The following is a 55,831-nucleotide window of genomic DNA, read 5'->3' as shown; positions in this document are numbered from 1 at the left end:
CCGCTCGGCCGGGTCGCCGTACCGGCGCTGCCGAGCGACCAGCTACGCAAGGCACGCAGGGTGCAGGATCGCTATGCCGATCTGCAACTCGATCTCACCGACGCGGTCAATGTCGTCCTGGCAGCCGAATACGAGACCGACGTGATCCTGACCCTCGACCGCAAGGACTTTCGCGCGATCCGGCCACTTACCGGCGCCGAGGCCTTCCGGGTGCTGCCCGACGACCTATGACCGGCGCGGTGGCTTGCCAACGGAGACGACTGTCGGGACGGTGGTGAAATGGAAGAACTACCCGAGGACTTGGCGGCACTGCTGACCGAGTACAGCAGACACCTGCGGCTGGGCCGGAACCGGTCGGCGCACACGGTGCGCGCCTACCTCGGTGACGCGCGCTCGCTGCTCGCGCACCTGTACGCCAGGTCGGCGGATTCCGCGGTGCGCGAACTGGATCTGCTGCTGCTGCGCTCCTGGCTCGCGCAGCAGGCGCAGGCGGGGGTGGCGCGGACGACGATGGCGCGACGGGCCTCCTCGGCCCGGACCTTCACCGCGTGGCTCACCCAGACCGGACGGTTGACCGTCGATCCGGGACTGCGACTCGGTTCCCCCAAAGCGCACCGGGTGCTGCCCGCCGTGCTCGGCCGCCAGCAGGCCCTCGGGGCCATGGATGCCGCGGAATCGGGTGCCGCACAGCATGATCCGATGGCATTGCGGGACCGGTTGATCGTGGAGCTGTTGTACTCCACCGGAATTCGAGTCAGCGAGCTGTGCGGCCTCGACATCGACGACGTCGACCGCGAACGCCGGGTGGTCCGCGTCCTCGGCAAGGGCAACAAGGAACGCTCCGCGCCCTTCGGCATCCCCGCCGACGACGCGATCGGCAACTGGCTACAGCATGGCCGAGCCGCCTTCGCCACACCCGATTCCGGCCGTGCCCTCCTGCTCGGCCGCCGCGGCAAACGCCTCGACCAGCGCCAAGCCAGAACCGTTGTGCACGAAGTAGTCTCATCCATTCCCGGCGCCCCCGACATGGGCCCGCACGGCCTACGCCACACCGCCGCCACCCACCTCCTCGAGGGCGGCGCCGACCTTCGCGTCGTCCAGGAACTCCTGGGCCACGCCAGTATGGCCACCACCCAGCTCTACACCCACGTTTCCATCGAACGCCTCAAGAAGGTCCACGACCAAGCCCACCCCCGCGCCTGACGCGCGATCGCAGTCAGCGGTCACCGCGATAGAACAATGCCACTGCCGCGGCCTGGACTCAGCCAGATCGCGCGGCAATCAGGCTGCGGTGCAGCGGTTTACGAGCGTCACCGCCGCCCCGTACCAGCCGGTGGGGCGGCGGCGACATTACCTAGCTGACCTCGACCGCGGACTCCTGCGGCTGATCGGCGGGCGTGCGCCGGGCGCGGAGCAGGGTCACGCCGAGCAGTGCGGCGGCGACGCAGAAGCCGGCACTGATCCACGAGCCGGTGGACATGGCGGTGGTGAAGGCCGCCTTGGCGGGCTCGGCGAACCCGAGTTGGAATGCGGCGCCGATGGATTCGCGCGCCGCATCGGGGACGTCCGCAGGCATGTTCTCGGTGAACACGCCGGCCAGCACGCTGCCGAGGATGGCGATGCTGATCGCCATGCCGACCTGCTGCAACGTGTCGTTCATGGCCGAGCCGACGCCCGCGTGTTCGAGCGGAATGGCGCTCATGATCGCGGCATAGGCGGCCGGACCGGCCAAACCGCCACCGATTCCCATCACCAGCATGCTGACCAGGATCATCAGGTATCCCTCGCTGACGGCGAGGATCGCGAACGCCCCGCCCATCACCAGCAGTCCGGACACGATGAGCGTCTTGTTGCTGAGTGTCTTGCCCAACGTCGCGCCCAAACCATTGAATACGGCGGCGGCCACCGCATAGGGCAGCAGCGCGAGTCCGGCCTTCATCGGCCCGTAGCCGAGCACGAACTGCAGATACTGGGTGAGCATCAGCATGACCGCACCCATACCGAACACCATCAGCAGCAGCGTGAGCGCGGTGCCGGTGAAGTCCCGATTGCGGAACACCGCCAGCGGCAGCATCGGATGCTCGGACCGGCTCTCCCACACCACGAACCCGATCGCGGACAGCACCGCCAGCGCGATCATGCCGATATTCCACTCGCGTTCGATGATCACGTAGACCGTCGAGACGAGCGCGACCACCGACAGCAGCACGCCGATCAGGTCGACCGGTCGCTGCTCGCCCTTGGTCTCGGGCATCAGCACCACCGCCGCGACGATGGCGAGCACCGCGACCGGGATATTGAGCAGGAACACCGAGCCCCACCAATAGTGCTGCAGCAGCACGCCACCCAGCGTCGGCCCAGCGACGATGCCGACCATCGAGACGGTGCTCCACCAGGCCATCGCCTTGCGTCGCTCGTCCTCGGCGAAGGTGGTCATCAGGATGGACAGGGTCGACGGCATCAGCAGCGACCCGCCGACACCCATCGCCACCCGCGCGACGACGACATGCCACGGCTCGGTGGCCAGCACCGCGACCAGCGAGGCCACGCCGAACACGGCCAGACCGCAGATCAGCATTCGCCGCCTGCCGAATCGGTCCGACAGGCTGCCCGCGGTGAGCAGTAGTCCGGCGAAGACCAGCACGTAGGCGTCGAGGATCCACTGCACGTCCGACGGCGTGGCTCCCAGTTCGCGAATCAGCGACGGGATAGCGAGATTGAGCACAGTGCCGTCGAGCATCAGCACCAGCAAGGACAGGCAAAGGACCCCCAGAATCCACCAACGGCGAGGGTCTCGTACATCGTTCGATTCCACTAGAACACCGTACGATGAACTCGAACGATGTGCGACTGAATATAGGATTGGCCGGTGACCAAGCAGTTCACCTCGGTATGGCTTCGCGAACCCCGGCAGCCGAAGGCGTCGGGCTTGCGCCTGGACCACATCATCGGCGCCGCCGTCGAACTCCTCGACGCCGAAGGGCTCGAGTCGTTGAGCATGCGCAAGATCGGCGCGAAACTCGACGCGGGCGCCACCAGCCTCTACTGGTACGTCGCCAACAAGGACGAATTGCTCGAGTGGGTGCTCGACGAGTTCTGGGGCATGGTGGAGGTTCCGGAGCCGGACGAGGCGGCGTGGCGGGAGGTGCTGACGACATTCGCCTACAACTTCCGGGACACACTCCGTGCGCACCGGTGGGGTGCCTCGTTGATCGGTCAGCTGCCCAGCATGGGGCCGAATGCGTTGCGGCTCAACGATCGGCTGCGCCGGGCGTATGTCCGGGCCGGCTTCCATGGCGTCGACATCTATCTCGCCAGCGGCACGGTGATGTCCTATGTGCTCGGGGTGGTGACGCCGGAGCTGGCGTGGGAGAAGACCTACGGCACCGTCGATATCAACCGGGAAGAGATGGTGCAGATGATGGAACAGGTGACCGCCGGAGACTATCCCGAGATGATGGCGGACTATCGGGAGATCTCGCCGACCAGCCCCGATGCCGCGCGGGCGATGGCGTTCGATTTCGGATTGCTGTGCCTGCTGGACGGTCTCGAGCATCGTTTGCCTGGCGGCTCGGGGGAGCGACCCGGGGGATAGAGCATCCAAACGCGTCGTGGTTGGTTCCGGATCGGGCGGTACGCGACTCGACTCGGTTCCGGGCCGAAATCTAGTACGTGTTCGTTTAGCTTCCGTGGGTGTCTAGCGCGACCTATGTTGCTAATCTGAAACAAGTTCTAGTTTTTGGCGGAGCCTGTGAGTTCCGGAAATGCGGTGTACCTCCACGATTCCCGACGTGGGTGCACAGAAAGGCGTTCGCGTGAGCACCCACACCGTCCTCGGTCAAGAAGTGCGGATGCCGGTCCGCATCCGCCTCGCGCGCGCGTTCATGGCGAGCTACCTGGTCCCCGCCGATGCCGCACAGCAGTTGATCGACTATTCCGGACTGCAGGTGCTGCGTCTGCCGGGCGGTCGCGCGATGTGTTCACTCGTTTTCGTCGACTACGTCGACGGTGATCTCGGCCCCTACAACGAGTTCGGCGTCTCGTTCATGGTCCGGCACCACACCGCCGATCCCGCCGTCCGTTTCGGCGACCTGCGCGCCTTGGCGACGAACCAGGCCGGAGTCCTCATCCACCGACTGCCGGTCGACGGCGATTTCACCCTCGCGGCCGGTCGCGGAATCTGGGGATTCCCCAAGGAACTCGCCGATTTCAGCGTGCGCCACGAGGCGGGAGTGCGTCACGGCGAGCTGCGTCAGGACGGCAAGCTCATCGTCGATCTGACGGTCCGCCAGGGCATTCTCACTCCGCAACGCCGAAACACCGCCTCCTCCTTCGATGCTTACTCCCACATCGATGGCGTCACCCGCTGCACACCGTGGCGGATGGAACCGTCCGGCATGCGCGCTCGCCCCGGTGGGGCCACCCTCGCCCTCGGCGACCACCCGATCGCCGACGAACTGAGGTCGCTGCGTCTGCCCCGCCGCGCCGTGATGACCTCGACGATTTCCCACCTGGCGATGACCTTCGAGGACGCCGCCACCGTGTAGTCACCCCCGGTGATGCGGCGACAACCAGCAGGAACGGGCCGAGTAACCGCATGATCACGGCCTAGCGCGGTTCGTGGACGCCCCAAGGATGTCCGGTTAGGGTGACGTAGCGGATTGTTTGCTCGCAGCACGAAGCCGACCTGTGTGGGAGAGGTGCCCGTGGATTCCGACGACCAGCGCCAGGTACTGCATCCTGGCGATAGTCCAGCGGAATCACGGGGCGCGGAGATGTGGGGCAAGTTCCGGGCGATGCACGGCCCGCAGCACCTCCTCGACGGGGCAGCCCCGGCGATCGGATTCCTGATCGGATACTCCGCGGCCGGCGCGGAGGTCGGTGTTTTCGTCGCGATCCTGATCGCCGTCGTGCTGGGCGCGGTGCGGCTGATGCGCGGCGATTCGGTGCGGGTGGTGGCGGCCGCGGTGCTGGTGATTCTGGTGTTCTCGCTGTTCGTCGAGATCACCGGGGAGGGGCGCGGTTTCTATCTGCCCGAAGTAGCGTTGAGTGTCGTGATGACCGTGCTGTTCGGCGCGACGCTGCTCACCGGCAAGCCGCTGAGCTGCACCGTGACCCGAAAGATCCGGCTCGAACCCGCCGAGCCCGCCGACCCCGCGGTCCGGCTGCGGCTGCATCGCCGAATCACCTTCGCCTGGTTCGTGTTCTGGGCGGTGCACGTGGCGGTGATGGTGCCGCTCTACCTGGCCGACAAGGTGGTACTGCTCGGTTCCTTCGCCCTAGTGTTCGGCAAGCCCGCGCTCGTCGTGCTGCTCGCGCTGACCTGGCTGTGGGTGCGCGACAAGTCCACCGTCCGAACCGGGGCCGTATGACGCTGCCGAGCCCCGACGCCGAATCGGCGGACGGGGAGGAAGAGGTCGACTACCGGTTCACCCTCGCCAACGAGCGCACCTTCCTGGCGTGGATGCGCACGTCGCTCGGGCTGCTCGCCGGTGGCGTCGCGGTGCACACCCTGGTGCAGCCGTTCCGGATGGGTGGCCTGCGGCGTGCGCTCGCGCTCAGCTGTCTGGTGCTCGCTGTGGTCATTGCCGTTGGCGCGTATGCGCATTGGCGGCGGGTGGGGGTGGCGATGCGGCAGGGGCGTCCACTGCCCGACACGGTGCTGGTGCCGGTGCTGTCCGCGGGTATCGCCGTCGTTTCGGTGCTCGCGGGTATCGCGGTTTTGCTGCGATGAGCCGCGCCGGACTCGCCGCGGAGCGCACGGCCCTGGCCTGGCGCCGGACGGCGGTGGCCGCCATGATCACCAGTGCGCTGTTCCTGAACCACGCGGTGACCAGCGGATGGCGTCCCGCATTGATCGCCCCGATCGGTGCGGCGATGGTCATGGCCGCACTGGCAGGCCTGAGTTATCTGCGCAATCGCAGCTTGCACGAGGGCCGCTACCGGCACGGCAGCTGGGCCGTCGCCACGGCGACCGCGGTGGTAGCGGCGGTCGCCGTCATCGCGGCAGTCATCGAGTTCACCGATCCATGGCCCTAGATCCCCACCGGCACACCACCTTGCACCGACTCGCAGGAGGATGACATGAGCGAACGAAGTGAGCCAATCATGTACCGGCGCGCGCTGCGCATGCCGGAGTCGAGCCTCGGCGAGGTGCGAGCAATAGTCGCCGTCACGAGTGTGCTTGTGCCGGAGTCGAGCGTTAGCGAGGTGGAGGCGTGAGTGAGCGTAGCGAGCGAGTAATAGATACAGCCACGAGTGTGCTCGTGCCGGAACCGAGCGTTCGCGAGGTGGAGGCATGAGCGCAGCGACTGAGCCGAGCGACTTCATCGTCGCGGAGCAGCAGCGGGTGGCCGCTGGAATGCCGTTCGCCGACAACGCCGATCTCGAGGACGCCGATCGCGGGTTCATCGCCGCGCTGGCGCCCGGCGTGGTGACCGCGGCGGACGGGACCGTGGTGTGGGACAACGACTCCTACGACTTCCTGCACGAATCCTGCCCCGCTTCGGTCAATCCGAGCCTGTGGCGGCAGGCCGGGCTGGTCGTCAAACAGGGGCTGTTCGAGGTCACCGAGGGGATCTATCAGATTCGCGGGCTCGACCTGTCCAACATGACGCTCGTCGAGGGCAAAACCGGTGTGCTGGTGATCGATCCGCTGATTTCCGCGGAGACCGCCGCCGCCGGGCTCGCCCTGTATCGGGCGCATCGCGGCGATCGTCCAGTGACCGGTCTCATCTATACCCATTCGCACGCCGACCATTTCGGCGGCGCGCTGGGCGTGACCACCACCGAAGACGTTGCGGCAGGGCGTTGTCCGGTGCTCGCGCCGGCCGGTTTCCTGGAAGAGGCTGTCGCCGAGAATGTTTACGCGGGTACCGCGATGGCCCGCCGGGCCGGCTACATGTACGGCGCGGTGCTGCCGCGGGGACCGCTCGGCGCGGTGGGCGCCGGTCTCGGGCAGACCACCTCGGTCGGCACGGTGACCCTGATCCCGCCGACGGTCGACATCACCGCGACCGGGCAGGAGGAGACGGTCGACGGGATCCGGATCGTCTTCCAGGTCACCCCGGGCACCGAAGCGCCCGCTGAGATGAACTTCTACTTCCCGGACCACCGAGCCTTGTGCATGGCCGAAAATGCCACGCACACACTGCACAACCTGCTGACCCTGCGCGGGGCACTGGTCCGTGACCCGCACGTCTGGGCGAAGTACCTGACCGAGGCGATCAACCTGTACGCGCGCCGGTCCGATGTGGTGTTCGCCTCGCACCACTGGCCCACCTGGGGTACCGACCGGCTGGTGGAATTCCTTGCGCTGCAACGTGATCTATACGGATACCTGAACGACCAGACCTTGCGGCTGCTGAATCAGGGTTACGTCGGCGCCGAGATCGCCGAGATGCTCACGCTGCCATCGGCGGTCGAGGACAGCTGGCACACGCACGGGTACTACGGGTCGGTCAGCCACAACGTCAAGGCCATCTACCAGCGGTACATGGGCTGGTTCGACGGCAACCCGGCGCACCTGTGGGAGCATCCACCGGTCGAATCCGCCGTCCGGCATGTGGAATTCATGGGCGGTGCCGCGGAGGTGCTGCGCAAGGCGCAGGACTCCTACGACGCGGGCGACTACCGGTGGGTGGCTCAGGTGCTCAACTACGTGATCTACGCCGATCCCGCCAACGACGCCGCGAAAGCGTTGCAGGCCAGCACATTCGAGCAGCTCGGCTACGGCGCGGAGAACGCGACCTGGCGCAACTTCTATCTCAGCGGCGCCTACGAACTGCGCTACGGCTCGTTCGGCACGCCGACCAAGGCCAACGCGCCGACCCTGCTCGCCGCGCTGACCGTTGACCAGATCTTCGACGCCATGGCGTTGCGGGTGGACGGACCGAAGGCGTGGAATCAGCGGGTCGTCGCGGATTGGCAGATCAGTGACGAGAATCGGGTGCATCGTCTCGAACTCCGCAACGGCCGGTTGACCCATTACGACCGGCCCGACGGGGTAACGCTGCCCGAGCCCGACGCGGCGTTCACGCTGAGCAAGGCGACGCTCATCCGGGTGCTGCTGGTGGGTGAGGATTTCGGTGTCGCGGCCGCCGCGGGCGACATCCTCATCGAAGGCGACGTCACCAAGCTGGCTGAGCTCGTCGGCGTATTCGATGCCCCGGACCCGGATTTCACCATCGTCACGCCACGGGGAACGATCGGTTAGCGGCCTCCGGAAATCTGTTCGACTCGGCAAGCGACTCTCCTTACGGTGGTGATCATGTCAACCGAACCGTCGACCGACCGGCCGCCGTTGCGCGAGCGCATGCGGGCCGCGCTGTCCGTTGCGATGAAATCCCGTGACCGTCAGGCAATCACGGCCCTGCGGTCCACCCTGGGCGCCATCGACAACGCAGAGGCAGTCGACGTCGGCGAGCAGCGGGCAGGCGCGGTGGAGAGCAGCGCGGTCGGCCTGGGCGTCGCCGAGGTCGCACGCCGCGAGCTGACCGAGGACGACATCGATCAGATCGTCCGCGCCGAGATCGCTGAACGCCACACCGTCGCCGAGGAGTACGACGGTCTAGGCCGCTCCGACCACGCCGAGGACTTGCGCGCACAGGCCAAGACACTGGCCGATCTGCTGTAGGCCGCCCGACATCGATCAGCCGAAGGTCGAACTCGAGCGTCGTAGTTCCGCAACGAGCCCCGCGAGTTGGGCCGCACGCGCGACTCTTCCCACTCTCCGCTCAATGCAGTCCAAGTCAGGCTGAGGTGGGCAGAGTTTTGATGTATCGCCCTGCGATGAAGCGTTGGATGAGGCGGACTATCGGACCGCCGAGCCGGGTGTACCAGGTCCCGGGGCGCGAGAACGCGGTGACGATGCCGTACACCGACTCGTCGGCCGGGTCGTATTCGACCGCGAACAGTTCCTCACCGATTTCCGGATGCCCGGGCAGCGTGCCGTAGGCGAACCCGCGCTGATTCGGCGCGGCGAGCACGTACACCACCCGGCACGGCGCGATGATCGCCAACGGCCCGAACCCGAGCCGCACCGTCAGCCGGGTACCCGGCTCGGCCCGCACGGTCGACGCATCATGAAAGATGCCCGTGCCCTTCTGCATCCGATAGTCGAGAATCGCCGTCCCCGCGTGCTCGAACAGCGCGCGCCCCTGCCCGATCCGCCGCCGCAGCCGAAATCGGTGATATCCCTCCGGTAGCTCGCTGCTCGTGGCACCAACTTCCGGATAGGTGAACGGCGGATCGCTGGATGCATGCTCCATGCTCTGATCTTCACCCTCCGTCGACACCGTTGGGAAGCGTTCGGCAGCGTCTGTTCGGACACGCCGCGCGCCTCGCACAGGCAGCGAACTCAAGGCGACGCAACCGGCTTCAGGCGTAGGGGAGCGAGGTGCAACAGGCCGAGCGGATCCAGGTATTCACGCCCGCGCCGACCACCACCCTCGCTACGCAGCCCCCAGTGCAGGCAGGTCCCGCAACCTTCGTGCCCGGCTTCCAGGGTGCCGATCCGGGTGCCCCGCGCGATCCGGCGTCCGACCGAAACCTCGGCGCGCACCGGCTCATACGTGGTCCGCAGCCCGCCTGGATGATCGATCGACACCACCGGCTTGTCGGCCACCATCCCGGCGAACACCACGATCCCATCCCCAGCTGCCAGCACCGCCTGCCCTGGCGCACCGGCCAAATCGACCCCGCGATGCCCCGGCAGCCAGTCCTGCGCAGGCTTGTCGAACCGCCGCAACACAGTCGGCCGAGGCTGCAGCGGCCAACTGAACGACCCCGCGGGCGCGGCAGTCGCGACCGGTTCCGCCGAGGTCAGCAGGATCAGTGCCAATGCTGCCGATCCAAGGAGCCGTGCCCGGTTGCTCGACATCATCCGAGATCACGTGGTCGGCAACGCCAACGGAGCAGGCGAGACGAGCCCACAGAACTCGGAATCACTCGGCGACATGAAAAACGGTGCGGGACCGACATATTCGCAGAACTCGGGATCAAGTGGAGATATCGCAAACGGATCGATCCCGCAGTCCGACGCATCCGCCGACGCGAACAAACCAGTCGGACCGAAGGACGCGCACAGTCGCGGAATATCTATCGGCGGCGATATCCGAATTCCGTCGCCCACCCGCAGCGGCGCCGGATGCAACAGCCCGCAGAACGAACCCGTGCACGCCCCGGGCACGGGTTCGTTCCACGGTCGCCCGCCGATCAAGGCCGCCGTGCTCGGCTCGACCACATCGTGCGCGGCAGCGGCACCAGCAGGCGGCGCAGTCAACACGGCGAGCACGAAGAAAAGCGGTATGACCAGCGTCGTCATCGAAGAAATCGGATTCGAAGGCATGCCACAAAGCCTCATCCGGCCATCCCGATCGCGGTACCCCCACCACCCGGATTGTGGACAACTTTCGCAACTGTGGACATCTCCCGTTCCACCTGCCGCGACCGCCACCACGTGCCCCTGACAGGCCGATTTAGTAGCTGGACTCCTAAGACGTAGACTGATCGGGCGGTCTGTGCGTGCATGGACCGACTTCGCGCGCCACCCCGTGCTTGTTCGCAACGGCGCTGTTCGAATCGACTCAGCAAAAATCGGTTCGTAGCGGTGCCTGTGCGGAGCAGGGAGTCGTCGGCTGGTCCCACCCTCGCGGTCGGGTCCGACGGTTCGGAGGCGCCAGGGCAGCGGATCACCGATTCGCTGCGTCAACCGGCAACGAAAGAGAGATACGGGAGCTATGGCTGTCGTAACAATGAAGCAGCTGCTCGACAGCGGCGCGCACTTCGGACACCAGACACGGCGCTGGAACCCGAAGATGAAGCGGTTCATCTTCACCGACCGCAACGGCATCTACATCATCGACCTGCAGCAGACGCTGACCTACATCGACAAGGCCTACGAGTTCGTCAAGGAGACTGTCGCCCACGGTGGCACCGTTCTCTTCGTCGGCACCAAGAAGCAGGCCCAGGAGTCGATCGCGGCCGAGGCGACTCGCGTCGGGATGCCCTACGTCAACCAGCGCTGGCTGGGTGGCATGCTCACCAACTTCTCCACCGTGCACAAGCGCCTGCAGCGCCTCAAGGAGCTCGAGGCCATGGAGCAGACCGGTGGTTTCGAAGGTCGCACCAAGAAGGAAATCCTCATGCTCACGCGTGAGATGAACAAGCTGGAGCGCACCCTCGGTGGTATCCGCGACATGGCCAAGGTGCCCTCGGCCATCTGGGTCGTCGACACCAACAAGGAGCACATCGCCGTCGGCGAGGCGCGCAAGCTGAACATCCCGGTCATCGCGATCCTGGACACCAACTGCGACCCCGACCTGGTCGACTACCCGATCCCGGGTAACGACGACGCGATCCGTTCCGCCGCACTGCTCACCAAGGTCGTCGCCTCCGCGGTGGCCGAGGGCGTGCAGGCGCGGGCCGGGCTGTCCTCCGGTGACGACAAGCCGGAAGCCGGCGCGGGCGAGCCGCTGGCCGAGTGGGAGCAGGAGCTGCTCGCGTCGGCCGCACCGGCCGCCGAGGCCCCTGCCGAAGCCGCCGCTGAGGCCCCGGCCGAAGCACCGGCGGAGGCGCCCGTCGAGGTTGCCGCTGTGGAGACCCCGGCCGAGGCCTGAGTCTCGTAACTCGCTGTTCCAGCGGTGATCACCAACGCGTGCGATGGTGATCACCGCTGCCCAGTACTCAAGCACTTTCTCCGAAGGAGGCTCGCCACCGATGGCGAACTACACCGCTGCCGATGTGAAGCGGCTCCGGGAGCTCACCGGCTCCGGGATGATGGACTGTAAGAACGCGCTGGCCGAGACCGACGGTGACTTCGAAAAGGCCGTCGAGATCCTGCGCATCAAGGGTGCGAAGGACGTCGGCAAGCGTGCCGAGCGCACCACCGCCGAGGGCCTGGTCACCGCCAAGGGCGGCGTCATGGTCGAGATCAACTCCGAGACCGACTTCGTCGCCAAGAACGCGGAGTTCCAGGCGCTGGCCGATCAGATCGTGGCTGCCGCCGCGTCTGCCAAGCCCGCCGACCTGGATGCGCTCAAGGCCGTCGATCTCGGCGGCCAGACCGCCGACGAGGCCGTGCAGGCGCTCGCCGCGAAGATCGGCGAGAAGCTCGAGCTGCGTCGCGTGATCTCGCTCGACGGCCCGGTCGCCACCTACCTGCACAAGCGTGCCTCGGATCTGCCGCCGGCCGTCGGCGTGCTGATCGAGTACCAGGGCGAGGGTGACGCGGCCGCCGAGGCCGCCCGTGCCGCCGCCATGCAGGTTGCCGCGCTCAAGGCGAAGTACGTTACCCGCGACGAGGTTCCGGCCGACATCGTGGAGAACGAGCGTCGCATCGCCGAGCAGACCGCTCGCGAAGAGGGCAAGCCCGAAGCCGCACTGCCGAAGATCACCGAGGGCCGCGTCAACGGCTTCTTCAAGGACGTCGTGCTGCTCGAGCAGTCGTCGGTCACCGACTCGAAGAAGACCGTCAAGGCCCTGCTGGACGAGGCCGGGGTCACCGTGACCCGCTTCGCCCGGTTCGAGGTCGGCGCCAACTGATCGCGCCCCGCGACCGTCCCGGTGCATACCGGGATGGACCCGCGGGACCGGGTCTAGCCGCACTCACAGCACCATAGCGAGCAGGCCCCCCGTCGACCGATTTGCCGGTTGACGGGGGGTCTTCTTATGCCGCCGAACACACATAAGGCAGGATAGGGGCCGCTCCGTGTTGAGGAGCCTTTCCGAGCTGCCGAATTCTATGACGCACTTGCCTGCCGAGAACAACGTTGACCGCCGAAGGAGAAGAACACCCATGACGGACCCGGGGATCGATCGCCCAGGATATCGCCGGGTGCTTCTCAAGCTAGGTGGGGAGATGTTCGGCGGCGGCCGGGTCGGCCTCGACCCGGACGTGGTGCAGACGGTCGCCGAGCAGATCGCCGAGGTGGTCGCCACCGGCGTGCAGGTGGCCGTGGTGATCGGCGGCGGCAACTTCTTCCGCGGCGCCGAGCTCGAGGAGCGCGGCATGGAACGCGCCCGCTCGGACTACATGGGCATGCTCGGCACCGTGATGAACAGCCTTGCGCTGCAAGACTTTCTGCAGAAGCAGGGTATCGACACCCGGGTGCAGACCGCGATCACCATGGGCCAGGTCGCCGAGCCCTACCTCCCGCTGCGCGCCAAGCGGCACCTGGAGAAGGGCCGCGTGGTCATCTTCGGCGCGGGCATGGGCATGCCGTACTTCTCCACCGACACCACCGCCGCTCAGCGTGCGCTGGAGATCGGTGCCGAGGTAGTGATGCTGGCCAAGGCCGTCGACGGCGTGTTCACCGCTGATCCCAAGGTCGACGCGGACGCCACCATGTACTCCGAGATCACCCACAAAGAGGTCATCGAGCAAGGGCTCAAGGTCGCCGACGCGACGGCCTTCAGCCTGTGTATGGACAACCAGATGCCGATTCTGGTGTTCAATTTGTTGACCAAGGGCAATATCGCCCGAGCGGTCGCCGGTGAGAAGATCGGCACATTGGTTCGGTCCTGACCCCGCGACCCGCGGATCATGACGATGACGACGCTGTGGAGGAAACGGTCGTGATTGATGAAGCGCTCTTCGACGCCGAGGAGAAGATGGAAAAGGCTGTCACGGTAGCGAAGGACGATCTCGCAGGCATCCGCACCGGACGTGCCAACCCGGGGATGTTCACTCGGATCGTCGTCGACTACTACGGTTCGCTGACTCCCATCACCCAGATGTCCAGCATCACGGTGCCGGAGCCGCGCATGGTCGTGATCAAGCCGTACGAGCAGGCTCAGCTCGGCGCGATCGAAACCGCCATCCGCAACTCCGATCTCGGTGTCAACCCCACCAACAACGGTGACATCATTCGCATTTCGGTGCCGCAGCTGACCGAGGAACGTCGCCGCGAACTGGCCAAGCAGGCCAAGGGCAAGGGGGAGGACGCCAAGGTGTCGATCCGCAATGTCCGCCGCAAAGCCATGGACGAACTGTCGCGCATCCAGAAGGATGGCGAGGCGGGTGAGGACGAGGTCGGGCGCGCCGAGAAGGACCTCGACAAGACCACCGCCAAGTATGTCGGCCAGATCGACGAACTGGTCAAACACAAAGAAGCTGAACTGCTCGAGGTCTGACGCTGACGTCGGCGCGCCGCCGATCGAACGCAGCAGGCCCGCCGGGCGGGGGACGAACGGAACGACGAGTTGAGCGACGGGACAATCGTGGCCGAGAACGCCGCCGCGACCGGTGCGGCTGAGGAGCCGAGGCCGGTGAACGGCACAGCTGAGACGAGGCAAGAGCGCGTGCGCGATGCGGAAGCGTCGAGTTACGAGCCTTTAGCCTCGGTTGCGGCGTCCGATCACGACGCTCCGGCCACCGATGGTGTTTCGTCGCCGGGCGCGCACGACGGTGCTGCGCCGTCCAGCGTGTCCTCTTGGGGACCGGATGCGGTGATCACCGAGCAGGCTGTGCCGGCTGTCTCCGCCGCCGAGCACGACCCCGAGGCGCACGGTCCCAACGCGGTGCTCGCCGCCGCCCCGGCGTCCGGTTCCCGCGCGGGCCGGAACCTGCCCGCGGCGCTCGCCGTCGGTTTCGGTCTCGGTCTCTCGCTCATCGCGATCCTGCTGTTCGTGCCGAAGGTGTTCATCGGTGTCGTCGGAGTCGCGGTCGGCGTCGCGACCTGGGAGGTCGCCAAACGGCTGCGCGAAGCCGATGTGCTGGTGCCGCGGATTCCGCTCATCGTCGGCGGCCAGGCCGTGTTCTGGCTCGGTTGGCCGTACGGTGCCAGCGGTGTCGCGGGTGCCTTCGCGGCCACCGCGCTGACCTGCATGGTGTGGCGCCTCTTCGACCACGGACTGCAAACCGCACCGCGAAACTTCCTGCGCGACACCGCCATTGCCATCTTCACGCTGGCCTGGATCCCGCTGCTCGCCTCGTTCGCGACGCTGCTGCTGCTCGAACCGGACGGCAACCTGCGGGTGCTGACCTTCATGATCCTGGTCGTCTGCTCCGACGTCGGCGGTTACGTCGCCGGGGTGCTGTTCGGCAGGCATCCGATGGTGCCGTCGATCAGCCCGAAGAAGTCCTGGGAGGGTTTCGGGGGTTCCCTGGTCTTCAGCGTCATCGGCGGCCTGCTCACCGTCACCCTGCTGCTCGACGCCAACTCGATGATCGGCGTCGTCCTCGGCGTCGGCCTCGTCCTGGTGGCCACCTGCGGCGACCTGATCGAATCCCAGATCAAACGCGAACTCGGCATCAAGGACATGGGCACTCTGCTCCCCGGCCACGGCGGCATCATGGACCGCCTCGACTCCATGCTCCCCTCCGCCTTCGTCTCCTGGCTGGTCCTCAGCACCCTGCTCTGACCAGGAACTATAAATTCTTGCCAGCCTCTCTGTAAAAATTTATACTCGCAAGATGTCCGAGACCAGACTGTCGCGCGCTGAGATCGCTGTGCTGTCGTTCCTCCTCGGCAGCCCGGCTCCCCAACGTCAGGTCGGCATCGCGGAAGCCACCGGCGTGACGCAGGCGCGAGTCTCCCAAATCCTGTCTGCCGCTGATGCGCAGGGCTGGACGGAGCGGGCAACGGACGGCTGGCAGGTTCGGCGTCCACGCGAGCTGTTCGAACGTCTCGTCGCCACTCGCCCACCCAAGGTGGACGCCGTCGAGGCCTGGTACAGCCTCGACACGATGTCACGACAGATCGAACTCGCGTTGGAACACGCATCCGCTCAACGAGTTTCGCTCCAGGTCTGCGGTGACTGGGCGGCTGATCGGGTAGCGCCGTGGCGTATCCCGGACATCGTCTACCTGCATGCCGACGCGCGCGTGGAGCTGGAAACGGCCGGTTTCGTCCCGGTCGAAACGGGCCCCGCCGATGCGACCGTCGTGGTGACCGTCGGCAAGATCGCGCCAGGACTGCACCTCGACCCGGCGATCGCCACGGCGATGGGCGGGCCGCCTGCACAAGCGTGGCCGCTCGCACCCATCACCGAGATAGCCCGGCACGTCCTCGCCGGCGACGGCCCCGACGCTGCCGAGGCCGTGGCCGAGCTCGAACAGCGGTTCCTCACGGCACGCAGCGAGCTCGTCGCATGATCGAACTGGAGATCGAGAGCAGTTCGCGAGCCGAGGACGGTGCCTATCTCGCGCTGGCCGATGCTGCGTCCGCGGCGACCGCACTGGATTCGTGGGCGGTGGTCGGCGGCCATATGGTCAATCTCCATGTGCTGCGCAGCGGCGTCTCGATTCCATTGCGCGCGACCAGAGATGCCGATCTCGCTGTAGAACTGCTCACCATTCGAGACGGTGCCCTGCTGGATCGATTGCGCGGCATGGGCTATGACAATCCACGGGCCGGCAACCGGTTCGAACGTTCGGTCGGTGGCACCGCCGCAACGATCGACCTGCTCGCGCCCTCGTTCACCAACCGGCACGTCCCTGATCTCGACGCGGGACCGATCGCCGTCGACGGCATCCCCGCGCTGCACGTGGCACTGGCGCGCACGCCGATATGGATTGCCCTCAGCGCCAAACTGATCGACCGCACCCGGGTGTCCGCCCGAATCGCGATCCCGGACATCGCGACCGCCCTCTGCCTCAAGGTCTTCGCTTACGCACAGCGCCTCGCGCCGCGTGATGCCGAAGACATCGGGCGGCTGCTGGAGTGTGGATATGCCGACCGGGCGTCCTGGCCCAGCGGAACCACCTTCGCCGATGCACTCGACCTGTTGCGGGAGTACTTCGACAAGCCGGGACACGCGCTGCGGAAGTGGACCGGAAATCCGGCACGCATCCGCGCCCTTGTTCGTGCACTCGCTCTTTGACGGTCCAGCGGTGTCGCCCGTCTGCTCGCGACTATTTCTTCGCGGCGCGTCGCAGTTGGAGGATGCGGACGCCGCCGACCAGTGCCATCACCAGCGCGCCGCCGATTACCGACAGGAGGACGGCGACGCCGAGTGGCAGGGAGAAGTGCCAGAAGAACAGGCCGACGTCGACCTGGTCGAGGTTCTGCAGGATGAAGACCAGCAGCACGATCAGGATCAGTGCGCCTGCGATCAGGGCGATCCAGGTGTTGCCGGTGCGCGAGGACAGCGACTGGCGGTGCTTGGCGGCGGGGACTGCCGGTGGGGTGGTGGTGGCGGGCGGCCCGGCTGCCGGGGGAGCCGAGGTGATCGGCTCGTCCGGGAAGGCCGGTTCGGGATCCGGCAGGTGGTCAGCATTGGTGGACATATTCCGATCATTGCCCACTGCTATGACAGTTACACGTATTTCCCGGCAACGAACTGGTCATGTCGGAGGCGCCAGCGCACGGGCGAGTGTGCGGCCTATTCGCCCAGATGGGAGAATGGAGTAACTATGACCGTCTCCCTGCCCCTCGTTTTCGATGCTCCGCGCCGTGGCATGCCGCCTCGGCACCTCGCCGACCTCGACGCCGAGGGCAGGCGGGCGGCCATCGAGGAGCTCGGATTGCCGAAGTTCCGGGCCGACCAGATCGCCCGCCAGTACTACGGCAGGCTGCAGGCCGACCCGGAACAGATGACCGACCTGCCCGCGCCGGTGCGCGAAAAGATCGGCGAGGCACTGTTCCCGCCGCTGATGTCGGTCGTGAAGCACGTCGCCTGCGATGCGGGCGAGACGCGAAAGACCCTGTGGCGCGCGGGCGACGGCACCCTCCTGGAAAGCGTCCTCATGCGCTACCCGGACCGCGCCACCCTCTGCATCTCCAGCCAAGCAGGCTGCGGCATGGCCTGCCCGTTCTGCGCGACCGGCCAGGGCGGCCTGAACCGCAACCTGTCCACCGCCGAAATCGTCGACCAGGTCCGCGCCGCAGCCGCCGCCATGCGCGACGGCGAGGTCGCCGGCGGCCCCGGCCGCCTATCCAACATCGTCTTCATGGGCATGGGCGAACCCCTGGCCAACTACAAGCGGGTAGTCGCCGCGGTCCGCCGCATCACCTCCCCGTCCCCCGACGGTTTCGGCATCTCCCAACGCAACGTCGTGGTCTCCACCGTCGGCCTGGCCCCAGCCATCCGCAAACTCGCCGACGAAGACCTCTCGGTCACCCTCGCCGTTTCTTTGCACACTCCTGACGATGAACTCCGCGACACCCTCGTCCCGGTCAACAACCGCTGGCCGATCTCCGAGGTCCTCGACGCCGCCCGCTACTACGCCGACAAGAGTGGCCGCCGAGTCTCCATCGAGTACGCACTGATCCGCGACATCAACGACCAGCCATGGCGCGCAGACATGCTCGGCCAGAAGCTGCACAAGGCGTTGGGCTCGCGCGTACACGTCAACGTGATCCCGCTCAACCCGACCCCCGGCAGCAAGTGGGACGCCAGCCCGAAACCCGTTGAGGCCGAGTTCGTTCGCCGCGTCAACGCCCAAGGTGTCCCGTGCACCGTCCGCGACACCCGCGGTCAAGAAATCGCTGCGGCTTGCGGACAACTCGCTGCCGAAGGCTGATTTCGACGCGGCCGATTGGCGGGCCGAAGGCGAACAATCTCAAGCGTTCTCCTCGTCGACAACGCCGATCCAGAGATAGTCGCGAGCGCGTGTCGCGGCAACCGGACTCTGACGGTCCCTGTGACGAGTGGTAGTGGCGTGATTCCATTGAGAACAGGTTCAATCGCCAGTAGACCGGGTGGGTTGGCGCTTAGGGTGACCGGCATGGGGTCGCGAGCAGAGATCGTTGTCATCGACGCGGGGACACAACGGAAGTTCTACACCCACTGGGGTGCTCGATCGCTACACCTGGATCTTTTGCCGGGAGCACAGAGCGCCCTCCGGTTCGTTGCCGCGCAGGAAGAGGTCCAGAATTGGATCTACGACCTCGAAGCGGCGGCGGTGATCGACGTCGACCGGCGAATGCTGTTGTGGTACTCCAGCGTGTGCGAGGAACGCCCGATTCGCTCCGCTGTCTTCGAGACGATGCGGGAAACCTGGCCGGATTGGTGTCTCCATTGGGCGGAATTCCGAGAAGTGGACCTCAGCGACTATTGCGCTGGCCGTTGGCCGCAATGCATCGTCACGGTCGTCGGTGCCGACAAGTCCCGGGTCTACACACCTGCCATCGATTTGACACAGCTGTTGGAGCAGGGACCAGTACTAGTCGACGTCATCACCGGCTGGGAGGAGGCCAATCGCTTGTCCACTATGCCGGCGTACGGTCTCCGTCTCGATCCTGCGCGGAAGTCCGGCGCGTGGTGGTCACTTGGCGACAATTCCGGTGTCCTGGAAGCGATCACCGGACAATGGCGCGGTTGGTCCTGGGAGAACTGGGATGACCGGCTGGCCAAGGCGACAGCTGCGGCCGACCCCGGTCCACACCCAGAGTTGATGAATGCGTTCCGGGCCCTGTCCGAAAGTTTCGAGCGGCATCAACTGATCGACGCGGGCACCGAGGCATCGGCGGCCCTGTTGAACGCGACGAACTGGCTCCACGATCTGGCCCGCACCGCAGGACAGACAGTGACCACGATCGAGGACAACGCGTTCACCCACCGCCCGATCGAGCTCTCCCCAACCGAGTTGAACGACACACGCCAGGCTATCGCCGCAGCGACAATCCGATCGCAGCCCTGAACCGGAATCGCGGATCGACCGAAACTCGTTGAGAGCGAATCCATACCTTGGTCATTTGGTCGACCGGACTGTCGAGTGGGACGACAGTCCGGTGGCGTTTGCGTCGCGATCAGTTCGGACTGCGCAGCTCGGTATCGGTCGTCGTGTCGCTGCAGCCGGATTGATCAGGCGTCGCCTGCGGCTGCGGGGAGGTCGCTGGTATCGAAGAGGGTTGTCCAGAACTCGTGTTGCACGGCATTCCACAAGTCTTGATGCTGCGGTAGCTTCTCGCGCGCGTCGGCGAGGTCCAGTGAGGATGTGTCGAAGACGATCGTTCCTGGCTGCGCTAGCGGTAGCGGTTTGTCCGGCCATTCGACCGCAGGGCAGGGGTCGCTGAAGAGCGTTATTCGCAGGATCCACGGGCGGCGCCGAATCAGTTGCCAGTCGGCGGCTTTCCGGCCGTCAGCCGTTGTGGTTGTGCGTAGTCCTGTGCGTCTCATCGCAATTCCCCCGGTCGGTGATGCTTCCCGATGCCGGGGGAGGCATCACCCCGGCATCGGGAAGATTCGTACGCTGACCTGCGGGCCGTGAGCGCGCGAGTACTCGACAGGTCGGCCGAGGGCCACATGGTTGTCGATGTGGAATCCGAATTCGCTTGTCCGCCAGCACAAGTGGCGCAGCTTTCGCGTCCGGAGTGGCTCGGCCATGTTGGCATTGCGACTCGGAGGTGGCGCACGCGCGGATCGACATCGGTCCTCGGGACAGGAAGCGAGTCGGCTGCCTGTTCGTCGAGACGATCCATGCCGTGTGTCCTTCTGTGGTGCAACAGCGTTCAGCTGCCCACGCTGCACTCCCGTGGAGCGATATGGGCGATCACAGTGTTTCAGACACTGTGCGCAGATGCAACGGCACCTGCTCCTGCACCTGCGAACGCACGTACATCTGCACGTGCGTTGGTGTGTACAGTGTTTGGTGAGTGGCGTTAACCAGAAAGTCGAGAGTGTCATGTCGGAGAAAATTGCGGCGCACGAGCTACCTTCGAGCGAAATCACCTGGCGGAAGAGCTCATACAGTGGTCCACACGGCAATTGTGTTGAGGTGGCACAACTTTCGGCCGATCGGATCGGATTGCGCAATTCGCGGCACCCGCGAGGAACGGTGCTGACGTTCGACCGCACGGAGTTCGATGCGTTCGTCGCGGCGATCAAACACGGCGGCCTCGATAGCCTGATGCTGTAAAGTATTTCGTTGGTGTGGGCTACTGGGACGTGGCTCCCAGGCACATCGGCGGCGATACAACATCGGAGACGACTTGATGGCAATCAGGCCGGAACAAGCAAGTCCTGCGGTACCGGATCTGTCTGCTGCACGAGGGCCGACGGTTTTGCGGATCGCGCTCGGCGGCCAACTGCGCAAGCTTCGTGAAGCGCGCGATATCAGTCGGCGCGTCGCCGGTGAAGCGTTGCGGGCGTCCGAAACCAAGATCACGCGGATGGAGCTGGGACAGACCGGGTTCAAGGAACGTGACATGGGGGACTTGCTCACGTTGTACGGGGTGCTCGACCTCGACGAGCGTGAGCGCTTCCTGGACCTGGCGCAACAGGCCAACCAGCCCGGCTGGTGGCATCGCTACGGTGACCTGCTCCCATCCTGGTTCGAGACGTACGTCGGCCTGGAGCAGGCCGCCCAGCGGATCCGAATCTACGAAACCCATTACATCCCAGGCCTTTTCCAGACCGCCGACTATGCCCGATACGTCTTCGGGCTCGACTCGGCGCAGGAAGCGCAGCGCTTGGTCGATCTGCGGATGCGACGGCAGCGGATCCTGACCCGCGAGCCGGACGCACCGTCGGTGTGGGCGGTCGTCGATGAGCATGTGCTGCGGCGGCTACCGCCGAACCCTCGAATTGCCCGCGATCAGCTGGAGTATCTCCTCGAGCTGATCGAGCGGCCGAACATCACCCTGCAGGTGTTGCCGGAGACGGCTGGTCCCACTCCTGCTGAAGGTGGCTCGTTCAGCATGCTTCGATTCCCCGAATCGGAGCTGCCCGACATTGTCTACCTCGAACAGCTCACGGGCGCACTCTATCTGGACAAGAGATCGGATCTACAGCACTACCGGCAGCTGATGGACGTCCTGAGTGCGGTCTACGCCGCGCCACCGGAGGACACACCCGCCGTGCTGCAGAAGCTCCTTGCGGCCTTGCCGTAGCGCTGGCGTCGCACCGCGCGCTGGAGTTGCGCGCGGGCCGGCCGGAGTCAGGGTTTGCGAGCGATCGCACCGATCATGAGGCGTTCGGCGATGGTCAGGTTGTCGCGGACGATGCGGTCCGGACGCCATTGCGGCAGATAAACCAATCCGGGATCGACCATCTCGAGGCCGTCGAACAAGGCCGCGACTTCGTCGTGCGTGCGGAAGCGGCCGGTGCCGAGGAAGGTGAGGAACGTCTTTTCGAGTTCCCGGGCCTCGGGACCCGAATCGCAGAAGTGGGTCAGGAACAGGTAGCTGCCCGACGGCACCGCACTCATGTAAGCGTCGACGATGCCCTTCGGGTCCTCGTCGTCGTGCAGGTGATGCAGCATGCCCACCAGCATCACCGCCACCGGTTCGGTGAAGTCGATCAGTTTCTGGACGCGAGGTGAAGCCAACACCCCCGCCGAATCGCGCAGGTCAGCCGTTACCACGTTGGTGAGTCCATTGGTAGCCAACAGGGCTCGCCCGTGCGCCAACACGATCGGGTCGATGTCGACGTACACCACCCGCGCGTTCGGGTCGACGCTCTGGGCGACCTGGTGGGTGTTCTCCATTGTCGGCAATCCCGCACCGAGATCCAGGAACTGCCGGATCCCGGCTTCACCGGTCAGGTACCGCACGCCGCGGCCCAGGATCGCCCGGTTGTACCAAGCGAGTTCGCCGATCTGGGGCATGGTCTCCCGAAGCCGATCAGCCACCACTTGATCGACATCGTAATTGTCCTTGCCGCCCAACACCGCGTCATAGGCCCGCGCAATGCTGGGCCTACTCAAGTCGATCCCCTCCGGCACTTCGGGATTGGCCACCGCCCCCACCTCTCTGAATGTGCGCCCCAGCGGGTCGCGATCGGACACCACAGCGGGTAGTCCGTAACCGATCATGCTGCTGCTCAACAACATTAGCACCGTGCTTGCGGATCGGTGGCTTAGCGCACAGGCACGCCAATGTATGGGAAACGCCCGGAATGTGTTGCGGATGCGTCGAAGTCGCAGAAGGCGGCGAGTCTGGATTCGCGAGAAGCCGGAGGAGTTCGGCAAGTAGATCTGCGCGTCACGGCTGGTCGTTGATGTCCCGGATAGGTGGCGTACTCGATCGAGGTCCGTCGGCCGGTGCTACCCGTTAGGAGTGCAGTCCTAAGAACTGAGGAATCAGATGACGACGAAGCCAGAGCACATGCGGTGCCAGCTTCAGCGGTGCGCTTCGTGAGAGCGCTGATCAGGACTCGGACGTGCTGCTCATCGGGCTCGCCCAGCTATATAGCCGAACATGAGTGGTCGCTTGGTAGGTGGACGAGGGTCGGTGTGCGTGGGATGCTTTCGCGATCCGATCGCGGGGGACGCGACGTGGGCGTAGGGGGAGTCGAAGTGGATGGATTTGTCGCGCCGTCACCGGTGCCGAATATCGAGCCGCCAGTGACGGACTATCGGCGATGTACGGGGGTGGCGGGCTTGCGTGCGGGCCCGCCTTGTCACCCTCGACCGACAGCGCACGGCGACCGGTGTCGGCGGGCCGACAGGACTGATCCGTGTCGCCTGCCCCGCCCAAGGCGCGTCGGGGCCCGGCTGATCGATGAATCAGACAGCGATGCAAGACAATTCGCTGGACGTGCGTTGCGACTCGCGCTCGAGGTGCTCGATCGCCGCCGACCGGTCGCCCACCTCGGCACCATGGCCGACGCGTCGGTGGTGTCGGCGGTAGGCACGCTGGTCAGCGGCGGTTTCGTGCCGGGTCACGCAATGGGCGTGGCGATACTGACCCGAGTCGACGTCGTGATGGTCAACGATGTCGCGGCGGAACTGTTCGCCGCGTACGACCGCGGCCACCGCCATTTCGCCCTGGCCGCACGCATAACCCGCACTCGCGGTCGCGGCTGGCGCCTGACTGCCCTCCGAGTACGGTGACTGAGCCCTGCGGCGCGATATTGCCGACTCGCCGGAATGTCCTTCCCGAGCGCCTGAGCCTATGTCCGCTTGTCAGGGGCACCTCCCAGGAATCGCCGAGGGCTAGATTCGGACGCGGGCTTGCTTGCGCCTGGATCCGTTTCGTGTGTTCCGCGATCGAAGGGAAATATCCCGCTGTGAACGAGTTTCCGTACCCGCCCGGCAGACTTCCCGTGCTCGGTGACATGTTGTCGATCAACCCTCGTAAGCCGGTTCAGTCGATGGCCAAGCTTTCGGAGAGGGTCGGCCCGATCTATGAGTTGCGTTTCGGTCCGATGCGAATGGTGATCGTCAACAGCGCGGACCTGGTTGATGTGGTGCAATCGGAATCCCTGTGGGAGAAGGAGTTCGGGCCGCCGATCCGGCGTCTGCGGAATGTGGTACCCACCGGGCTGATTGCCGCGTCCACCGACGATCCGCAGTGGGGGGCCGCGCACCGCGTACTCATGCCTGGGTTCACTCGCGAGGCGATGCGCGGGTACCACGCCGTGATGGTGCAGGTGGTCGGCGAGCTGATACGAAGGTGGGAACGCTCCAGTGATCCCGTCGACGTAGTAGGCGAAATGAATTCCATGGCACTGGAAGTCATCGCCCGCGCGGGATTCGGGCACAGCTTCACGAAGCTTGACCAGCCGTCCGCAGAGCAGCATCTACCGGTCGTGAAACTGATGCTCGACGTGCTCCGGTATGCCAGTCGGCCGGTCTCGATCAATTTCGTGGATGCGACGATCGGTCGATTCGCCCTACGCCGCCACCAGCACGACGTCGCGAAGCTGCGGCGCATCGCAGATGACATGATCGATAATTGCCGGACCGCCGCCGCGGAACCCCCTAATCTTCTACAGCGCATGATGGAAACCTCGGATCCGACCACCGGATACCCGCTGTCGCGAACAGTCGTACGGGACCAGGTACTCACCTTTCTGATCGCTGGCAACGAAACAAGTGCAGGCACATTAACTTTCGCTCTCCACGCGCTGGGGGACCGGCCCGACATCGTCGAACGCGTGCGCCAGGAGGTCGACACCATCGCCGGTGGCGACCCGACGACACTCACTTACGAGCAGGTGCCGAAGCTGCAGTATCTGCGTCGAGTAGTCGACGAGACTCTACGATTGTGGCCGGTTGCGGGCGGATACTTCCGGCGACCCAAACAGGACACGTACCTCGGCGACTACCGCATTGGGCGCGGCGAATGGGTGTATGTGAATCTCCTCGCCGTCCATCGTGACAAACGCGCGTGGGGACCCGACGCCGACCGATTCGATCCGGATCGGTTCGCCCCGGACGCAACCCCACGGCGCATGGCGGCGGCGTACAAGCCGTTCGGTATCGGATTGCGTTCGTGCATAGGGCGCCAGTTCGCTATCCACGAAATCGTCCTGACCCTGGCGCACGTGCTGTGCGCGTTCGACTTGGAGCCGGATCCGAAGTATCACCTCGAGGTCGACGAGCTCGTAACTTTGAAGCCCGCTGGACTCAGGATGCGGTTGCGCTCCCGGGATTAGATCCCGGCCCCGGGACCGGACACCTAGCCGAGGTCAGTCGGCTGAGTTGCGCGAGTTCGGGGGAACCGGTTTGTCGGATCGCGCTGACATGCGGTGATCCGAACCCAATGGGTCTGCGGTTCAGCAGGTTTGACGGGAGAGGCCGGAAAACTGGAACCTGTTGCGGTTTGTGCTGCATGATCGTCTGTGGCGGGGTGACCCCTTGCCGCAGGGGAGGGCACCACAGTGTGCGCCTGTGCCGATCGAGACAAGCAGGGGCTCGCAGATGACCACGTCGCATAATTCGCCGCCGCGCGTGCGGTTGCCCGACGATTTCTTCCGCCGTGCGTACGAGATCTACCCGAGTTTGCGGGAAGCCGGTGGCGTCCATGAGGTGACGTATCCCGGTGGTGGTACCGCGATCCTGGTCACCGACTACAAGCTGGCCCGGCAGGCGCTGGGCGAGCAGAGTCTGCGGAAGAATCCCGCCGCGACCACCAGCTCCGAGGTCAAGGAGTTCGCTGAGCTCACGTTGCCTGCGCTCGCGCTGGGGGAGCGACTGCCGTGGTCGGATCCGCCTGAACACACTCGCCTGCGGGCGCTGGTGGCCGATGCGTTCACGCCCCGGACCGTGGCCGCACTTCAGCCGCGTGTGCGGGAGATCGCCGAGCAACTGCTCACCGACCTCGCCGCGGCCGAGACGCCGGTCGATCTGCTACCCGCGTACGCCACACCGCTACCGGTGCAGGTGATCTGCGAAATCCTCGGAGTTCCGGCCGGCGATCACCAGCAATTCGGCGAATGGGTGCAGACGATGTTGCTGTCCCAGAGCCCAGGTCTGGAACGCGCTCGCGCAAGCAAGAAGTTCGCCCACTACCTCGTGGAGCAGGTGCGTCACCGCCGACAGCGAGCCGACCTGGTGTCCTGGACGCCGGACGATCCGTTGCCGGCAGACCTACTGGGCACGTTGATCATTCGCTGCGATGCCGCAGTCGCAGCGGACCCCGCGACTGCCGGGCTGTCGGCCGCCGACCGGATCATCGCGGCCGATCGCGCAATCGCAACGAACACCACCGTGCTCCTGGCCGCCGGATACGAAACCACCCGCGGGCTGATCGCCAACAGCATCATGCTCCTGACACCCGAGATCCGCGACGAACTCGCCGCCGACCCGGATCGCATCGACACCTATGTCGAGGAGGTGCTGCGCATCCTGAGCCCAGGACCGTTCGCCACCATGCGATACACCACGGCCCCATTGTTGTTGGGGCAGGTGGAGATTCCGCCTGGGCGGGTCGTCATCGTGGGGCTCGGCGCGGCCAACACCGATCCCGCGGTCTTCGACGACCCCCTGCGCGTGCACTTGGCCGACCGCACCGGCCCGATCCATCTCGCGTTCGGCCTCGGCACGCACTACTGCATCGGTGCACGATTGGCCCGGCTCGAAGGACAAGTGGCACTACGGGCCCTGCTCGCGCATTACCCCGATTTCTGTCTCGCCGCCGCCCCCAACACCCTCCCGATGTCCGAGTCGATCCTCACCGCAGCCCCGCAGTACCTACCGGTCCAGCTCACTCCGTCTCGAGTCTGAGGTCCGCGCTATCGTTCGGCGCTGCTGAGCAGATCGCTACGGTGGCTGCAGATGGAACCGAAAACTACAGCAAGCGATCCATAGTTGCGTTTGTGGCCTAAAAAGTACGCTATCGCCAGCCAGCTGCGCACCGGCATGTTCAAGGCGTCGTATGTCGGACCGCGGCCGCCCGATGCTCCAGAATCTGTTACCGCGGCACGCATCTGGACTGGCAGTTGGAGGCTGAGTGTCGTGCCTATCCTGCGTGAACGCACAGGTCGGCTTGTACCACCTTGTTACGATCGGCGCGCTACCGAGGAGGTGGGGTGTCGGACTTCAGGCGGGAGCCGATGGGGGTTGATCCGTATAAGCCGAGTTCGGCGCGGATCTACAACTACATGCTTGGTGGCAAGGACTATTACGCCGCGGATCTGGAGTTTGCCGAGCGGGTGCTGAAGGTGGCGCCGGACTCGAAAGCGTTGGCGCAGATGAGTCGTCGGTTTTTGCTGCGGGGTGTCAAGGTGGCTGCCGACGCCGGCGTCCGTCAGTTCATCGATATCGGTGCGGGGATCCCGGTTTCACCGTCTGTCCACGACGTAGCCTGCAAGATCGATCCGTCGGCGCGGGTGGTCTCGATCGATTTCGACCCTGTTGTTTTCGCGCACGCCACCGTGTCGAGTTCGTCCGGCGATACGCCGATGTTGGCCGACCTCCGGCAGCCCGACACGATCATCGACCGGTTGGCCGCGGAAGGGTTGATCGACTTCGCACAGCCGGTCGCGTTTCTGCTCGTCGGCGTCCTGCATTTCATCATGGACGATGAACATCCTGCCGAGATCATCGCCCGACTGCGTGCCGTCATGGCGCCGGGCAGCTACCTGATCCTCACCCACGTCACGAGTGACTCCGACTCGAACTTCATCAGACAGGCCATGTCGGCCACCAAAGGCAGTTCAGCCGCTCCGGCGCTGCGCTCGCGCGCCGAAATCGCATCCCACGTGGCCGGATTCGACATTCTCGATCCCGGATTGGCCCCCATCCAAGACTGGCTCGACGATGACTCGCCCGCCACGCGCGTAGAGATCCTGGGCTGCATCTGTCTGAAGTCGTAGATTTTCAACCTCGCGGTTCCCATGCCTCAAGCAGGTCAGCAGGTGTGAACACCGCGTCGAGATGTCCGGTTGTCACGCCGGATCGAGTGACAGCGATCAGTGGGATCGGTTCATCGGTGACTCGATAGCGGTGACGCTGGAGTTCGCTCAAGTCGTGATTGTCGAAAGGTGAATTCTCCAGCCACTTGATTGAACCTAAGAAGTAAAGCTCATGTGCGACGGGCTCTCTGTCCGCGCCAACGATGTCGATTTCGACATCGTTGCTTCGCGTCCAGTATCCACCGATGGCAGGCGTTGCCGGGATGCCGTACGCCGGCAACAGGCGCGCCAGTGATTCCCGGACCAGCGGTTCCACGGCGCGGCCGCGCCAGCTCGTCCACCCGCGGTGAATGCGCTCGAGCGTGAGGTCGGGCCGCATGCGGTCCAATTCGGCTAGGTTCGGGCCCAGGAACGTCAACCAAAAGCGCAGGTACGGGTCAGTTATCCGGTACCGGCGTTCCTTAGACGGTGTGAGGCTGATCGGCAGCTCCGCCGCGACGATGCCTTTGTCGGTCAACAGATCCGTAGCACGGGACAGCGTGGAATGTGCGATGCCGCCAGCAGCCCTGGCGACGTTCGTGAATGTGCGCTCGCCGCTGCCGATCGCCGCCAGGACATGTCGGGCTTGGGTTTGATCCGGGAATTCGGCGGCCAGCGACAGTTGCGCGGAAACGACCAATGGGCTCACCGGATCGGCGAGTTCTCGGGAAAGGAACTCCCAAATATCTTCGCCTGAACGCCAGCGCGCGCAGATGACGGGCAGCCCCCCGGTCACCAGGGTGGCGTCGAAGGCGGCCGCCGGTTCCAGGCCGGTCATCGTGGCTACGTCGTTGGGGTTGAGCGGGCCGAGTCGCATCTCGGTGCCGCGCTGGTGGAACGGTCGTCCGTATGAGGTGAGTGCGTGCATCATCGCGAGATCGGAGCCGATGAGGATCAGCAGCACCGGCTTGCGTGACAGTTCACGATCCCAGGTTCGCTGCAGAACGCTCTCGAACGCCCCGGCGGGGTCCATCAAATACGGCAGCTCGTCCATCACGACGACACACGGATGGTCGTCGGGCAGAATGCTCGCGAGTAAACGGAACGCGGCCGTCCAGTTGCCGGGTACAGCCTCGGCGAATACCTCGGCGTCCGGCAAAGAGGAGCTGCGCACGGCGTCGACGAACTCCGTCAATGGGTCGGTGCCGAACCCGATCTCACTGGTATGAAAGACATTTGGTACTCGGCGCCGATGCACGAACTCTTCAACTAACGCAGACTTGCCGATTCTGCGTCGTCCACGCAGAATCAGGCAACGCCCCGGCTTTGCCGTGCCGATTTCTGCCTCTACCCCGGTCAGTGCGGCGTCAAGAGTGTTCAGTTCGCGCTGACGTCCGATGAAGTCGACCAAGCGACACCTCCCCTACACTGACTTCCATTAGAGATACTATCGCGTTCGATAGTATCTCAGACGATACAGTCGTGGCAGGTTGAAGTGACCTGACCTCCTGGCCGGCGACGAGCAGATCGTCGCGTGTTGAGGCTGGTCAGGTGATTGATCGGGTGGCCAGGTCCCCCTATGCGGCCAGCGCGCCGCCGAGCAGGATCCCGCCGAGGATGATTGCGGGCACACCGAAGACGATGGTGCCGACGATGGCGCCGAGGGCGGCGCCGGGGATGGCGGTCACGATGCAGCCGCCGAGGAAGCCTGGGATGGTGAGGACGCCGAAGGTGGGGAGGGTCGCGGCGCCGCCGACCAGCAGGCCGCCGAGCAGGCAGCCGAGGGAGGCGCCGACGAGGGTGCCGATGACCGTGCCCAGTGCGGTGCCGATGCCGATGATGGTGGAGAAGGTCGACAGCGCCGCGCCGAAGGCGGGGGACTGCGGGTCGAGGGCGATGTCGTTCAACTGGTCGGTGGTGCCCGGCGCCGGTGTCGCGCTGGCTGGGTCCACACTCGGTGTCAGGGTCGCGGTGTTGCCGTCGATTCGGGCCGCGATCGGCCACCGCTGATTATCCCGGTAGTAGCCGAGCGGGAACGCGACCATCAGGTTGCCGTTGTCGTCGCGGATCTCCAGCCGGTCGTCGGCGGTATCGAGGGAGCCCGCGTCGGTGGTCAGGGTCATCGAGCCGCCGACTGCCTGTGCTGTGTAGTGCAGGCCGGCCGGCTCGTCGTCGGCCTGTGCCGTGGTCAAGGAACCCGCCACGATGGCGGCCGTAAGCACTGACACGGCAACGAATTTCGTCGATACATTCATGCGCACACCACCTTAGATTCGGCCTGTTGGCACGGTGGTACCGCGCATCAGATCGGGTTTTGGACATGTCACGAGACGTCGTGGATGCCTCGCAGTCCCGCTGACGATAGCTATCCCGAATGACGATATAGGTTAAACCTAAGTCGGCGAGTCGTCACAGACAAGGCTTGCTGATTGTTAACTGTGGCACAGTGTCGATGCTGGTCGGCGAAGACGAAGCAGTCGGCAGCCGCATCAACGAATTACGATCGGCGAATGAACGCCGAGGACCCGGCCGGGCAGGTGGACGGTCGACAGGTGACCGACCGAAGTCGAGTTCGGCAGCTCTCACCCGCATTGAACCCGCTGTGGCGGGCGCTACACGAGCGATTCTCGGCAGGCCGCGTCGTGCAGAGGGTGCGGGTCGGACCGCTCGATGCAGAGCAGCGAGGCGCGATCGCGGATCTCTTCGGACTCTTGCGGCTCCCCGGCGAGTACACCACCGTCACGCTGGCCGACCTCGATGACGTACTCGACGATGTCACTGGTTGCACCGCCTATGAAGTCGTAGCACAGCTGGTGGGACCGATCGGCGACCGTGCCGCCGAACGTCGCAGCGCTGCGACGGCGCGAAATAGCCTGTGGGAGTGGCTGTCCGGGCATGAGGTCGTGCAAGCACAGCCTGCGCTGGCGGCCTGGGTGGTGGCGATGCGGCGGAACGGACTCATCGAAGGATCGGTCGAACGGACACGCGAACTGCTCGGCCACGCCCTTGGCGTGTTGAAGGAACTGCCCGGTGTCGGGATTCCGCTTCCGGTGTTCGCCGACACGGTGCTCGGCGATCCGCACGCCCTCGACGAGGGCACTCGACTGCACACGATGGTGGTCCGCGCATTGGCTGCGCTCTACAGCGTCGATCCACCGTCGGATGCCGGTGGCCTGCGCGCGCTGTGGGACCGGGCCAGTATCGCCGATGACGAGTTGTCCTCGACCGTCCTGACCGCTGGGCTGCGTATCACCACCGAACGCGCGGCAATCGGGCAAATCCTTCACCTTTGTGCGGAGGCAGGGCAGGCCGCCGCGCTGACTTTGCAGCAGCTCCGCGCATCCGCGCCGATTGTCGGCGCACCGACCCGGGTCTGGGTGGTCGAGAATCCGAGCCTGCTTGCGTTGGCACTGGCCAGATTCGGAGTTCGCTGCCCGCCGATGATCTGCACGTCCGGGTGGCCGAGCAGCGCCGGCGTGCGGTTGCTGCAGCAGCTGAGTGCCGGGGGAGCGGAGCTGCACTATCACGGCGATTTCGATGGTGAAGGGTTGCGCATCGCGGCGAACATTGTCGCCAGAGTCGGTGCCATTCCCTGGCGGATGAGCAGCGCCGACTATCTCGCCGCAGTCGGTGGTGCGGGCCCTTCCGTCGGGCGGGTGACCCCGGTGCCCTGGGATCCGGATCTCTCGGCACACATGATTCGAGTGGGCACGGCGGTGCCGGAAGAGCGCGTTGCGAATGTGTTGCTGGACCAGCTCGAACAGCGGCAGGTATCGCGTGCCGGCACCGAGGTCTAGTCTGGACCGCTGTACACCAGCCCAGGGGAGGCGCCGTGGACCCCATTCGTGTTCCGCCGGAGATGTTTCGCTTCACCAGCGGTGATCGTGCCGGCCTGTATGTGTCGGTGCTGCACGCTTTCGGGGAGGCCAACGAGCGACTGATCACGGCGCTCGGCATCGATGACATCAGAGCTCGACTCCGGTCGGTGGGCTGGCTGGCGGCACTCGAGGACGACGACCTCACCACGGCATTGGATCAGCTGCGCGCCTGGAAACTTGTCGATGTCATCCAGAACCACTCCGAGAACTACCGGACCGCCGGCGAATATGAACGCCGCAACCTGCAGTATTCGCTCACCCGGCAGGGAGAGGCCGCGTTCGCCGGAGTGGTGCACGCGATGACCGTGCTCGCGTCTACCGGCGCGCTGCAGACCGCCGTGTTGGACGCGATCGCCGATCGACTCGGTGACCTGATCGAGGAGTTGGCGTCCGGCACCGACCGGCGGGTGTTCAGCACGCTGAGTGAACTCGAGTCGCATCTCGAGGCTTTGCGCGGAAACACCAAGCAGTTCAATGGCGAATTGCAACGCCTGTTGCGTGCGGAGGGCGCGGACTTGGCGGTCTTCCACGAGGTCAAGGCCGCGACGGTGGCCTATCTGCAAGAGTTCCTCACCAACATCGAGCATCGCAGAAATGCGATAACCACCCGTATTCGCACGATCGACGATTATGGCGTCGGACGGATGCATCATCGTGCCCTGCTCGGTGCCGAACTACCCCAATTGACCGGCACCGACCCCGGTTTGGCGTGGCTGGAACACCGCCGGGCGCGCTGGGAGGGGCTGCAGGCCTGGTTCCTGCCCGCCGACGGTTCGGTACCGCGCATCGAACAGCTGCATCTTGTCGGCCGCAAGGCGATCATCACCCTGCTGCAAGTGCTCGATCGGATCACCGAGTCACGTCGGCGCTCCAGTAGCGCCGTGGCCGACTTCCGCGAATTGGCCAGGTGGTTCACCCTGGTACCGGAGCAAGATGATCTGCACCGGCTGTGGTCGACAGCATTCGGGCTCAGTTCGGCGCGGCACGCCCACTTGGCGCACCCGGATCCGGAACTGGTGAGCTCGACCTCCGCATGGCCTGACGCACCGCCCGTCGAGGTATCTCCGTTGCTGCGTACAGCTGGTCGGACGGAACGTTTCAGCCGGACCGGTCGGGTGCGGGACGTGTCCGCGATCAAAGCCGCCCGCGCCGAACAAGCCGCCGCCGAGCGCGTCGAACTGGAAGCGGCCTGGGATCTGCTGAATACCGATGGCGCCGTTCGGCTTTCCGCGTTCGGTCGGCTCGACCACGCGGTCTTCGAGCGACTGCTCGACCTGCTCGGACGAGCGCTCGGCACCGCGCCGGAGCCGGACGGCACCCGGCGCGGCAGCACCACCGACGGACGGATCGAGATCGTGCTGCGACCGCCGCGGGACCGCGCTCGGGCCGAGCTGAAGACGCCGCGCGGCGTCTTCCACGGACCCGACTATCTCCTGGACATTGTGGTGCCGGGGGAGCGAAAAGGGCGGCGTGCGAGCGGAGGACGGGCATGAGCGAGCTCGCGAATCAGCTGGTGATCGCCGAACGTGAGGAGGTGTCGCGCGGTATTCGGCAGCTGCTGGCCAGCCCGCTCATCACCGAGCGCGGTGCGCCGGAACCGTTCGACCTGGTCCGGCGTCGGCGCGAACCGATCGCGAAATGGTTCGACTACTACTGTGGTTGGACGCTCACGGTCGAGCCCCGTCTCGGCTACGCGCGCCTGGTCAAGGTGCGTCCCGTCACGGATCCCACCCGCCCGGCGCGCCGATTGCGTTCGGCGCGAGCCCCTTTCGACCGCAGGCGGTACGTCCTGCTGTGTGTGGTTTCGGCAGAACTTTTCGCGGCGCCAGTGACGACGATCGGACTGCTCGCCGATCGAGTGCAGTCCGCCACCGCCGCGGATCCGGTGCTGGCCGACTTCGAAACAGCGAGCCGCAGCGAGCGGATGGCATTCGTCGACGCGCTCCGGTTGCTCGAATCGTATGGCGTACTGGACGCCATCGATGGTTCCGCCGAGTCCTACATCGAATCGAACTCGGCGAAAGTGCTGTACCGCGTGGACACCACACTGCTGCTGCGCCTGCTGGCGGCACCGGTGGGCCCCTCGCAGCTCGGCGTACCTACCCACGAAGTCCCGCTGCGGGTCGAGCAGTTGCTCGGTGAGGTATCCCGCGAACGCCGCTACGGTCTGGCGTCAGGCAGGCACGCGGACACCGCGGGTGTCTCCGATGTGCAACGCAATCTGTGGTTGCGCCACTGTGTGTTCCGTCGATTGGTCGATGACCCGGTCGTCTATTACGACGAACTGTCCGACGACGAACGTGCCTACCTCGCCTCGCCGACGGGTCGGCGGCTGCTGCGCCAAGCCGCTGAGCAGGGCGGCTTTCTGCTCGAGGAGCGGGCCGAGGGCGTGCTTCTTGTCGATGTCGACGGCATCGCGACCGACGGCCGGTTCCCCGACGACGCGGCGACCGCAAAGGTGGCGGCACTGCTGCTGCTCGACGCGATCCCCGGGGCGACGACCGTCGAGCAGCTGCGTCGGTCGGCAACCGAACTGCTGGAACGATTTCCGCGCTGGGCCCGCAGCTATCGAGGGGCCGACGGCGTCCGCCAGCTCGTGTCCGACGCGATCGCCACGCTGTCGGCCTTCGGTCTGGTCCGGACCACGGATTCCGGGCTGGTGATACCGCTGCCCGCCGCTGCGCGCTATCGCGTCAGCGGTGTGCGAACGTCCGACAGTACCGAGGAGTCGTCGTCATGACCGTGACAGCGTTGCCGCGCCCCGCCGCCGATGCGGATAACGAGCACCCGGTGCGGTGGATCCCTTCGCGCGCAGGCATTCTCAATGTGTGGCGGTACTACGACGAGGTATTCGAATTCCACGAGGGCCGACTGCTGTTGCGTGGCCCGAACGGTAGCGGCAAGTCCAAGGCGCTGGAACTGTTGTTGCCGTTCTTGTTCGACGCGAACCTGCGCGCCAACCGGCTCTCCACCTTCGGTACCGGTGAGCGCACTATGCACTGGAATCTGATGGGGGAAGGCGCAACCGGGACCACCCGGGTCGGCTACGTATGGTTGGAATTCCGACTGCCCGGCGACCCCGAGCGGTGGTTCACCTGTGGTGCGAGACTGCAGGCCAGCAGTCACACCACGACCGTTCATCCCGACTACTTCAGCACCGATCTGCGTATCGGCGATGGCCTGGGACTGACCATCGACGGCCGGCCGTTGACCCGCTCGGCGCTGGAAGAACGGCTCGGCGCCCGCGGCGTCGTCCACGCCAACGCGAGTGACTATCGTGACGAAATCCGCTCGGTGCTTTTCCCTGCCTTGAACGAGCAACGCTACGACGCGCTCATCACGGCGATGCTGCAGCTACGGACCCCGAAGTTGTCGCAACGACTCGATCCCACGCTGCTGTCGACCCTGCTGTCGCGGGCGTTGCCGCCGCTGGGGCAGGACGAGATCGCTGACCTGGCAGAGGGTTTCGAACGGCTCGACGCGCAACGGGAACGGCTCGCGCGATTGGCGGAAGAGGTCGCCGCTACGCGAATACTTGCCCGCCAACAGAAGACATACGCCCAGCGTGTCCTGCGGGCGGGCGCGGCAGCGCTCATCTCGGCGACCACTGACTTGGAGAGATTGTCGAACGCTGCCAAGAGATCTGCCGCGGAATGCGAGTCGGTCGCTCAGCGCAAACAGGAGATCGAAGCTCAACTGGAAAGCCTGGAAGCGGAACGCGCGCAAGCGGAGTCCCGCAAGGAAGGGCTGATGCTATCCGAGGCCTACAAAAAGGGCCAGCAGCTGGATCGGCTGCGTCAGGACACCACCACGGCAAAGGACCGCGCGGCTGACATCCGCGTCGACGCCACCTCGCGCCGAACCACCGCACAGGACGATGTATCGAAGCATCAGGCTGCTGCCGCAGCCGAACAGCGGCAGGCGAAGATAGTCACTGAGCTCGCCACCGAGACCAGGCAGGCGGCGGCCCGCGTCGGCATGTCGAGCGTGTACGAAGAGATATCGGCGGCACTCGAGACCGGCCGGACGCGGGCATTGCTGCGGGGTGCCGTGCGTGGCAAACGAGATCAGATCGGTGCCACCGTTCGAGCGCTGGACGCGCACGAGCGTGCGGTGATCCTGCGGGGGCAGGCCGAGCAGGAGCTGGAGCGGGCCAGGGAAGCGTATGCCGACGCCGAGGCCGCGCGGATAGTAGCCGTCGAGGGACGTCAACAGGCGCTGGAGACATTGCGAATCATGTTGCGGGAGTGGGTCGTCAGCTGTCGTGAACTCGGTTTCCTCGATGCCGAGGCACTGGCCGAGGTGGCCGATTCCGAGTCGGCGGTGCTCGATGCGGTCAACGCGGCGGCGACCGTGGTCCTGGAGGGGATCAGCAAGCAGGAAACACTCCGGGAATCCGCCGCGAGCACCGCGCGCGCCGAGCGGGAAAAGCTTGTCGCGGAACGGGTTCGACTGTCCGATGAGCAGGACATCCCGCCAGCCGCGCCGCCGTGGCGCACGACGGATCGCGCGCACATGACCGGCGCTCCGTTGTGGCAACTCGTCGATTTCGCCGACGACGTTTCCGAGTCCGCACGCGCCGGGGTCGAATCCGCGCTGGAGGCAGCGGGATTGCTGGACGCGTGGGTCGGGCCGCGCGGTACCGTCGTCGGTCACGACGTGTTCGCCGATCCCGCTCTCCTGCCGGCCGTGCCCGGACGTTCCCTCGCCGATGTACTGATTCCGTTGCCGGACACGGTGATCGAGACCGACGTGGTGTGCCGGCTACTGTCCGCGATCGCGTACGACGAGCGGTTGCCCGCCGATTCGATCGTGGCCGTCGCGGCCGACGGCGCCTGGCGGACCGGCAACCTCACCGGCAGCTGGTCCAAGGAACAGGCCGCATTCGTGGGCGCGCTCACCAGGCAGCGCGCACGGGAACGCCGTATCGGTGAAATCGACGAGCAGATCGCGGAATATGACGCTGTGCTGGCGCGATTGGCCGATGATGTGCGGGCGCTGGACGCACGTCGCCGAGCCGTACAGGCCGAGCGTGCTGCGAAGCCGAGCCACGAGGCGCTGTCGGCCGCCCAATTGCTCCTCACCAGAACCGAATCGGATCTGGCCGCAGCGGATGGCGTTGTCCGGCGGCGAGTCGACGATGTTTCCGGCCGCGAGCACGCCGTGAAATCTGCGTTCCTGGAACTGGCGAGCCTCGCCGGCGAGAACGGGTTGCCGACCGAGCGGGTAGCCCTGGACCGAGTGACGGACGCGCTCGACGCTTTCGGCGGCCAGGCCGAGGCCTGGCTCGACGCTTCGGGTGCGTTGCAGTCCGCGCGCGGCCAGACCGAGCTGCGCGCCGAACAAGCCAGGAGCTCAACGGGTCTCGCCGAACAGCGAGAGAACGAAGCGGCCCGCGCCGAGGACGAACACCGGCAGTTGGCCGCGAGACTCGACGCCATCGAAAGCGCCGTCGGGCTCGGCTATCTCGAGGTGCTAGACGAGATCGACAGTCTGCGAAAAAGGATCGGTGAACTCAACGGCCGTATTCGCGCCGACGGCGTGACGATGAACGGCCTTGCAGAGAAGCTGGGCGAGCTGGGGAGCAGGCGGATCACCGACGCGCAGGCGCACGACCATGCCGAAGCCGCGAGAGACACTGTGGCGCAACGATTCCGCCACTTGGCAGCCGGGGTGTTTCCGGCCGACAGCGAGATCGCCGAGCTCGTCAAGTTCCAGAACACGCTCACCGGATCCGAAGGGGTCCGTGCCGCTCTCGATGCCGCCCGCTTGGTGGCCGCGGCCTGGCCGACCATCCCGCACGCCCCCGCCAATCTCGGTGAGGCGCTGCGTAGGCTGGCCGATTCCGTGCACGACTGCCGCACCGCCCTCAGCTCACGCGCCGACCTGGACCTCGAAACCGACGAAGACATCCAGGTTTTCACCGCCGTGGTGGACGGCGTCCGCGTGGGCGCCGCCGAATTGCTGCACATTCTGCGCACGGAGGCCGACCAGGCCAACGACGAAATCACCGAGCAGGAGCGGCAACTCTTCGACCAGACCCTGACCGGCGACACCCGCCGCCACCTCGCGGCACGGATTCGTCAGGCCAACGAACTCGTCGACGGGATGAACGCCCGCCTGGAGCGCGTCCGCACCGCCTCGAATGTCGCGGTGCGGCTGGTCTGGCACATCGCACCCGACCTGCCACCCGGCACCAAGGCTGCCCGCGATCTCCTCCTCAAAGACCCGGTGCGACTCACCGAAGCTGATCATCAGTCACTGCACCGGTTCTTGCGTGATCGCATCGAGGAAGCCAAGGCCGACGACACCGCGACCAGTTGGGAGCAGCAGCTCGCGCAGGTCTTCGACTACACCGCGTGGCATCGGTTCGTGGTCAAGGTCGACCGGGGCGGCGGCGAAGGCTGGCAGCTCCTCACCAAGAAGCTGCACGGCGCGCTGTCCGGCGGCGAGAAGGCCATCGCACTACATCTGCCACTGTTTGCCGCGGTCGCCGCGCACTATCAGGCCGCACCGGAGGCACCACGAGTGATCCTGCTCGACGAGGTATTCGTCGGGGTCGACACCACAAACAGAGGCCAGATCTTCGCGTTACTGTCGGCATTGGATTTGGACCTGATGCTCACTTCCGACCATGAGTGGTGCACCTACGCGGAGCTCAGCGGGATCGGTATCCATCAAATTCTGACCGGTGATGGCGACGATGCGGTGACGACGGCGCGGTTCACCTGGGACGGCCACGACCTGCACGCGGATTGATCACGGAGGTTCGCGACGGTGTCACGGTCGTTGCCGTGCGGGGCGTCCGGTGGCGTCGGCCTGTGGAAGCTACGTCGCGGGCTGATGAAGTTCCATGCGTCGCTCAGCGAGGAAGGTCATCATATGGTCGGTAGTCTGGTCGTCGAACCCTATGTCGGACACTCGCTCTCCCCAAGGTTCTGCCGCCTCGACGATCCGCGCCAAGCTGCGGTTGACAGCACGCTTCGGAACACCGAGGTGAGCCGCCGCCTCTATCCACCACCGGTACGTGAGCTTTCGGTCGCGTCCGTAGAGCGACAGTGCCATCGGGTCATTCCAGCTCAGATACGGCTGGGTGCTCAGTAGGTCATAGGCGGGGGTTACTTCCCAGATGCCGTCGCGGTTCTGCCGGACAGACAGGTTCTTGCCGTGCAGGTCACCGTTTCCGATGAGGTAACTGAACGCCGCGATTTCGAGCATCTGCAAGGTGGCCGCCGGCCGTGAGCCGCCGCCCTCCGTGGCTGCCTCGGCAAGGCCGCTGATGGCTTCTTGCAGTGTGATTCGGTACTTAGCAGCCGGATAGCGGCCCAGGACCTGACACGCATCCTCCTGGGCCAGGCGGCGAAGCCTGCCGTGCTCGATGACTCGGTCGAATCTGTCTACGAAAAGTGCTGTGCGGCCGTTCTTGTCGGTGGCGAGCTGGTGGTCCGGAACGCGTAGGCCACAGCCGTCGGCCATCTCGAGGAAGAAATTCTCATTCTCGACCAGCAGCGGATACTCGGGTGGGTTGAGTTTGAGAATGGCCGGACCGCTGGTCGTTGCGACGGGTGTAGAGATCATTTGTGCGGACACTTTGATCTGAACGCCGGGCAGAGCGGTTCGATCGAGGTCGTTGACATCGGCCGACGTAGCGCGGGCGAACAGTGTCGTGAAATCAGCGTCCGTGGTGTCCGGCGTCCGGATCGGGCGCTGCGGTCACTGTCGGCCGACCTTGGTCACGCTCAGTTCGGCAACGTTGTCCGGCAGCGTCCGGACAGCAGCCCGTGGCATGCTGGCGAGCGTCAGTCCGAGTGCATCCAGGATGCGCAGAGTCATCTCGAGGGTCGGCGAGGTCTGACCCGCCTCGAGCCTGCGCACCGATGACACACCGACGTCGGCAAGGTCGGCTACATCGAGTTGGGTCAGTCTCAGCGCGCGTCGCCGCTCCGCGATGTAGCTCCCGAAGGTGGCGAGCGGCGCTGTCTCGTTGCGCGCTCGTCGGCGAGGTGCTGGTCTACTCACCGACCCTCCTATCGTTGCTATTGCAGCGTTAATGTTTATGACCACGGGAGTCGGCCTGCTGAACCACTACACTCCGCATCTTATAGATCTTATAGCAACGATAGCATCACTAGTCGCGAGATTATCCGTGATGTCGTGGGCTAATCGTTGCTATGAGAGTGTTATGCCGTCAGCGATCGTCTGATTCGGCACGTCGTTCGTAGCGGGCGCGGGCGCGGTGGTAGGCGGTTTGCAGGAGCTCGCGGGTTGGGGCGTCGGTGTGGGTGCCGGGGTTGACTACTGCGAGCCAGCCGGCGGAGCTGTAGGTGGGGTGGGGGATGACGGTGTCGGTGACGCTGTAGTCCACGTCGGTGGCGGCCTGTCTCGGCGCGCGGCCGATCCAGTTGGTGAAGGCCTCTTTTCCGGCGGCGATATTGACTCGGAAAGTGTTGGGGCGGGTCAACTGTGAGCTGGGTTCGTCGGGGTAGTCCTTGGTCACGATCGTTGCGAAGGGTTGGGTGTTGGTGGGGATGACGCCGTCGGGGGAGTAGTAGAAGAAGGTGTCGCCCCAGCTGATTTCGGGCCATTCGTCGCTGGCGGTGGGGCTGAGGGTCAGCACGCCGTCGAGGTTGGCAACGAAGTCGATGATTTCGTCTATGGTCATGCTTCCAGCGTCTCATTCAAGTGCTTGTGTGGACTTGGTGCGAGATTACGAGGAGATTTGCGTGGGAAACCTCAAATCGCAGTTCAGGCGCACTGTCGATATTGCGCGGCAGGCCGGTTACTCGGTTCAGCAGGTGCGCAATCTCGAACGGGACGGTGTGCTGCCGCCCGCAACCCGCACCGCGACCGGCCACCGGATCTACGGGGAGGTGCACCTGCGTTCGGCACTTGCCTACCGGGCACTCGCGGTCGGCGCAGGGCCGACCGAAGCCAAGCGGATTCTTCGAGTGGTGCACTCGGGTCCGATCGCAGAAGCCCTCGCGATGCTCGACGCGGCGCACGCCCGACTGCACGCCGAGCGCATCGAACTCGGACACGCGAAGCGGGCCGCCGCATCGATCTCGGGCGAGCCGATCGATGACGTGCACAGCTCCGACTCGATGAGCATCGCCGAACTCGCCGACGCACTCGGCATCCGCCCATCGACGTTGCGGCACTGGGATTCCGAAGGCCTCGTCCGCCCCGACCGCACCCGACAGGGCGCGCGCCACTACACGCCGAATCAGGTTCGAGACGCCCGGATCGTTCATCAACTCAGAAAAGCGGGCTACCCGGTCGAACAGCTCCGCGCCGTGCTGCCGGAGTTGCAGCGCGCACACAGATCCGAGGACGTGCAATCCGCACTGGCCGCCAGGGACGCCGGCATCACCGCCCGCGCTACCGCGTTCCTCGACGCCGCCGCGGAACTACGTGCCGTGGTCTCGCTCACGACACCGATCGAATGACGCTGCATTCAAGCGAAACAGGTTGAACACAAATAGAATTCGAAGCAACGTTGCCCGCTGACTTGCGATCGCTCGGCGGCAATGGCACGATTCGCACGTTCGGGGGGCTCGTTCGGAATCGCCCAACTCTGTGTTCGACTACTTCTATGGGGGAAAATCCGTGAATCTGGACTTCAGCGCCGACCCGCAGTTCTCGTGGTACGTGGTTCTGCTGTTGGTGAGTGGTGTGGCAATGATCGTCCTGTCCTTCGCCAAATCCCAGGGCAACGTCGGTCAGATACTCAACGCTGTCTTCGGCACCTTGTTCGTGGGTTACGGCATCTATCTGGCGTTCATTTTCGAGGGCGGTTCGTACTGGATGTTCTTCCAGGCATTCATCCTGCCGGTGCTGCTGGTGTTCCAGTGGTTCAAGTCGCGGACCCGTTCCGCGTAGTGCCTGACCGCTAGCTGACCGGATGCGGTCAGCGTCACAATTCGCTCCTGACCAGGGCGAATGTGTCGGTCGCCGAGAAAAATGGTTTCGCCGACCAGTATGTGGCTACCCCTTGGAGAACGCCAGTGCTGGTCGGCGATGCCAATGACGGCGTTGGCGGCTGGTAGGCGGAATACAGTTCGCCAGTACATGGCGGACTGTCACGACAGCGGGAAGGAACCACATTCATGTTGATGCTCACCCCCACCGCCATCGAGGTTGTTCGCAACATCACGTCCGGGGAGGGCGCGCCGGAAGAGGCCGGTCTGCGCATTTCCACCGCGGACGGCGCCGAAACGCTACAACTCGAAGTGACCGCGGTACCGGCTGAGCAAGACCAGATCCTCACTGCCGAAGGATCGCGAATCTTCTTGGACCGAGCGGCCGCCGAATTCCTGGACGACAAGGTCCTCGACACCGGAACTGACCGCAACGGCGAAGGTGGCTTCGTCATTGCCCAGCAGAGTCAGTTCACCACGGGCAACTAGGTTAGCCCGCCTCCGCGTATTCTGGCCAGACTTAGGCAGTGGACGCGGTGACGTTGGCGTTCGGCGGTAGCGCGGTGGATGGGTCAGCCCGTTCCCGGCGATTCACCCATGTGCTTATGAAATCAGTAGAGCGGCTTCTTATCTCAGGATAGGAAGCCGTTCTCGTATTACGCGACGAGGGCGAGGTGAGCGCCGCTGCCTGCACCGCCTGCTCGCGTCATCAGCCGAGCGACGGCCTCGGCGACCCGCCCCGGCTGCTCCATGATCACCGAATGCCCGGCACCCTCGACCAGCACGAAATCCGAGTACTCGACGGCCGCGGCCATCGCGACGGAATGCGACGACGGCGTCATCAGATCCGCGGAACCACACAGCACCAACGTCGGAATCTCCGACAGCACCGCAAGCGCGTCCGTCTGGTCATAGACCATGAACCCACTCAAGAAGCTCGCCATCGTCACGATCGGCGTCTCGTTGTGCATCGCGTTGGCCAGTGCTAGCACCCGCGGACTGACCTTGCGGTCACCGAACTCGGCCATCCGGATAATCGGCGCGAACACCTTGCAGGCCAACAGCTTTGCGTGCTGCATCAGCACCGGAGCCCGCCGCACCGCGGCCTGGAAGACCGAAACGACCGGGTTGCGCAGCAGGCGCCCGAAACCGGCGTCGGCCAGCCCGCTCGCCGCGGTCGCGATCAACGCGACACCGACGATGCGAGTACCGATCTCGTACGGACGCTGGCTGACGTAGGTCAGCACGGCCATGCCGCCCATCGAATGACCGACGAGAATAACCGGCCCGGTCGGGGCGACAGCATCGAGGACGTCACGCAGATCGTGCCCGAGCTGCTCGAGGTTGTAAGTCTGCCGGGACGCCGCAGCCGAATCGCCATGGCCCCGATGGTCGTAACAGACCACCCGAGCGCCGGTGTACTGGCGCAGCAGCGCATCGCGAACGTAAGTCCAGGACTCCGTGCGCAGGCAATGCCCGTGCAGCAGAACGACTGTCAGCTCCGCATTGCGCGGCCCGTACTCGCGAACCGCAAGCGCCACCCCATCTTCGGTCGAAACCGTGGCATGACGTGCCGCCGAGGTGAGGCTAGAGATCGACATCGCTGACTCCGGTTCGCTGGGATGACACGTCTAACTGTCCGCCGCAGCCGCCCCCGATATCAGGACCCCGAGTGCTGAGCCCGGTCCTCCAAGGTGGAGCAGATCACCACCCAGGGTGCGGTAGATCCGAGGATGGCTGGAGCAGTCGTTCGTTGAGCTGTTTGCGCACCGCGTCGACGTCGATCGGCTCGCCGGTGGCAATGGCCGCGCCCAACTCGACGCAGGCCTGGGCGGCCGCGGTGGAGCGGGGAAGCGTGACGGATTCGTAGGCGCGCACGGCTTCGTCGAGGGTGGGGTGGGTGGCGATGGCGGCTGCCAGGTCGATGCCGTCGAGCATGGCGAGGTTGGCGCCGATGCCGAACGGGGGCATGAGGTGGGCGGCGTCGCCGAGCAAAGTGAGGGCGGGGTGGTGGTTCCAGGTGTGGCCGACCGGTAGGACGAACAGCGGGCGGTTGGCGAATCCGCCGTCGCTGCAACGCAATAGGTCGAGCAGGCGGTCGTGCCAGCCGTCGAAGATGGCCAGGAGGTATTCGCGCACTCCCGTGCTGTCGTTCAGGTCCAGACCTGCGGTGACGTACCAGTCGTGCGGGATCTCCAGCCCGGCGTAGACGCACAGGTGGCCGCCGCTGTTGCGCTGCGCGGACAACATGGTGCGACCGGACTTCGCGATGACGGTCCCGTCGCCGACCAGTTGGGCCAGCGCGGGGTGGCGGGCGTCGGCGTCGTCGAGGAAGGTTTCGACGAGGGTGGTGCCGGTGTGGGTCGGGACGGCTGCGGAGAGGGCGGGCCGGATCCGTGACCAGGCGCCGTCGGCACCGATGACGAGATCGAACCGCTCGGTTGCGCCATCGCGGAACCGCAGTACAGCGCCATCGGTGAGCGAACTGACCGACTCGACGGCTTGCCCCCAGCGAACGGTGCCGGGCGTGAGGGATTCGAGGAACAGGTCGCGCAGCTGGCCTCGATCGATCTCCGGCGCGTAGTCGTCGGTGGGTTGCTGATGGTGCAGGATCTCGGCGGTGCGGGGATCGAATACGCGCAGCTCCTGGCCTTCGGGTCGGGCCAAGGCACTGAACTTCTCGAACAGCCCGGCCGCGCGCAGGGCGACCTGTCCGGTGTCGGTGTGTAGGTCGAGGGTCCCGCCCTGGGTACGAGCGGTGGGAGAGGTCTCTTGTTCGAAAACGGTGACGGCGCGGCCATGCAGTTGGAGGCCACGGGCGCAGGCCAGGCCGCCGAGGCCCGCGCCGACGACAGCGATGCGGGGATCTGAAGAGCTCATGCCATCTATAAAACCTAACTCACTAAAAAAGTTCAACCACTAAACTTTTTTAGTGAATGAACCTAAGTTGGGTAGAGTGGCACTGTGGACGAACCGATCGGGCGCCGCGAGCGCAAGAAGGCCCAGACCCGCACGGCACTGGCCGACGCCGCGCTGCGACTGTTCCTCGAACACGGCTACGACCAGGTCGGCGTCAAAGATGTCGCCGAAGCCGCCGACGTCTCGGTAACCACGTTGTTCAAGCATTTCCCCAGTAAAGAGGCGCTGCTGTTCGACCTGGACGAAGACTTGGAAACCGGACTTGTCGCAGCGGTCCGCGACCGGGCCCCCGGCCAATCCATCCCACAGGCCTTACGCGAGCACATCCTGTTGCGGGCGAACAAGGTCCGCGCGGAGGCCGCGCAAACTGCCGCCTTCACCCGCATGATCGCCGACACCCCGGTCCTGCGCGAATACGCCCGCCGCATGTGGCTGCGGCACGAAACCGCTTTGGCCGAGGCGATCGCAGCAGACGTCGGTGCCCCCAGCGACGACATCTCCTGCGCCGCACTGGCCCGCTTCGCTCTCGACACCAGCGACTTCATCGAACGTAACCCCGACCCGCGCCGCGCCGCGGACGAGGTCTTCGCTCTCCTCGAAAATGGCTGGAACACAGCGTATTCCGCTTAGTGAACCGCCCCGCAGCTTCGATGGCCGGTGTGATCGGGGCTTGGCGGATCTCGGAAATAGGGAACTGCGGCCTACCATGCAGGCTCAGGTGGACCCGCCCATCGCGAATCGGCCGCACGTTATGCTGCGCTCGATCTGAAGGCGCGATGGGAGGGGGCGTGGTGCTGGCGGTGGGTGACTCGTTCGCCGGTTACCTTGTCGAGGGTGTGCTCGGGCAGGGTGGCATGGGAACTGTTTATCGGGCTCGGCATCCGCGCTTGCCGCGACTGGTTGCGCTCAAACTCTTGCACCGTGCGGTGTCCGAGGACGAGGAGTTGCGGCGCCGCTTCGAACTGGAAGCCAATGTTGTTGCACGCCTGGATCATCCGGGAATTGTCGGGATCTATGATCGCGGTACCCAGGACGGGCATCTGTGGATTTCCATGCAGTACATCGCTGGTACCGATGCGGCGCGAGTGGATCCTCGAACTGCGCCACCGGGACACGTTGTACAGATCATCACCGACACCGCGGACGCCCTGGACTACGCCCATGGCCGCGGCGTACTGCATCGTGACATCAAACCCGCGAACATCCTGCTGTCCGAACCGCAATCAGGGCGTGGACCGCGCGCAATTCTCACCGACTTCGGTATTGCTCGAGTGCTCGACGCCGACACCAAGCTGACGGCCACCGGAACCTTCACCGCCACACTCGCTTACGCATCACCGGAACAGCTATCCGGCGAGCAGGTGGATCACCGCGCCGACCAGTATTCGCTCGCCTGTACGCTTTTCACCCTGCTGGCCGGGCAAACTCCCTATCCCGCAACCAATCCGGGGCAGATCGTCGCCGGACACATCACCAAACCCGTCCCACGGCTCAGCGACCGTCGCCCCGATTTGCCGGCGTCGCTCGACAACGTGATCGGTCGCGCGATGGCAAAGCCGCGGCACGAAAGGTTCTCCAGCTGTAGTGAATTCGCGGAGGCGGCGGTGGCGGCCCTGTCCGGCCGACCTGCTGTGCTGGGATCCCGAGCGTCGCCGACCGTGCTGAACAGTCGACCCTATCCGGCACCCGCTACCGATGCCGATCCGCGGCGTCGCACTGCCCCGACTGTGCTGAACCACCCATCGGGTCCGGTCGGCGGGTCCGGGCACCCGCGGCAGATGAGGCCGGTGGCGGATTCACCCCGACCGTCGGGCTGGACCGCGAGAACCGCCGCCCTTCTTGCCCTGCTCTTCGGCCTGATCATTGGAGTCGGCGCTGTTGGCGCAGTAATCGAGATGGATACCGGACCTGACGCCGATGAGGCTACTCAGATCACCGTGGCGGTCATCGCCGCCTCACTATCGCTGCTGCTGACCGGCGGTTCCCTGGCACTACTGGCGCGAAAGCGCGCCGGACGGCTGATAGTCGCTGCCGGCTCCGTGATAGTCACCGTCATCGGTTTGGCGGCCATAGGTGCGTCCGTCACCGACCGTGATTACTCCGGCTTGGCGATTATTGGTTGGGTGCCGGTAGTTTCGCTCACCACATTGTGGTGGGCGGCGTCTACCACGACCGGCCCATCGCAAGCCGGCAAGCCTAGATGAGCTGGCCTGCATAAGGACTCGGCGTGACAAAGGTGGGCCTCGACGAGCGAGACCCACCTTTGCGTTCGCGACTCTTACTTCAGGGTGATGTCATCCGCGCTGTAGGAGCCTTGGCCGTACCAGCCGTGGACCCAGACGGTGACCTTGGTGGTTGATGCGCCGGTGGTGAATTTGGTCGAAAGTTGTTGGTACGCACCGCCGGTTCCTGGAGTCCAGGTGGACGTGTCGGTAGTGCCGGAGCCGGTGACGCCTAGGTAGACGTAGTTGCCGTTGACCCATGCTGCCAACGTGTAGGCGTGGTTCGGTTCGACCGTGATCTGTTGTGCGCATTGGGCGGTGTCGCCGCTGCTCGTCGCGCCGGTGAGGGCGTTCTTGCCGCCGTGTACCGGGCTGGTGACGATCGAGCCGAGGTTGCCCGTGCAGGACCATGGGGACAGTGCGCCGGTTTCGAAGTCCCCGTTGATCACGCCGTTTCCGGTGGGTGGCGTGGTCGTGGTGGTCGGCGGAACGGTCGTTGTGGTGGTTGGCGGAATTGTGGTTGTGGTGGTCGGCGGAACTGTGGTTGTCGTCGACGTCGGCGGTGTGGTCGGGGTGGTCGTCGGCGGGGTGCAGCCGGCGGCGCTACCGTCGACCGTCTTGATGACCTGGTTGAACAGGGTCGACGCCGCATCCAGGTTCTCCAGCGAGTACATCATCGCGCCGCCGAGTCCCTTGCAGTGCAGGTAATCCGACTTGGCCTGGATGGATTGCAGCGAGTCGCCGCCCCAGAAGTTGGTGCCGTCGTAGAAGTAGGCGGCCTGCGCTACCGGGTCGTAGAAGGTACGTGAGGGATTGTCGACGACGCCGGCCAGCTCCTTGTACATCCGGATGCCGGCGACGTTTCCGGAGGAGGGTCCGCCTGGCGCCGGACCGGTCGCGGGTTGGAACAGCCCATGGTTATTGCCGGGCTGCACACCCGTCCAGCCGCGGTAGTAGAACGGATAGCCGATGGTCAGCTTGTTCGCCGGGAAGCCACCGGGGATGCCGTAGGAACTGTCACCCGTGGTCCACGCGGTGACCGCCTCGTCGATGTTGTATTTCGCGGTGCCCGGCGGGACCGGGTTCATCGGGTCGTCCGGCCTGCTGTAGATCGGATCCTGGAAGTTGGTCGGGCCCTTGGCATCCCACGCGCCGTGCATGTCATAGGTCATGACATTGACGAAGTCGAGGTTGGCGCCGAGCTTGTCGGTCTCGTAGTTGCGGATCTTGTCCTGTCCCGCCCCAACGGCCGCGGTCAGCGCGTAGTGCTTTTTGTCCACGACACCCTGCGCGTCCAGCTGCTTGCGCAACTCGGCCGTCAGCAAGGTGAAGTTGGCCCGGTCGGCGGGCGAGGCATGGTTGCCGAGATGGCCGCCACCGCCGGGATACTCCCAGTCCAGATCGAGACCGTCGAAGATACCTTTACCGGTTCCCGGGCCGCCGTAACCGTCGGCCTGCGGCAGGTTGCCCTTGATGAACATGTCGATGCAGGAGGACGCGAACTTCTTGCGCGAGGCATCGGTCGCGGAAATATCGGAGAAGAACTTCGAGTACGTCCAGCCGCCGATCGACAAGAGCACCTTCAGATTCGGGTGCTTCGCCTTCAGTTGCTTGATCTGCTTGAAGTTGCCGACGATCGGGTCGTTCCAGGCGTCCGCGGTGCCGTCGACGCTGATGTCCGCGCCGAATGACTTGCCGTAGTCGGCGAATGAATCACCCGCGCCGTCACCGGCATTCGGGTTGTTCTCGTCCTGGCTGGCCGCCTTGTTCGCCTCGAAGCAGGTCAGGTCGGTGGGGTGGATGTTCGCGAACGCGTACATCATGTAGTCGAGTTTGCCCGCCATCCCCGAGGTATCGACGTTTTTGGGGTAGAAAGCGTTCTCGTAGACCGACCACTGGTTGTAGTAGCCGATTTTGACACCGCCGGAGGTCGGGGGAGCCGCGGCCGCGGTCTGGGCCGGCGCGTTGGTGAATCCCACCAACACCGCCGCTATGCCGATCAATAGACTCGCGACCATTGCGACGAGCCCGGTAGATTTCGCCGTTCGCATGGGGTCCTCCCTATGGGGACGTCGGATCGGTCCCCGATGAACGAAGTCGCGGAAAGGTCAGCGAATCGTTCACCGCGACATTTCTGTGTGCGCGCGGCGATGGCCCGAAGATCGTAGGCGAACGAGAACCGAAATATGTTGTGCTAGTGGTTGTTCCGGACCGAGGGGGTGCCGCCGAGTCTGGCCAACCGTTTGAATCATGACATGAAAACGAGCGCCCGAGTCCCCAGTGCGAGAGTGGGGAATTCGGCACGTCAGCGCGTAATTTCCCCAGTTCCGGCGGTATGGACGCGCGGTTGTCGGCGGGGGATTCTGGTGCCGATCCGACTCGGTGAAAACGCCCGGTTCCTGCCGGCGGGACCGCCGACAGGAATCAGGACATCGCATTTCGCATAGCAGGATCAATCATCCGGTGACGAGGCGTCCCATCGAGTGAACCTCATCGACGTCACTGCTGGTGATGAAGGACCACGGAGCGGTGAAGAATCCGTTGGCACCCCAGCCCGAGCCCCAAGAATTCTCGATGGTGACACCGTTCTGGTCGTATCCGACGATCGTCACCTCGTGGCCGCCCACCGTGCGCTCGTTGCGCGACGGGTTGTAGCGGGAGTTGCTCGAGTTCAGATCCATGAAGCTCTGCCTGACCTCGAATCCGATCGGGACCGGCAGGCCCGACGAGATCGCATTCTTGATGTTGGTCACCCGATCGCCGGAGGACAGATCCTTGGCGCCGGAGAGCTTGTAGTGCGCGGCATTTGCCCGCTCGGACGAATCGGGCTGGGTGGTGTAGTCGAAATCGCCCTGCCAGTAGTGGGATTTGGTGTCGATCCCCTGCTTGGTCTCCATCGGCAGTGCGACACCGGCCCAGGTGCCCTGGTCATCGCCCTGCGCGATCTGCGCGTAGATGAACATCGGCGCCATCGGGCCGCCGGCGATCTGCTGCTCGTTCATCAAGATGCCGTAGCCGGTGTAGCCGGTCGCCCAGGTCACGCAGGAGCCGACCGCGCCTTGGTCGCCGGCGGGCTGCGCGTACTGCTTGAGTGAATAGGACGCCGGTGCCACGGCGGAGCCGACCCGGACGGGCAGGGCGAATCCGGTGCTGGTGTCCTTGCCCTTGTTGGCTTTCGCAGCTTTCACGTCGAAACCGAAGGCATGGTGCTTGAGTTCGGGCGTCGTGGGTGGTTGCGCGGTCGCGATTCCCGCTGACACGAGTCCGACGCCCACCGCGAATGCCACGGCGGCAGGCATGAATGAGTAACGCATGATGACTCCTGATTTTGGTGATTTGTCCGTTTTGTCGACTTGGGGCATATTGCCCCGATGCGCACCGGACGTCGAGAATTGTTGAACTGTGGAACAGTTCGGACGGCTCCGTTGCTACATTGCGAATGCTCCTCGCAAAACATCAGTGCGGCAACAGTATTCGGTGTTGACATCTTGTTTCTGATTGGGGACGTTCCCCACTTGCCGCCGTCGGAAGTTGCGGCGTAGCTTTTCCAGAAATTTCTGCAACCCGAAAGAGGGTGCCCGAGTGCTGCCGCGAAGAAAACTCCATGCCTTACTCATCGCCGCGACAGTGGTGATCCTTTCCTGCGGCCAAGCCACCTCGGTCGCCGAACCAATTTCTGCCGGAAAGGATTTCGGATCGCGCTCGACCGGGCTGAAGGTCAGCACCGCGCTACCCGGCGTGATCGAACCACGAGCCATGGCCGTCGGTTCGAAAACACTTCCCTACGCCCAGCAGGTGCAAGAGTGGAATCAATGGTGCTGGGCCGCCGACGGCGCCTCGATATCCACCTACCTCGGCCACCGCATCGCGCAGACCGACTACTGCAAACTCGTGCACGACTCCGCCAAGGGCAAGCCGTGTCCCAACGAGAGCGCGTCACTCGAAGAGATCGCCAGCGCCTTCAAAAAGATCGGCTTCACCGCCTCGGTGGGCTCACCGTTCTCCATGACCAAAATCGCCGCCGAAATCTCGGCAAATCGCCCGATCCTCACCGGAATAGCCTGGGCCGCAGGCGGCGGTCACGCCCAGGTCGTCTACGGCTACGACGCGGACGCAGGCACCATCACCTACGGAGACCCGTGGCCGACCTCGCGGCGAATCGTCACGCAGACACTCGCGTCGTATACCCAGAACTCCGAATGGGCGTGGTTCGGCGAAGATTACGGAATAACGAAAAACAAATGAGCCGGCGCTCGCTCTGCACAGCAGCACTCCTGTGCGCCGCCTTGGCAATTCAGGGATGCGCGGCCTCGCCGCCCACCCCGGCAATAGCCGATGTCAATTCCACAACCACCCCGGATGCCGACACGATCGACCGAGTACTCGAATCACCTGCGACAACCCAATTGGCCGCCTCATTCCTAAAATCGCAAAACCCACCCACCACCGAAAACCCGCCGACTCTCCACCAAACCGGCCCCCACGTAATGGTCTACGCAACCAACCCGACCTTCGCAACCGATCCCCAGTCCCCCCTGCACAACGCAGGCACCCCGTCCTACATCGCCATACCAGCAAAAATCGACGAACGAACCGAGCCCGACACAATCCAACTCAACCCAACCGCCCCCTACACCCCCCGAGCCATCGCCACCGGAACAGAAGAATCCCAAGCAGCCCAGGCCCTACAACCCAACGCCCACCTGCTCCTCGACTACCCCTCCCACACCTGGTTCGCCTGGACCGAAACCCACGTCACCGCAATCTCATCCAGCACCTACACCAACCTGAAGGGCCAAGAATTCGACACCAACCAATTCAAGCAATGGCTGGCGTCGCGCTGAGTTCCCGCCACCGCGTATGGTCTTGGCGCGGTGCAGCGGATTGGCGGCCGACCTGATCGAACTCGCAGGTTACGGCCTTCAGTGACCAGCAGAACCGCTACGCTCGGGTGACAACACTGTGCGGGAGGGCGCCTTGAGCGACGTCGGATCGTTGTGGAAAGCACTGGACGAGCTGTTGCTGCCGTTGCTCCGCCGATACCGCCGCAACCTCGCGTCACTGCAGGTCGATATGAAAGCCGACAACACACTGTTGTCGGAGGCTGATCTGGCCACTCAGACGGCCATCATCGAAACCGTCAGGCGACACTTTCCCGGGTCTCGATTCGTAGCGGAAGAAGACGAGGCAGAGCTGTCTGGCTCGGGCGAGCCGACTTGGATCGTCGACCCGATCGACGGCACCAGTGAGTTCGTCGCACCTGATGGACGCGAATTCTGCAGTGTTGTCTGCCTTCTCGAAGGAGGTGTACCGACGGCGGCATATGTACTCGCGCCCGAGCTCGGTCCCGATCGCACGCCGATCACGATCCACTGGTCGGGAGACGTCATCGTGAACGGACAAACGGCTGAGCCGCTCAACCATGCAGCGATACCAAGGCGGGCCTCGGTCACGCGAAGTAAGGGCTCTGCCGCACGGAAGTTCGAGATCGACCTCGCCGATGTCGGCTGCGTTATGAAGACCCGCACCACATCCCAGACTCTCGACATGGTCAGAACCTGCATCGATCTCACCGCCTGGACGCAGGCTCCGGAACATCAGTTCGACCTGTTCTACCGGCGTGATCAAAAGGTATGGGACGGAGCGGCGGGCATCGGACTGGCGATGGCGATGGGCCGAACAGCGACCGACGGTGGCGGGGTCAGCCCGTTGCCGCTTGGCGAGCAGTTTCTGAACCAGCGTGAGCCGACCTTTTCCGAGACGATTGCTGGCGACCCCGATTGCGTGCGATGGTTCGTCCAGTTGCTGGCGGAGTCCCGGAGCAGCTGATGTCGAATCCTCAATCCGGTCCCAGCCGACTATGGCGACTTTCCTCGAATACTTCGCCATCTCTTCGATCTGCGAATCGCTGTACCGTTGTCGATCGGTCTCAGCGAAGAGCCGGCCCTGGTCACCGCCGAGCGAGCCGCGATGGAGACGCTCAAAACGACCGGCGTCGAGACCATGCTCCGGTTCATCGACAAGACCCGTCGCGCCGATCGTGAGGTGCAAGAGCGTGGTGGTGGGCAGCGGATGCTGGCGAACATCGCGGCGTGGGCGGACTATCAGTGGGAGAACGTCAGGGTCGAGGGCCATCACCGTGCTCGTATCGGCGGCGCCGATGGTGTGGAACTCGACCCCTTCGGCCAGTGGGCACGTGCATCGTCGTTCGCGATGGAGGGGCAATTCCGCAGCCTTATCGCTGATAGCGAGCAGCAGCTGTGGCTGATTGCCACGCTGGTGCGTTCGCTGCGCTACTCGGCGCGGGCGAAGGTGAAAAGCGTTGCGTACACGCCGCATCCGCTTCGACGTGACTTCTCGGTGATGTTCGACCTCTTCGATGACGGTGTCGCGGAGAGCGCAATCGAGGAAGTGATTTCGGCGGTCCGCGGGATACCCAGCGAGATCCGCAAGGTCGCCGGGGCGCGGCAAGGGCGTCGCTTACAGATGCTGGAATACCAACTGCCACTATTAGGCGGAAGGTTGTGGTCGCTGCGCGACCGAGGACGGTTCACCGACGAGCGCTGGCTGCAGATGATCTGCGGCCGTATCGATGAATACCGTTCAAGGGCAGTCGATTTCCGGCGCGCACTGTCTCGGTGTGACACCGAAGAGGAAGCTCGTCGCTTGGAACTCGATGTGGAAGGCGTTCGCGACCAGCTCCTCAGGCGCCTGGGTCTCGAGTCAGCTGAGCCGAACGAAACAGAGACCACGTTGATCGAGGCCGCAGCTTCGGTAGCGGAACTAGTCGGCCCGGGGATACCCATCACCAGGCCGCTCCGTCTCGCTTTGGTCCCCTTCCGGCGATACGCGGGAACGCTGGAGAGCTTGCACCAGAAATTCCTCTACCGCGAGTTTGTCAGCGGGATGTGAGGATTCCGAGAGCTGACGAAGGCCCTACGTGCGGTTTTTGGCGGGGCGGTTGGTGGCGGCTCGGCGGTCGGCTTCCTTGGCGGCGATTCGCTCGTTTTCTTTGACTACTTCGGCGTAGTTTTCGCGCTCGCGGATGAGCCACTCGGGGGGGTCGGCGAGGAGGGTGGCGATTTCTTCGGCCGTGAGGGCGTCGGAGACTTCGGCGCGGGAGAGGCCGGAGTTGGAGACGCCTAGTTTGCGGGCGGTGATGTCGCGGGGGAAGGGGCCGGTGCGGCGGAGGTCGGTGAGCCACTCCGGGGGGTTGGTGCGGAGGGCGTCGAGGTCGGCGCGGGAGAGGGGGGTGTTGCGGAAGGATTCGGGGGCCGCGGGCAGGTAGATGCCGAGCTTGTTGGCTGCGGTCAGGGGCTTCATCATCTGGGGGTTCGGGTCCGGGCTCACCGAAGCAGCTTATCGGGTGGCGATATGGTTCCTGGCATGAGCCGGTTCGAGTCGATTGATGTCGTGCGGCTGCGGTGGTTTGTCGCGGTCGCCGAGGAGCTGCATTTCGCGCGGGCGGCGAAGGGGTTGAACATTTCGCGGCAGCGGTTGAGTCAGACGGTGATCGAATTGGAGGGGGAGCTGGGGGCGAAGCTGTTCGTGCCGGGGGCACAGCCGACTCAGTTGACCGAGGATGGGCAGGAGTTGCTGGGGGCGGCGCGGGAGTTGATCGCGCGGGCGGCGGAGGCGGCTGTCGAGGAGACGCCGGATGGTCCTGCCGCGTTGCGGGTCGGGTTCGTGCCGGGGGTGACGGTGTCGAAGTGGACGCGGATCTGGAGTGAACGTTTTCCGGATACGTCGCTCGAGGTGGTGGCGGTGCCGATGGGGGAGCAGGAAGCGGCGTTGCGGGAGGGGCGGGTCGAGCTGTGCTTTGTCCGGTTGCCGATTGACCGGGACGGGATGAGCGCGATTCCGCTCTATCGGGAGGTGCCGGTGGTGGTGGTGCCGAAGGATCATCCGATCTCGGTGTTCGAGCAGGTGAGTATGGCGGACCTGGCCGATGAGCGGATGCAGGATGCTTCCGATATCGACGCTGTCGCGGGTGCCATCGAGCTGGTCGCGGCCGGGGTGGGTGTCGCGGTGGTCCCGCATTCGATCGCGCGGCTGCATGCTCGGCGCGACCTCGTGTACCGCACGGTCACCGATGTCGCGAATACCGAGATCGCCTTGGCGTGGCCGACTGATCGGACCAGTGATCTGGTCGAGGATTTCGTGGGGGTTGTCCGAGGTCGTTCGGAGCGGAGTTCTCGGTCGCCAGCCGTTCGCGCCAAAACCTCTGAGCCGCAGAAGAAGTCGGCGGTGAAGCGAACCGGCGGACGGCCGAGCCCGGCACGGAATTCGGTCGCCAAGAAGAAGCCCGCGAAACGCCGAGGGCGTTAGGTCCTGGGCTGAAGGTTTGATCTGAACCGTCTCGATGGGCCGTTAACGGCGTACCTGGACGGGCGGGGTCGGCTGAACCGGACCGTCGAGCGGAACATGACTGCGGCACAACAAAAGTGCGATCATGGCCCGCTCGACGACATCGGATCAGCCTGAATGCCGTTCGGCCGCAACATCATCGAGCCGTGCCTGAACGGCGGCAGTTACGGCAGAGCCGAAAACTGTTCGCCTACAGGCGGATTCAGCTATTAGCTCCGCAGACACGATTGAGCTGGTCGGTGACGGGGTTCAAGTCGGTAACGTTGTCATCGGCCAGCGCGTTGGCATAGGCGATGATGACGTCCTTCTCGGCCTGCTCCCCACCACTCGCCGCGATGGACAGCAGCGTGACGTGCAGCGCCTTCGCGACGTTCTCCTCCAGGACGCCGTTCGGCGATCCGGCGATGGCCTTGTTGATCGCGTCGACGGCACGGCCACAGGTCTCGGATTGGGCGTGGGCCGGGGCGGCGGGCAGCAGCAACAGCGAACCGACGGCGCTGGCGGTCAGCAGCGCGGCGGCGAAAATCTTGGGCATAACGTCCTCACGGTCTGGTCAGCAGCGAAGGTCCGCGTCCCGAATCGG

Annotated in this window: 58 protein-coding genes (1 of these 58 only partly in view); 39 read left to right on the top strand and 19 right to left on the bottom strand. The window is 65.0% G+C overall.

Annotated elements, in window-relative coordinates; translation table 11 throughout:
* Together ACFWF1_RS09520 and ACFWF1_RS09515 are read left to right on the top strand one after the other, a co-directional pair.
* Window positions 1-231 carry the 3' portion of a type II toxin-antitoxin system VapC family toxin gene (locus tag ACFWF1_RS09520; protein WP_379284723.1) on the top strand. 204 nt of this gene lie to the left of the window's left edge, so the window shows 231 of its 435 coding nt (coding positions 205-435); its start codon lies beyond the left edge, outside the window; its stop codon occupies window positions 229-231.
* A 48-nt stretch (window positions 232-279) separates the two neighbouring features.
* On the top strand, window positions 280-1,203 hold the full coding sequence (locus ACFWF1_RS09515; protein ID WP_379284722.1) for a tyrosine recombinase XerC: 924 nt from the start codon (window positions 280-282) through the stop codon (window positions 1,201-1,203).
* A gap of 151 nt (window positions 1,204-1,354) precedes the next feature.
* Here the strand turns inward: ACFWF1_RS09515 and ACFWF1_RS09510 are convergent, their stop codons facing one another.
* Window positions 1,355-2,815 carry an MFS transporter gene (locus tag ACFWF1_RS09510; protein WP_379284721.1) on the bottom strand — a complete coding sequence of 487 codons (1,461 nt, stop codon included), beginning with the start codon at window positions 2,813-2,815 and terminating at the stop codon, window positions 1,355-1,357.
* Between the two features lie 54 nt (window positions 2,816-2,869).
* On the opposite strand from ACFWF1_RS09510, the gene ACFWF1_RS09505 reads away from it, so the two are divergent.
* The 8 genes from ACFWF1_RS09505 to ACFWF1_RS09470 all read left to right on the top strand — a co-directional run bounded on the left by ACFWF1_RS09505 (window position 2,870) and on the right by ACFWF1_RS09470 (window position 8,635).
* A complete protein-coding gene (locus tag ACFWF1_RS09505; protein WP_379284720.1) occupies window positions 2,870-3,595 on the top strand; it encodes a TetR/AcrR family transcriptional regulator in 726 nt (241 codons plus the stop codon).
* 220 nt (window positions 3,596-3,815) lie between these two features.
* A complete protein-coding gene (locus ACFWF1_RS09500; RefSeq protein ID WP_379284719.1) occupies window positions 3,816-4,547 on the top strand; it encodes an acetoacetate decarboxylase family protein in 732 nt (243 codons plus the stop codon).
* A gap of 159 nt (window positions 4,548-4,706) precedes the next feature.
* Window positions 4,707-5,372, top strand: a complete 666-nt coding sequence (locus ACFWF1_RS09495) for a DUF3159 domain-containing protein (RefSeq protein WP_379284718.1) — start codon at window positions 4,707-4,709, stop codon at window positions 5,370-5,372.
* Window positions 5,369-5,734: a YidH family protein gene (locus ACFWF1_RS09490; protein ID WP_379284717.1), complete on the top strand. Its 366-nt coding sequence runs from the start codon at window positions 5,369-5,371 to the stop codon at window positions 5,732-5,734. Before ACFWF1_RS09495 ends, ACFWF1_RS09490 begins: the two co-directional genes overlap by 4 nt.
* Window positions 5,731-6,039 (top strand): DUF202 domain-containing protein, encoded by a 309-nt coding sequence (locus ACFWF1_RS09485; protein ID WP_379284716.1) that lies wholly within the window; start codon window positions 5,731-5,733, stop codon window positions 6,037-6,039. The genes ACFWF1_RS09490 and ACFWF1_RS09485 overlap by 4 nt, the downstream gene beginning before the upstream one ends.
* Window positions 6,040-6,084: 45 nt before the next feature.
* Window positions 6,085-6,222: a hypothetical protein gene (locus ACFWF1_RS09480; protein ID WP_379284715.1), complete on the top strand. Its 138-nt coding sequence runs from the start codon at window positions 6,085-6,087 to the stop codon at window positions 6,220-6,222.
* Between the two features lie 76 nt (window positions 6,223-6,298).
* A complete protein-coding gene (locus tag ACFWF1_RS09475; protein ID WP_379284714.1) occupies window positions 6,299-8,215 on the top strand; it encodes an alkyl/aryl-sulfatase in 1,917 nt (638 codons plus the stop codon).
* A gap of 54 nt (window positions 8,216-8,269) precedes the next feature.
* Entirely contained in the window at window positions 8,270-8,635 is a 366-nt protein-coding gene (locus ACFWF1_RS09470) for a hypothetical protein (protein WP_379284713.1), read from the top strand.
* A gap of 115 nt (window positions 8,636-8,750) precedes the next feature.
* Here ACFWF1_RS09470 and ACFWF1_RS09465 read toward each other — a convergent pair whose 3' ends face one another.
* From ACFWF1_RS09465 to ACFWF1_RS09455, 3 genes are all read right to left on the bottom strand, one after another.
* Complete coding sequence (locus ACFWF1_RS09465; RefSeq protein WP_379284712.1) at window positions 8,751-9,269, bottom strand: DUF1990 family protein; 519 nt, start codon at window positions 9,267-9,269, stop codon at window positions 8,751-8,753.
* An 89-nt stretch (window positions 9,270-9,358) separates the two neighbouring features.
* Window positions 9,359-9,841, bottom strand: a complete 483-nt coding sequence (locus tag ACFWF1_RS09460; protein WP_379284711.1) for a M23 family metallopeptidase — start codon at window positions 9,839-9,841, stop codon at window positions 9,359-9,361.
* 48 nt (window positions 9,842-9,889) lie between these two features.
* On the bottom strand, window positions 9,890-10,324 hold the full coding sequence (locus tag ACFWF1_RS09455) for a hypothetical protein (RefSeq protein ID WP_379284710.1): 435 nt from the start codon (window positions 10,322-10,324) through the stop codon (window positions 9,890-9,892).
* Between the two features lie 415 nt (window positions 10,325-10,739).
* On the opposite strand from ACFWF1_RS09455, the gene rpsB reads away from it, so the two are divergent.
* From rpsB to ACFWF1_RS09420, 7 genes are all read left to right on the top strand, one after another.
* Complete coding sequence (gene rpsB / locus ACFWF1_RS09450; RefSeq protein ID WP_379284709.1) at window positions 10,740-11,618, top strand: 30S ribosomal protein S2; 879 nt, start codon at window positions 10,740-10,742, stop codon at window positions 11,616-11,618.
* 100 nt (window positions 11,619-11,718) lie between these two features.
* On the top strand, window positions 11,719-12,543 hold the full coding sequence (gene tsf / locus ACFWF1_RS09445; RefSeq protein WP_379284708.1) for a translation elongation factor Ts: 825 nt from the start codon (window positions 11,719-11,721) through the stop codon (window positions 12,541-12,543).
* A gap of 253 nt (window positions 12,544-12,796) precedes the next feature.
* Window positions 12,797-13,525 carry a UMP kinase gene (pyrH, locus tag ACFWF1_RS09440; RefSeq protein ID WP_379284707.1) on the top strand — a complete coding sequence of 243 codons (729 nt, stop codon included), beginning with the start codon at window positions 12,797-12,799 and terminating at the stop codon, window positions 13,523-13,525.
* A 50-nt stretch (window positions 13,526-13,575) separates the two neighbouring features.
* Window positions 13,576-14,133, top strand: a complete 558-nt coding sequence (frr, locus tag ACFWF1_RS09435; RefSeq protein WP_357378401.1) for a ribosome recycling factor — start codon at window positions 13,576-13,578, stop codon at window positions 14,131-14,133.
* A gap of 333 nt (window positions 14,134-14,466) precedes the next feature.
* A complete protein-coding gene (locus tag ACFWF1_RS09430) occupies window positions 14,467-15,363 on the top strand; it encodes a phosphatidate cytidylyltransferase (RefSeq protein WP_379284870.1) in 897 nt (298 codons plus the stop codon).
* A 52-nt stretch (window positions 15,364-15,415) separates the two neighbouring features.
* Complete coding sequence (locus ACFWF1_RS09425; protein ID WP_379284706.1) at window positions 15,416-16,096, top strand: MarR family transcriptional regulator; 681 nt, start codon at window positions 15,416-15,418, stop codon at window positions 16,094-16,096.
* Entirely contained in the window at window positions 16,093-16,824 is a 732-nt protein-coding gene (locus tag ACFWF1_RS09420) for a hypothetical protein (protein ID WP_379284705.1), read from the top strand. The genes ACFWF1_RS09425 and ACFWF1_RS09420 overlap by 4 nt, the downstream gene beginning before the upstream one ends.
* Window positions 16,825-16,855: 31 nt before the next feature.
* Here the strand turns inward: ACFWF1_RS09420 and ACFWF1_RS09415 are convergent, their stop codons facing one another.
* Window positions 16,856-17,230 (bottom strand): lipopolysaccharide assembly LapA domain-containing protein, encoded by a 375-nt coding sequence (locus tag ACFWF1_RS09415; protein WP_379284704.1) that lies wholly within the window; start codon window positions 17,228-17,230, stop codon window positions 16,856-16,858.
* 126 nt (window positions 17,231-17,356) lie between these two features.
* On the opposite strand from ACFWF1_RS09415, the gene rlmN reads away from it, so the two are divergent.
* Both rlmN and ACFWF1_RS09405 read left to right on the top strand, forming a co-directional pair.
* Window positions 17,357-18,466: a 23S rRNA (adenine(2503)-C(2))-methyltransferase RlmN gene (rlmN, locus tag ACFWF1_RS09410; RefSeq protein ID WP_379284703.1), complete on the top strand. Its 1,110-nt coding sequence runs from the start codon at window positions 17,357-17,359 to the stop codon at window positions 18,464-18,466.
* A gap of 204 nt (window positions 18,467-18,670) precedes the next feature.
* The gene (locus tag ACFWF1_RS09405) at window positions 18,671-19,585 is read left to right on the top strand and encodes a hypothetical protein (RefSeq protein WP_379284702.1); all 915 of its coding nucleotides are present in this window, start codon (window positions 18,671-18,673) and stop codon (window positions 19,583-19,585) included.
* A gap of 164 nt (window positions 19,586-19,749) precedes the next feature.
* Here ACFWF1_RS09405 and ACFWF1_RS09400 read toward each other — a convergent pair whose 3' ends face one another.
* Window positions 19,750-20,064, bottom strand: coding sequence for a hypothetical protein (locus tag ACFWF1_RS09400; protein ID WP_379284701.1), 315 nt, complete (start codon window positions 20,062-20,064; stop codon window positions 19,750-19,752).
* A 472-nt stretch (window positions 20,065-20,536) separates the two neighbouring features.
* Between ACFWF1_RS09400 and ACFWF1_RS09395 the strand changes: the two genes are divergently transcribed.
* Both ACFWF1_RS09395 and ACFWF1_RS09390 read left to right on the top strand, forming a co-directional pair.
* Window positions 20,537-20,803, top strand: a complete 267-nt coding sequence (locus tag ACFWF1_RS09395; RefSeq protein WP_379284700.1) for a DUF397 domain-containing protein — start codon at window positions 20,537-20,539, stop codon at window positions 20,801-20,803.
* 76 nt (window positions 20,804-20,879) lie between these two features.
* Entirely contained in the window at window positions 20,880-21,776 is an 897-nt protein-coding gene (locus ACFWF1_RS09390) for a helix-turn-helix domain-containing protein (RefSeq protein ID WP_379284699.1), read from the top strand.
* A gap of 47 nt (window positions 21,777-21,823) precedes the next feature.
* Here ACFWF1_RS09390 and ACFWF1_RS09385 read toward each other — a convergent pair whose 3' ends face one another.
* Window positions 21,824-22,624 carry an SAM-dependent methyltransferase gene (locus tag ACFWF1_RS09385; RefSeq protein ID WP_379284698.1) on the bottom strand — a complete coding sequence of 267 codons (801 nt, stop codon included), beginning with the start codon at window positions 22,622-22,624 and terminating at the stop codon, window positions 21,824-21,826.
* A 504-nt stretch (window positions 22,625-23,128) separates the two neighbouring features.
* On the opposite strand from ACFWF1_RS09385, the gene ACFWF1_RS09380 reads away from it, so the two are divergent.
* From ACFWF1_RS09380 to ACFWF1_RS09365, 4 genes are all read left to right on the top strand, one after another.
* The gene (locus ACFWF1_RS09380; RefSeq protein ID WP_379284697.1) at window positions 23,129-23,719 is read left to right on the top strand and encodes an Rv3235 family protein; all 591 of its coding nucleotides are present in this window, start codon (window positions 23,129-23,131) and stop codon (window positions 23,717-23,719) included.
* Window positions 23,720-23,895: 176 nt separating this feature from the next.
* Window positions 23,896-25,266: a cytochrome P450 gene (locus tag ACFWF1_RS09375; RefSeq protein WP_379284696.1), complete on the top strand. Its 1,371-nt coding sequence runs from the start codon at window positions 23,896-23,898 to the stop codon at window positions 25,264-25,266.
* 265 nt (window positions 25,267-25,531) lie between these two features.
* Entirely contained in the window at window positions 25,532-26,836 is a 1,305-nt protein-coding gene (locus ACFWF1_RS09370; protein ID WP_379284695.1) for a cytochrome P450, read from the top strand.
* Between the two features lie 305 nt (window positions 26,837-27,141).
* The gene (locus tag ACFWF1_RS09365; protein WP_379284694.1) at window positions 27,142-27,927 is read left to right on the top strand and encodes an SAM-dependent methyltransferase; all 786 of its coding nucleotides are present in this window, start codon (window positions 27,142-27,144) and stop codon (window positions 27,925-27,927) included.
* A gap of 4 nt (window positions 27,928-27,931) precedes the next feature.
* Here the strand turns inward: ACFWF1_RS09365 and ACFWF1_RS09360 are convergent, their stop codons facing one another.
* Complete coding sequence (locus ACFWF1_RS09360) at window positions 27,932-29,356, bottom strand: ATP-binding protein (protein ID WP_379284693.1); 1,425 nt, start codon at window positions 29,354-29,356, stop codon at window positions 27,932-27,934.
* A gap of 166 nt (window positions 29,357-29,522) precedes the next feature.
* On the bottom strand, window positions 29,523-30,200 hold the full coding sequence (locus tag ACFWF1_RS09355; RefSeq protein ID WP_379284692.1) for a hypothetical protein: 678 nt from the start codon (window positions 30,198-30,200) through the stop codon (window positions 29,523-29,525).
* A 255-nt stretch (window positions 30,201-30,455) separates the two neighbouring features.
* On the opposite strand from ACFWF1_RS09355, the gene ACFWF1_RS09350 reads away from it, so the two are divergent.
* Genes ACFWF1_RS09350 through ACFWF1_RS09335 form a run of 4 tightly spaced genes read left to right on the top strand, consistent with a single transcriptional unit; the run spans window position 30,456 to window position 38,582 of the window.
* Window positions 30,456-31,742, top strand: coding sequence for a TIGR02679 family protein (locus ACFWF1_RS09350; protein ID WP_379284691.1), 1,287 nt, complete (start codon window positions 30,456-30,458; stop codon window positions 31,740-31,742).
* A 35-nt stretch (window positions 31,743-31,777) separates the two neighbouring features.
* Window positions 31,778-33,316 carry a TIGR02677 family protein gene (locus ACFWF1_RS09345; protein ID WP_379284690.1) on the top strand — a complete coding sequence of 513 codons (1,539 nt, stop codon included), beginning with the start codon at window positions 31,778-31,780 and terminating at the stop codon, window positions 33,314-33,316.
* A complete protein-coding gene (locus tag ACFWF1_RS09340) occupies window positions 33,313-34,563 on the top strand; it encodes a TIGR02678 family protein (protein ID WP_379284689.1) in 1,251 nt (416 codons plus the stop codon). The genes ACFWF1_RS09345 and ACFWF1_RS09340 overlap by 4 nt, the downstream gene beginning before the upstream one ends.
* Window positions 34,560-38,582: a TIGR02680 family protein gene (locus tag ACFWF1_RS09335; protein ID WP_379284688.1), complete on the top strand. Its 4,023-nt coding sequence runs from the start codon at window positions 34,560-34,562 to the stop codon at window positions 38,580-38,582. The genes ACFWF1_RS09340 and ACFWF1_RS09335 overlap by 4 nt, the downstream gene beginning before the upstream one ends.
* Before the next feature lie 69 nt (window positions 38,583-38,651).
* Here the strand turns inward: ACFWF1_RS09335 and ACFWF1_RS09330 are convergent, their stop codons facing one another.
* From ACFWF1_RS09330 to ACFWF1_RS09320, 3 genes are all read right to left on the bottom strand, one after another.
* Entirely contained in the window at window positions 38,652-39,434 is a 783-nt protein-coding gene (locus ACFWF1_RS09330; RefSeq protein WP_379284869.1) for a HipA domain-containing protein, read from the bottom strand.
* A gap of 102 nt (window positions 39,435-39,536) precedes the next feature.
* A complete protein-coding gene (locus tag ACFWF1_RS09325) occupies window positions 39,537-39,842 on the bottom strand; it encodes a helix-turn-helix domain-containing protein (RefSeq protein WP_379284687.1) in 306 nt (101 codons plus the stop codon).
* 169 nt (window positions 39,843-40,011) lie between these two features.
* The gene (locus ACFWF1_RS09320) at window positions 40,012-40,485 is read right to left on the bottom strand and encodes a DUF6194 family protein (protein ID WP_379284686.1); all 474 of its coding nucleotides are present in this window, start codon (window positions 40,483-40,485) and stop codon (window positions 40,012-40,014) included.
* Between the two features lie 61 nt (window positions 40,486-40,546).
* Between ACFWF1_RS09320 and ACFWF1_RS09315 the strand changes: the two genes are divergently transcribed.
* The 3 genes from ACFWF1_RS09315 (at window position 40,547) to ACFWF1_RS09305 (ending at window position 42,229) form a co-directional block, all read left to right on the top strand.
* Window positions 40,547-41,269 carry a MerR family transcriptional regulator gene (locus ACFWF1_RS09315; RefSeq protein ID WP_379284685.1) on the top strand — a complete coding sequence of 241 codons (723 nt, stop codon included), beginning with the start codon at window positions 40,547-40,549 and terminating at the stop codon, window positions 41,267-41,269.
* A 160-nt stretch (window positions 41,270-41,429) separates the two neighbouring features.
* Window positions 41,430-41,702 (top strand): hypothetical protein, encoded by a 273-nt coding sequence (locus ACFWF1_RS09310; protein ID WP_379284684.1) that lies wholly within the window; start codon window positions 41,430-41,432, stop codon window positions 41,700-41,702.
* Between the two features lie 227 nt (window positions 41,703-41,929).
* Window positions 41,930-42,229: a hypothetical protein gene (locus ACFWF1_RS09305; protein WP_379284683.1), complete on the top strand. Its 300-nt coding sequence runs from the start codon at window positions 41,930-41,932 to the stop codon at window positions 42,227-42,229.
* A 167-nt stretch (window positions 42,230-42,396) separates the two neighbouring features.
* Here ACFWF1_RS09305 and ACFWF1_RS09300 read toward each other — a convergent pair whose 3' ends face one another.
* Both ACFWF1_RS09300 and ACFWF1_RS09295 read right to left on the bottom strand, forming a co-directional pair.
* Complete coding sequence (locus ACFWF1_RS09300; protein WP_379284682.1) at window positions 42,397-43,341, bottom strand: alpha/beta fold hydrolase; 945 nt, start codon at window positions 43,339-43,341, stop codon at window positions 42,397-42,399.
* Window positions 43,342-43,444: 103 nt separating this feature from the next.
* The gene (locus ACFWF1_RS09295) at window positions 43,445-44,620 is read right to left on the bottom strand and encodes an FAD-dependent oxidoreductase (RefSeq protein ID WP_379284681.1); all 1,176 of its coding nucleotides are present in this window, start codon (window positions 44,618-44,620) and stop codon (window positions 43,445-43,447) included.
* Between the two features lie 84 nt (window positions 44,621-44,704).
* Here ACFWF1_RS09295 and ACFWF1_RS09290 point away from each other — a divergent pair, with 84 nt between their 5' ends.
* Together ACFWF1_RS09290 and ACFWF1_RS09285 are read left to right on the top strand one after the other, a co-directional pair.
* On the top strand, window positions 44,705-45,289 hold the full coding sequence (locus tag ACFWF1_RS09290; protein WP_379284680.1) for a TetR/AcrR family transcriptional regulator: 585 nt from the start codon (window positions 44,705-44,707) through the stop codon (window positions 45,287-45,289).
* A 158-nt stretch (window positions 45,290-45,447) separates the two neighbouring features.
* Window positions 45,448-46,863: a serine/threonine-protein kinase gene (locus tag ACFWF1_RS09285; protein WP_379322166.1), complete on the top strand. Its 1,416-nt coding sequence runs from the start codon at window positions 45,448-45,450 to the stop codon at window positions 46,861-46,863.
* A 74-nt stretch (window positions 46,864-46,937) separates the two neighbouring features.
* Here ACFWF1_RS09285 and ACFWF1_RS09280 read toward each other — a convergent pair whose 3' ends face one another.
* The 3 genes from ACFWF1_RS09280 to ACFWF1_RS09270 form a co-directional block, all read right to left on the bottom strand.
* Window positions 46,938-48,932: a glycosyl hydrolase family 18 protein gene (locus tag ACFWF1_RS09280; protein WP_379284678.1), complete on the bottom strand. Its 1,995-nt coding sequence runs from the start codon at window positions 48,930-48,932 to the stop codon at window positions 46,938-46,940.
* 405 nt (window positions 48,933-49,337) lie between these two features.
* Window positions 49,338-50,195 (bottom strand): C1 family peptidase, encoded by an 858-nt coding sequence (locus ACFWF1_RS09275; RefSeq protein ID WP_379284677.1) that lies wholly within the window; start codon window positions 50,193-50,195, stop codon window positions 49,338-49,340.
* A 114-nt stretch (window positions 50,196-50,309) separates the two neighbouring features.
* Window positions 50,310-50,606, bottom strand: coding sequence for a hypothetical protein (locus ACFWF1_RS09270; protein WP_379284676.1), 297 nt, complete (start codon window positions 50,604-50,606; stop codon window positions 50,310-50,312).
* Between the two features lie 13 nt (window positions 50,607-50,619).
* Here ACFWF1_RS09270 and ACFWF1_RS09265 point away from each other — a divergent pair, with 13 nt between their 5' ends.
* From ACFWF1_RS09265 to ACFWF1_RS09250, 4 genes are all read left to right on the top strand, one after another.
* A complete protein-coding gene (locus ACFWF1_RS09265) occupies window positions 50,620-51,126 on the top strand; it encodes a papain-like cysteine protease family protein (RefSeq protein ID WP_379284675.1) in 507 nt (168 codons plus the stop codon).
* A complete protein-coding gene (locus tag ACFWF1_RS09260) occupies window positions 51,123-51,725 on the top strand; it encodes a hypothetical protein (RefSeq protein ID WP_379284674.1) in 603 nt (200 codons plus the stop codon). Before ACFWF1_RS09265 ends, ACFWF1_RS09260 begins: the two co-directional genes overlap by 4 nt.
* A gap of 133 nt (window positions 51,726-51,858) precedes the next feature.
* Window positions 51,859-52,710 carry an inositol monophosphatase family protein gene (locus ACFWF1_RS09255; protein WP_379284673.1) on the top strand — a complete coding sequence of 284 codons (852 nt, stop codon included), beginning with the start codon at window positions 51,859-51,861 and terminating at the stop codon, window positions 52,708-52,710.
* Window positions 52,711-52,797: 87 nt separating this feature from the next.
* Complete coding sequence (locus ACFWF1_RS09250; protein WP_379284672.1) at window positions 52,798-53,793, top strand: hypothetical protein; 996 nt, start codon at window positions 52,798-52,800, stop codon at window positions 53,791-53,793.
* 24 nt (window positions 53,794-53,817) lie between these two features.
* On the opposite strand, the gene ACFWF1_RS09245 is transcribed toward ACFWF1_RS09250, so the two are convergent.
* Window positions 53,818-54,207, bottom strand: a complete 390-nt coding sequence (locus ACFWF1_RS09245; RefSeq protein WP_379284671.1) for a DUF5997 family protein — start codon at window positions 54,205-54,207, stop codon at window positions 53,818-53,820.
* Between the two features lie 60 nt (window positions 54,208-54,267).
* On the opposite strand from ACFWF1_RS09245, the gene ACFWF1_RS09240 reads away from it, so the two are divergent.
* Complete coding sequence (locus tag ACFWF1_RS09240) at window positions 54,268-55,209, top strand: LysR family transcriptional regulator (protein WP_379284670.1); 942 nt, start codon at window positions 54,268-54,270, stop codon at window positions 55,207-55,209.
* Between the two features lie 241 nt (window positions 55,210-55,450).
* On the opposite strand, the gene ACFWF1_RS09235 is transcribed toward ACFWF1_RS09240, so the two are convergent.
* On the bottom strand, window positions 55,451-55,783 hold the full coding sequence (locus ACFWF1_RS09235; protein ID WP_379284669.1) for a hypothetical protein: 333 nt from the start codon (window positions 55,781-55,783) through the stop codon (window positions 55,451-55,453).
* Between the last annotated feature and the right edge of the window lie 48 nt (window positions 55,784-55,831).

Source organism: Nocardia sp. NPDC060255 (genome assembly GCF_042727395.1).
In the GTDB taxonomy this organism is placed as follows: domain Bacteria; phylum Actinomycetota; class Actinomycetes; order Mycobacteriales; family Mycobacteriaceae; genus Nocardia.
The sequence above is the reverse complement of the archived record's forward strand: the minus strand, read 5'-3'. Positions and strand labels throughout refer to the sequence as shown.

Excerpts from the sequence above, each read along its gene's own strand:
- ACFWF1_RS09515 (WP_379284722.1), top strand. The coding sequence starts at position 280 with ATGGAAGAACTACCCGAGGACTTGGCGGCACTGCTGACCGAGTACAGC.
- ACFWF1_RS09490 (WP_379284717.1), top strand. The coding sequence starts at position 5,369 with ATGACGCTGCCGAGCCCCGACGCCGAATCGGCGGACGGGGAGGAAGAG.
- ACFWF1_RS09485 (WP_379284716.1), top strand. The coding sequence starts at position 5,731 with ATGAGCCGCGCCGGACTCGCCGCGGAGCGCACGGCCCTGGCCTGGCGC.
- ACFWF1_RS09480 (WP_379284715.1), top strand. The coding sequence starts at position 6,085 with ATGAGCGAACGAAGTGAGCCAATCATGTACCGGCGCGCGCTGCGCATG.
- ACFWF1_RS09475 (WP_379284714.1), top strand. The coding sequence starts at position 6,299 with ATGAGCGCAGCGACTGAGCCGAGCGACTTCATCGTCGCGGAGCAGCAG.
- ACFWF1_RS09470 (WP_379284713.1), top strand. The coding sequence starts at position 8,270 with ATGTCAACCGAACCGTCGACCGACCGGCCGCCGTTGCGCGAGCGCATG.
- ACFWF1_RS09465 (WP_379284712.1), bottom strand. The coding sequence starts at position 9,269 with ATGGAGCATGCATCCAGCGATCCGCCGTTCACCTATCCGGAAGTTGGT.
- ACFWF1_RS09455 (WP_379284710.1), bottom strand. The coding sequence starts at position 10,324 with ATGACGACGCTGGTCATACCGCTTTTCTTCGTGCTCGCCGTGTTGACT.
- rpsB (WP_379284709.1), top strand. The coding sequence starts at position 10,740 with ATGGCTGTCGTAACAATGAAGCAGCTGCTCGACAGCGGCGCGCACTTC.
- tsf (WP_379284708.1), top strand. The coding sequence starts at position 11,719 with ATGGCGAACTACACCGCTGCCGATGTGAAGCGGCTCCGGGAGCTCACC.
- pyrH (WP_379284707.1), top strand. The coding sequence starts at position 12,797 with ATGACGGACCCGGGGATCGATCGCCCAGGATATCGCCGGGTGCTTCTC.
- ACFWF1_RS09425 (WP_379284706.1), top strand. The coding sequence starts at position 15,416 with ATGTCCGAGACCAGACTGTCGCGCGCTGAGATCGCTGTGCTGTCGTTC.
- ACFWF1_RS09420 (WP_379284705.1), top strand. The coding sequence starts at position 16,093 with ATGATCGAACTGGAGATCGAGAGCAGTTCGCGAGCCGAGGACGGTGCC.
- ACFWF1_RS09415 (WP_379284704.1), bottom strand. The coding sequence starts at position 17,230 with ATGTCCACCAATGCTGACCACCTGCCGGATCCCGAACCGGCCTTCCCG.
- rlmN (WP_379284703.1), top strand. The coding sequence starts at position 17,357 with ATGACCGTCTCCCTGCCCCTCGTTTTCGATGCTCCGCGCCGTGGCATG.
- ACFWF1_RS09405 (WP_379284702.1), top strand. The coding sequence starts at position 18,671 with ATGGGGTCGCGAGCAGAGATCGTTGTCATCGACGCGGGGACACAACGG.
- ACFWF1_RS09400 (WP_379284701.1), bottom strand. The coding sequence starts at position 20,064 with ATGAGACGCACAGGACTACGCACAACCACAACGGCTGACGGCCGGAAA.
- ACFWF1_RS09390 (WP_379284699.1), top strand. The coding sequence starts at position 20,880 with ATGGCAATCAGGCCGGAACAAGCAAGTCCTGCGGTACCGGATCTGTCT.
- ACFWF1_RS09380 (WP_379284697.1), top strand. The coding sequence starts at position 23,129 with ATGCTTTCGCGATCCGATCGCGGGGGACGCGACGTGGGCGTAGGGGGA.
- ACFWF1_RS09370 (WP_379284695.1), top strand. The coding sequence starts at position 25,532 with ATGACCACGTCGCATAATTCGCCGCCGCGCGTGCGGTTGCCCGACGAT.
- ACFWF1_RS09355 (WP_379284692.1), bottom strand. The coding sequence starts at position 30,200 with ATGAATGTATCGACGAAATTCGTTGCCGTGTCAGTGCTTACGGCCGCC.
- ACFWF1_RS09350 (WP_379284691.1), top strand. The coding sequence starts at position 30,456 with ATGAACGCCGAGGACCCGGCCGGGCAGGTGGACGGTCGACAGGTGACC.
- ACFWF1_RS09340 (WP_379284689.1), top strand. The coding sequence starts at position 33,313 with ATGAGCGAGCTCGCGAATCAGCTGGTGATCGCCGAACGTGAGGAGGTG.
- ACFWF1_RS09335 (WP_379284688.1), top strand. The coding sequence starts at position 34,560 with ATGACCGTGACAGCGTTGCCGCGCCCCGCCGCCGATGCGGATAACGAG.
- ACFWF1_RS09320 (WP_379284686.1), bottom strand. The coding sequence starts at position 40,485 with ATGACCATAGACGAAATCATCGACTTCGTTGCCAACCTCGACGGCGTG.
- ACFWF1_RS09305 (WP_379284683.1), top strand. The coding sequence starts at position 41,930 with ATGTTGATGCTCACCCCCACCGCCATCGAGGTTGTTCGCAACATCACG.
- ACFWF1_RS09300 (WP_379284682.1), bottom strand. The coding sequence starts at position 43,341 with ATGTCGATCTCTAGCCTCACCTCGGCGGCACGTCATGCCACGGTTTCG.
- ACFWF1_RS09295 (WP_379284681.1), bottom strand. The coding sequence starts at position 44,620 with ATGAGCTCTTCAGATCCCCGCATCGCTGTCGTCGGCGCGGGCCTCGGC.
- ACFWF1_RS09280 (WP_379284678.1), bottom strand. The coding sequence starts at position 48,932 with ATGCGAACGGCGAAATCTACCGGGCTCGTCGCAATGGTCGCGAGTCTA.
- ACFWF1_RS09275 (WP_379284677.1), bottom strand. The coding sequence starts at position 50,195 with ATGCGTTACTCATTCATGCCTGCCGCCGTGGCATTCGCGGTGGGCGTC.
- ACFWF1_RS09260 (WP_379284674.1), top strand. The coding sequence starts at position 51,123 with ATGAGCCGGCGCTCGCTCTGCACAGCAGCACTCCTGTGCGCCGCCTTG.
- ACFWF1_RS09245 (WP_379284671.1), bottom strand. The coding sequence starts at position 54,207 with ATGATGAAGCCCCTGACCGCAGCCAACAAGCTCGGCATCTACCTGCCC.
- ACFWF1_RS09240 (WP_379284670.1), top strand. The coding sequence starts at position 54,268 with ATGAGCCGGTTCGAGTCGATTGATGTCGTGCGGCTGCGGTGGTTTGTC.
- ACFWF1_RS09235 (WP_379284669.1), bottom strand. The coding sequence starts at position 55,783 with ATGCCCAAGATTTTCGCCGCCGCGCTGCTGACCGCCAGCGCCGTCGGT.